The organism is Winogradskyella costae (assembly GCF_013403865.1).
GTDB lineage: Bacteria > Bacteroidota > Bacteroidia > Flavobacteriales > Flavobacteriaceae > Winogradskyella > Winogradskyella costae.
This window is the reverse complement of sequence record NZ_JABFDK010000006.1, coordinates 173,015-214,866: the sequence shown is the minus strand read 5'-3', so window position 1 is coordinate 214,866 and position 41,852 is coordinate 173,015. Positions and strand designations below refer to the sequence as shown.

Here is a 41,852-nt window from a genome sequence, read left to right as displayed (position 1 = left end):
GGAAGAGTAGGTCGCCGCCTTTTTTGAAAACCCTTACTATTAATTTAGTAAGGGTTTTTTGCTTTTGATTTATAAGGAACTTAGAAATTGAATGATTAAACAACCTTGGTCAACTATATACAGTGATTTAATGAAATGTATTCAACAGAAAAATTAGTATCTCTTTTAAATATAAGTCAGTGTCGAATCTACTTACTAAATATTAGGTTTTATATCTTGTTTAAGTTTGTAAGAATACTCTCTAAATTTGATTGTGACAAATAATATGTATGACATCCAATTGTTAATTTAAAAAAAAATTAGATGTCGTATTTTTCTTAGAGTCCTTGAGGAATGAGTTTTACTATTAAGTAACCCGTGATGTTTTATTCACTATAATAGTATTCAAACTATGAAATACGTTTACTTCTTTTTAAATATACTATCTAAAATAGTATTAATACCCAGGAATAAAAAAAGGATAGCTCCGATACAGAGTATAAAAGCTGTAATAAGAAGCGGTATATAGAGTGGTTTTTCGTTATTATCTAATGCTAAGTGCACTAATGTTGGACCTGCGAACATTAGTCCTAAGCAAATCCCTAATCGTTTTAATCCTTTGGCTAAGATACTTTTATCCGTTCTATTATTTTCGTCCATGGGTAATACTTTCTCTTACGTTTTTATATTTACTCAATAAATGTGATGCTTCTGGTTCTGAAATATTAAGTTCTGTCATGATCATATTTACAGCTCTATTCACTAATTTATCATTACTGAGTTGCATATCTACCATTTTATTTCCTTTTACTTTACCTAACTGTATCATTACTGTAGTTGTGATCATATTAAGAACGAGTTTTTGAGCTGTACCTGCTTTCATTCTTGAACTTCCTGTTAAGAATTCTGGTCCTACAATAACTTCTATAGGAAACTTAGCCGTTAAAGATAAAGGACTATTATGATTACAGGTTATACAACCAGTTACTATATTGTTATCATTACACTTTTCTAATGCACTAATAACATATGGTGTTGTACCAGATGCCGCGATGCCTATAACAACATCTTGCTTTGTAATATGATAAGCTTCTAAGTCTTTCCAGCCTTGTGTGGTAGAATCTTCTGCATTTTCTACTGCTTTTCGAATGGCAATATCACCTCCGGCTATGATACCAATTACCAAATCAGGCGAAACACCAAAAGTAGGTGGGCATTCAGAAGCGTCGAGAATTCCTAATCTTCCACTAGTGCCAGCACCCATATAGAAAAGCCGTCCACCAATGTTTAATTTATTGACTATTTGTGAAATAAGTGCTTCTATTTGTGGCAAAGCTTGCTGTACAGCTAAAGGAACGCTATGGTCTTCTTTGTTAATAGAATTTATAATCTCTTTAACAGACATGTTTTCGAGATTATTATAGTTAGAGTCTTGCTCTGTTGTTTTTATAAAAGTCATGCCTTAAAGGTAAGAAATAAATTTGGCGGATAGGTTGTATTAGCGGTAGTAACGGCATCCTTTTTACAAAATTCTATAAGAGCTTACTATGGATTGAGATATGATTAATCCGTAATCAATTATAATAAAACCTTGGTGGTTAGTAAAAAGATATAGTGGATGACGCGACCCACCACAAGTGGGGAATACTGGACAAAATATATTACTCTACAGTGTAAATAACTTCATCTACTTCTGATAGTCTAAAATACCCAAAAGGGAAATTATCTGGGGTTGTTGTGTTAATACAATTTCCTCTTATGGTTGCGGGTTGTGTTTCAAAAGGCCCACCGCCCGAATCACCTCCTTGTTGAAGAAGTATAAACATGAAATCGTAAAACTGACTAGAAATTCCGTAATTTCTGATTGTAACAATATCACCTTGTTCTAAGTCTTCTTCGGTATAGAAGCCGAATATTTCGTTACCATCAGTGAATGTATCATCATAAACGGATAGCGTTGGTATTACGGGAATATCACTTATAAATTCGAAAAAGTAGTAATTATTAATTCCTAAAGGATCATTATAGTATGCTTTCAGTTCTATATCTTCTCCGGAAAAGCCACCTTCATTATTTTGTTCAATATAATCTATAGGTACGACAGATGTTAATGTTTCTGTGGCTGTATAAATTTCTCCATCATAGTTTATTACCAATGTATATGTTTCATCAATTATAGGAATAAAAGTGTTATTGTTATAAATTCCTGTATTACTTTCTTCTATAAAATTAAAAATATTACCAGCAGTATCGGTGATTTGAATTGAAGCTCCATTTGCAGGCGGGATAGTATCATCGAAAAAAGGTGCAGACAAGGAAAGCTTTATGCTCTGGTCGTTCCCTAGTGTATTTTTGAAATAATTTATAGATGCTTCAATAACTAATTTTGGGTCTGTGGTGTTTAAATCAACATCAATTACGTCTTCACAATTGGTTAAAAATGATAAAACGAGACTTATATATATTAATCTTTTCATTATTTAGAATTTAAAATTATAAGAGAATGATGGTACGATACCAAAAATGGATAAACGTGTAGCTTCATTAACACCGGTGTTTCTATTTTCACTAAATGAAATACTAGCTGCATTTTTTCGATTATAGACATTGTATATTCCGAACACCCATTCTCCTTTAAAATTTTTGGTGCTTTCTGGATTTGGATTATAATTAACAGCTAAATCTAGACGGTGATAGGAAGGAAGTCTACTTGAATTTCGCGCTTCATAATTAGGAATAGTGATATCATTGTATTGATATTGCCCGTTAGGATACGTTGTTGGTTGACCTGTTTGAAAAATAAGATTAGAACTAAATGACCATTTTTTACTTAATTCGTAATTTCCGGTAAGTGAGATGTCGTGGGTTTTATCATATGGTGTGTTGTACCATTCTCCATTATTAATTCCGGTTTCGATAGCGGTTCTTCCTGGTGTTCTCTGCTCTGATTTTGAAAGTGTATATGCTAACCAACCTGTAAATTTTCCTTGATTTTTTTTGAATAAAACCTCTAAACCATAAGCTCTTCCTTCTCCATTAAGGATTATTTGTTCTATAGCATTATTGGCAATTAAATCTGCACCATCTATGTAATCAATTCTATTTTGAATAGTTTTATAAAAACTTTCAACTTCTAAAGAATAGGCATTATTATTAAAGGATTTAAAATAGCCAACAGCGATTTGATCTAATAATTGCGGCTTAATGTATTTTCCACTTGGTGTCCATACGTCTAAAGGTGTTGGTGAACTTGTATTGGATAATAAATGTAGGTATTGACTCATACGATTATAGCTTGCTTTTACAGATGAGTTATCATTTAATTGGTATGCTATCGCTAATCGCGGTTCTAGATTTGTAAAAGATTCTATAATATCACTTCTACTAAACGTATCTGTTCCGATTGGATCGGCCTTTTCGTAAATACCAAGAGCTGTATTGAAATTTAGTGGGCTATTATTTTCGTAAATATTTAATTCATCTTGTCCTAATCTATGAAACACACTTAAACGTGCTCCATAACTTATGGAGAGTTTATCGTTTAATTTATGTTCAGCATCTATATAAAGTGCATTTTCAAAGGCATATTTATCAATGAGCTTAAACGGATTAATTCCAGATTGGTCGTCTATCGGTTTGATATCGCCTGGATTGAATTTGTAGTACATACTATTTAAACCATAGTCTAGTTTAAAGTTATTATTTATATAATGTTTAAAATCGTATTTAAGATTAAAGTTTCGTATACCTGAAACCCAGTCGAAACCAACAAAACCTAATTGTAGTCCATAATAGTAGTCTGAATAAATAACGGATAAATTAGAAAATATCTTATCTGAATAAAGATGATTCCATCTAAAGTTTACAACGGAATTTCCGAATGAATTTTCGAAACTATCGGAAATTTTAAATACATCACGACCAAAATAACTTGATAAGTAAATATTGTTATTATCATTGATATTGTAGCTTAATTTTGCATTTAAATCATAGAAATAAGCCACATTATCTAAATCAAATAGCGGTAAGAAAAGATGAGCATAGCTGCTACGACCTCCTATTAAAAAAGATCCTTTGTCTTTTTTAATGGGACCTTCAGCCAATAAACGACTTGAAATTAATCCGATACCACCATTCATATGAAACGATTTACTGTTTCCTTCTTTCTGATAAATATCTAAGACAGATGATACACGGCCGCCATATTTAGCAGGAATACCACCTTTATAAAGTTTTATATCTTTAATTGCATCAGGATTAAAAACAGAGAAGAAGCCAAAAAGATGAGATGAATTAAAAATTGTGGCTTCATCTAAAAGAATAAGATTCTGATCTGCTGCGCCACCTCTAACATTAAAACCAGAAGAGCCTTCACCAGCATTAGTAACTCCAGGCAAAAGTGTAATTGATTTTATAACATCGACTTCACCTAATACAACTGGCATATTCTTTATCGTTTTAATAGATAGAGAATTCACACTCATTTGTGGAGTTTTTATGTTTAATTTTTCAATATCTTTAGTAACTATAACTTCATCTAAGCTTTCTGCTGTCTCATCAAGTTTATAATTTCTTGTAAGATTGCTGTTAATTACTAAGGTTTCAGAAATAGTTTTAAAACCCAAATAACTTATTTGCACAACGTAGGTTCCAGCGGGCAACGTAATAGAGTAGAAGCCGTACTCATTAGTAACAGTCCCGGTTTGCTGATCGGGAATAATAATGTTGACTCCGATAAGAGTTTCATTACTTTGGTTATCTGCTATTGTTCCGCTAAGGGTGAAATTTTCTTGAGCATGAAGTATTACAGGACACAATAAGAAAAGAAAAAGTATTCTTTTGAGAGTCAATATCATAAGTTATGAGTGATGTGATTTGATTGATGGAGTGTGAATTCTTTACGAAAAGAACACCGATTTGATTTACAATACTAAAAATAATTGAAAAGAATAAAAAAAGCTTCCCGAAGAAAGCTTTTTTAACATAAAATTATATACTCTTAATTATGAATTTATAATTGAATTTAATGTCACACTTGGACGCATTGCATTCGAAATTAATTCTTCATTAGGAAGGTAATATCCATCAATATCTACAGATTCTCCTTGGCAATCAATTAATTCTTTTACAATAGCTTCTTCATTAGACGATAGTGCATTAAATTTTGATTCAAATTCTGCCTTTAACTCAGCATCTTTAGATTGGTTTGCAATAGCTTCTGCCCAATATAATGCCAAATAGAAATGACTTCCCCTATTGTCTAATTCGTTAACATTTCTTGAAGGCCCTTTTCTGTTTTCTAGTAATTTATCTGAAGCATCATCTAATGTTTCTCCTAAAATTCTAGCTTTTTCATTAGAATTAACAACAGCAAAATGCTCTAAAGAAACGGCTAATGCTAAAAATTCACCTAAAGAATCCCAACGTAAGTGATCTTCTGCAAGAAATTGTTGAACATGCTTAGGTGCAGATCCACCTGCGCCAGTCTCAAATAAACCACCACCATTCATTAAAGGAACAATAGATAACATTTTAGCGCTTGTACCAACTTCTAAAATTGGAAATAAATCGGTTAAATAATCTCTAAGAACATTTCCTGTCACAGAAATAGTATCTTTTCCTTCTTTTATTCTTTTTAATGTAAAGTTCGTTGCATCTACTAAAGATAGAATTCTGATATCTAAACCTTCAGTATCATGATCTTTAAGGTAAGTATTTACTTTCTTTATCAATTCAGCATCATGTGCTCTTTTCTTATCTAACCAAAAGACAGCAGGTGTTTCTGATGCTCTTGCTCTAGTTACAGCAAGTTTTACCCAATCTTGAATAGGTGCGTCTTTAACTTGACACATTCTCCAAATATCACCAGCTTCTACTTTATGACTTAATAATACTTTACCGTCGGCATCGATAACATCAACTTTTCCTTTAGAAACTATTTCGAAAGTTTTATCGTGAGATCCGTACTCTTCAGCTTTTTGAGCCATAAGGCCAACATTAGGAACTGTTCCCATAGTCGTTGGATCAAAAGCACCATTCTTTTTACAGAAATCAATGGTTGCACTATATACTCCAGCATAACTACTATCTGGGATTACAGCTTTTGTATCTTGTAATTTACCTTCTGCATTCCACATTTGACCAGAAGTTCTAATCATTGCTGGCATAGAGGCATCGATAATAACATCACTTGGCACATGAAGATTTGTAATTCCTCTTTCTGAATTTACCATTGCAACATCTGCACCATGCGTTAACTCATAACGGATATCAGCTCTAATTGCATCACGTTTTTCTTCAGGTAGTTCACTTAATTTTTCTAATAAATTTCCAAATCCATTATTGACATCAACACCAATTTTATCGAATGTTTTTCCATGCTTATCAAATAAATCTTTGAAGAAGATACGAACAGCATGACCAAAAATGATAGGGTCAGAAACCTTCATCATCGTTGCTTTCATATGCAATGAAAATAGTACACTCTTATCCAAGGCATCCTCAACTTGCTCTTCTAAAAATTCTAACAAAGCACTTTTGCTCATCAATGTAGCATCGATAATTTCACCTTTTAATAAGGCTAAATCACTTTTTAAGTTTGTTTTATTACCTTTTGCATCGGTATGTACAATATTTATAGAAGTGGCTTCATCTAATGTTACTGATTTTTCGTTGTGAGCAAAATCTCCTTTAGACATGGTTGAAACATGTGTTTTAGAATCAGAGGACCAAGCACCCATACTATGTGGGTTTTTCTTAGCGTAATTTTTAACAGCTTTAGGTGCACGTCTGTCTGAATTCCCTTCTCTTAAAACCGGATTAACGGCACTACCTTTAATTTTATCGTAGCGAGACTTGATTTCCTTTTCAGCATCATCCTTTGCTTCTTCAGGATAATCAGGAATATTAAAGCCTTTAGCTTGTAATTCTTCGATAGCCGCAATAAGTTGTGGTACTGAAGCACTAATATTTGGTAATTTTATAATATTAGCTTCTGGTTTTTTAGCTAATTCACCTAATTCTGATAAAGCATCAGGAACTTTTTGATCTTCTGATAAAACGTCTGGAAATACAGCTAAAATTCTAGCTGCTAGTGATATATCTTTTGTTTCTATAACAATACCTGAAGACTTCGTAAATGATTCAACAATTGGTAAAAATGAACGCGTAGCTAAAGCAGGTGCTTCATCTGTTTTTGTATAAACAATCTTTGCTGTTTTTGTCATATGTCTTGTAAATAAAATGAATAATATTTTGCTCGAAATTGAGCAGTGCGAATATACGAAAACGTTTGATTTTTATGGGTATAAGATTACTACTAAACAGTATCAAATTTTGAGAAATTGATAAATAAACACTTAAAGTTCTTATTTAATCTAGTATCTTGATATTAAAGGGTCTTAATAACCCTGAAATGTTTTCTTTTGAAAAAGTAGCCTGTTTTATTTGATTTAAATTGGGGTTAATATTGAAGTTGTATGCCGAAGTAAAATCAGAATGTTCAAGGTTGGTTCGGTCAAAGATAGATTGGTATAAATCACAATCACTAAAAACGACATATTTAGCATCAGTTTCAGTAAAATCAACCTGATGCATTATACAATTTGAAAAGGTTGTACGTACAATTTTTAACTGATAAAAACTACTCAAATTTAGTGTGCAATTTATAAACTTAAATGATAGTAAAAATGTATTACAATTTTGAAATAACACCCCTAGAATTTTACAACCATGAAATGTTACTGTATCAAGACTCGTAAGTGCTAAATTGGCATTACTAAAATTACAATCTATAAAATAGCATTCAGAAAACACAATACTGGAAAGGTCTGAATTCTCAAAATTACAATTGGTAAATGTGCAGTCTGTGTATTCTGCTTTGGTTAGGTGATTTGTGGTGTAATCTTGCCTTTTATACTGTTGCTCGTCTATTAGAGGTAAGTTCATTTTACAAGAATACAAAAGTATTTAGGGTTAAAAAAAAGAATGTTTTAAATTATTTTAAAAAATAGAGAGAGAATGATGTTAATCAGGTTAAGATAGAATTATAGAAATCCGTAGCATTTTTGAAGGTCGTGGCTATAATTAAAACAAAAAGCCATATCACTACAGTAAAACTGCTCTGACATGGCTTTCATGGAAACAGTACTAACATGATCCTATTTAGCTTCCACTAACTCAGCTGTATGACAAATGCCAACATCCTTTTCGGTTCAAGTGTTTCTGTTTCAAATCGAAACTGTTCATATCTTTCAAAATGTATTGACGTGATATTACTTTGTTTCTTAGGTTTGTTTTTCTTGATGTTTGTCCTATAATCTTCAAATTAATGAATGTTAGGCCTAATACATTGCTCGTCCTTTTCATGTTCACTTTCGATTCCACTACTTCTTCAGAGCTTTTCACTTTACTAACTTAACCTACAACATGGTGTGCTAAATTAATAAAGCTTCATGATCATTTTACAAGCACTTGTGCAAACACAAGTTGTAAAGCAATCTCAAAAAACTACCTCAATACTTAAAGAACTAATCTCTAGTTATAATTTAACATTAATTTGAAATAAAATTCAAAACAAAACAATGTTAATTATTAATTGTTACGCTAAATTAATAAAAAAAAACGAATTTGATTGTTTTTTAACATTTTATATATGAACAGTTTATGAACTTAGGTTATCAACAAATGTTTATAACCAAAAAAAAAGCCTTCTTTATCAGAAGGCTTTTTAATAATAATATATAAGATGGAATTATCTTCTAACTTCTTTGATTCTTGCTTTCTTACCAGTAAGACCTCTAAAGTAGAAAATTCTAGCTCTACGTACTTTACCACGTTTGTTAACTTCTACTTTTTGTAAAGCTGGCAAGTTAACTGGGAAGATACGCTCTACTCCAATTGTTCCTGACATTTTACGGATAGTAAACGTTTCAGAAGTTCCACTTCCTTTACGTTGTAATACGACACCTCTAAAAAACTGGGTACGTACTTTTTCACCTTCTCTAATTTCGTAATATACTGTGATTGTATCACCAGCACCAAATTTTGGAAAGTCTTTACGGACTACAAATTCGTCTTGTACAAATTTTACTAAAGAACTCATTTTATTTTATTTATAATAGTTGATTCAAAGCAACATTCACGATTCTCGCCAGAGGTTGGTCTAAATTGGTTGGCAAAAGTAGTGCTTTTTTGCTTATTAGCAATACTTTGATTGCTAAATTTTATAAGGTTAACTTTTAGGTGGTTACTTAACTTAAAACGAACTAAATTTTTAAGATTTACGTTTGGAAAACTCAGTTAATGCTAATATTATCAGTCCTATAGCAAATATAGAGTATGATATATTTTGAATTATTAATGAAAAGCCTTGAGCGATTAACATTGTGTCCATACCTGCACTACCAATAAAAATATTTAAAAATAGGCTTAATATATAGGTAATGAACACGAAAATATTACCAATTAAAATTAACCAGGTTGCTAGAGTTTTCTTTTTTATAAAAAGAATAATTGCCGCAACTAATAGAATTAGAGTAGATAGACTACTAATAATTTGACTTATTGTAAAAAGAATCTCTGTAGAATTATTCATAAATAATAAATTTAATCTTCTAGTAAATCTGGACGTCTATCTTTAGTTCTTTTATAGGCTTGTTCTTCTCTCCATTTTTCAATCTTCGCAAAGTTACCACTGAACAGTACTTCAGGAACTTTCATTCCGTCATACTCTCTAGGCTTAGTGTAAATTGGTGGTGCTAACAAGTTATCTTGAAAAGAATCGGTTAGGGCAGAGGTTTCATTTCCTAAGACACCAGGAATTAACCGAATCACAGCATCACATAATACCGCTGCACCTAATTCTCCTCCAGATAAAACGTAATCTCCAATAGATATTTCGCGGGTTATAAATTTATCTCTAACGCGTTGATCGACTCCTTTATAATGTCCACATAAAATAATGATGTTTTCTTTTAAAGACGTTTGGTTAGCAATACTCTGGTTAAGCTGTTCTCCATCTGGTGTCATATAAATAATCTCGTCGTAATTACGTTCTTGCTGTAACTTAGAAATACATTTATCAATAGGCGCTATAGACATCACCATTCCTGCGCCGCCACCAAACTGTGTGTCGTCTACAGATTTATAGCCCCCTGTTGCATAATCTCTTAAGTTATGAAAGTGGACTTCTACTAAATCTGCTTCAATTGCTCGTTTTAAAATAGAAGCTTCAAATGGACTTTTTAAAAGTTCGGGTAATACTGTTATAATATCTATACGCATATTTTCAATCTCTAAGTTTGCAAAGATATGTTTAATTGATGTATTTTTTAGATAGTCTTTTACAGATGTTTTGAGTGGTTTATTTATATGGATTATATTGTAAATGGTCGATTTAAAAAAGTAACTGAGAATAGATCATAAAAAAATCCGTAATTTAATTACGGATTTATATATTTAATGGAGATGAAATCTAATTAAGACTTCTGCTTATTCAGCTCATCTTGTAATTGGCGTCTTACTTTTTGCTCACGCTCTAAAGCATTACGTCTGTGCTCTTCGAACTCTGTTTCTATCTCGTCTAACTTATGTTTAGCTTCACGTGTGGCAGAATTACTTCCTTTAAATTTATAAATAAAGAATAATAATAAAGCTAAAAGGCCTCCAATTATACACCACATTAAAATTTTATAACTGGCTTTACTGGTTTGTATGCCAAATAATGAAATATTATCTTTTTCATCATTAGTAGCATTTAGTGTCGATTCTGTATTAGATAAATTACTTTTTAAAGTTTCTATTTCATCAACTTGCTTTTTAACAACAGCTTGTGTGTCTGTCAAATCTTTATGTACTGCTTTAAGTGAGTCAAGCGTATGCGCTTTTAGTGTATAAAGCCATGTTTTCTTAACGGTTTTGTAATCTTGCCAACTATTAGAGCGTCTAATTACAAATTCAAATTGATTATCTATTGTGCCACTGTTAAGAGATAATTTCTCGTCGTCGTCGTTATCGTTTTGAGCGATAGTTGTTTGAAAACTAAATGTGACTAAAAGAATTACAGTAACTTTTGTTAAGAATTTCATCTTAGAGGTAATTTTGGTTGTTTTAGATTAATTGGTTGCCAAGATAATAATTTTATGAGGATATCATAAACAAATTATCAAACAAATAGCCTTTCAATAGTGAAAGGCATTTAATATACGATAGAAATTATAGTTTAGATGTTGAATACTACAGTCCAACCTTGTTTTTATTACTGTTAGGTAATTAAATCACTATAAATCATATCGCTAGTAATCAAAAAAATCCTGCCGTTAGACAAGATTTTAGTTTTCCACCTTCAGGGCGTTCTAATAATAAGCATAGCGTCTTACCTTAGAAATATATTTTGCGAGTCTAATGACTTGTTGACTATAGCCATATTCATTATCGTACCATATATATAAGATTGCATTTTTTCCGTCTTTTCTTACTATAGTGGCTTTACTATCATATATCGCAGGTGCTGAGCTACCAATTATATCACTAGAGACTAATTCGTCACTCATTTCATATTTTATTTGCTCAACTAAATCTCCTTCGAGTGCATATTTCTTTATAATAGTGTTAATGCTCTCCACGGTAGTCTCTTTTTCTAATTCCAAATTAAGAATAGCTAAAGAGCCGTTTGGAACAGGTACTCTTATAGCGTTAGACGTCAACTTGCCTTCTAATGTTGGTATTGTTTTACTAACAGCTTGGCCTGCACCAGTTTCTGTAATCACCATGTTTAGTGCAGCAGCTCGGCCACGTCTATATTTACTATGGAAATTATCTACTAAGTTTTGATCATTGGTATAGGCATGTATGGTTTCTAAATGCCCAGACTTAATCCCGAAAGAATCTTCCATAGCTTTCAAAACAGGAGCAATAGCATTTGTTGTGCAAGACGCTGCTGATACTATTTTAACTTTATCAGGATTATACTCTGTATGATTCACTCCATGTACAATATTAGGAATCCCTTTTCCTGGGGCGGTAAGTATAACCTTATCGACACCTTTTGCGTTTAAATGTCTACTTAAAGCAGCTTTGTCTCTATGTACTCCGGTATTATCAACAATTAAAGCATTATTAATTCCGTATGCCGTATAATCAATATCTTCTGGTGCATTTGCGGAAATAATTTTTACGGTTGTACCATTAATGATCAGAGCAGAATTTTTAAGATCGATGTTTACAATACCAGAGAAATCTCCATGTACAGAATCGTTTCTTAGTAAAGACGCTCGTTTTTCTAAAACGGTTTCTGTAATGTCTCCTCTTGTAACGATAGCTCTTAGTCTTAACTGCGCACCTTTACCTGTGCGAGTCATTAATTCACGAGCTACTAAACGGCCAATTCTACCAAAACCATAAAGTACTACATCCTTTGGTTTTATACCTTTATTATCTTTAGCGTTGCCCAATTTAGAGGCAACAAAAGCAGTGGCATTACCATATTTTTGATCTTCTAAATGAAATTCATAAGTTAATTTTCCAATGTCTAATTTGGCTGGAGGCAAGTTTAGCGCAATAATAGCTTGCGCAATTTCAACAGAATCGAAAATAGAAATAGGTTTCTGAACAAATTCTCCAGCATACTCATGCAGGTTTAGAATTTCGCTCACATTTCTATCTATTAATTGGTTTCTGAATAATACCAATTCAATAGATTTATCATACCACAAATCGCTGATGATTTTAATAAATTCTACAGTTGCTCGGCGACGATCGGCTTGAAATGCTAACTCTTTTTCATAAGTGTCGTTAAATCCCATGTTTTCTTGGTTTAAGTGATTTAGATTTTGCGCAAAAGTAATATATTTCAAACGTTTTCGTAATACCTTTTAGCGAAAATAAAAACCCTTCAAAGAAATATACTTTGAAGGGGGATTTAGTGACTAAATTTAAGGGTTTTACCTAAAGTGATAAACCATTTTTTCACCTTCTTTATTAATAACTTCAATTTGAAGTGGTTCATTAACAGCACGTGTTTTTATGGCATCTTGAGCATCGTCTATAGAATATAATTTCTTACCATTAATTTTAGTAATAATGCTACCTTCTTCAACTCCGTTTTTATTCCAAGATGATTTATAATTTTCATCTAGTTTATTAATTTTCACTCCATATTCCGTTTTGTTGCGCTTTAATTCCTTTTCTGAAGCATTCTTTATAAGACCAATTGTTGGCAATGTATAAATTGATGGTTTTAATAAAGTAACAGGAAGTATTTCTTCATCACCATCTCTAAGTAGTGTTACATTAACCACATCATCAGGACTCTTAGTTTTTAAATAACCCGACAAATCAGAGAACTTATTTATTTCTACATTATCTATTCTTCTAATAATATCACCAGATCGAATACCTGCTTTTTCTGCTCCTGTACCTTCTTGTACTTCGCTAACATAGAACCCTTCTGTAGAGTTGACCTCTAATTTTTCTGCAGCTTCACTGTTTAGCGCACCACCAGAAACACCAAGAATACCATTTTGAACATTACCATATTCCATAATATCATTCACAATTTTACGAGCAATATTACTTGGTACTGCAAAAGAATAGCCTACATAAGAACCCGTTTGTGATGAGATAGCAGTATTTATACCTATAAGATCTCCATTAGTGTTAACCAAAGCACCACCAGAATTACCTGGATTTACGGCAGCATCAGTTTGTATAAATGACTGCATATTCTGACCTGATAAATCTCTAGATTTAGCGCTAATGATACCTGCTGTAACTGTAGAGTTAAGGTTAAATGGATTACCAACGGCTAAAACCCACTCTCCAATTTTTGCATTATCAGAATCACCAAAAGCCATAAATGGTAAATCTTCATCAGCTTCAATTTTTAATAAAGCAATATCTGTAATTTCATCCGTACCAATCAATTCGGCCATGTACGATTTATTATTATTTAGAGTAATGCTGATCTCATTAGCATTTTTTATGACGTGGTTGTTGGTAATAATATAACCTGTCGGAGATATAATAACACCACTACCAGTTCCTACTTGAGCTCGCTGTGAAGTACGACCATAAAAATAATCCCTCATACTTAATGGTGTATTTACAATAGCGGTGTTTTTTACATGCACAACGGAGTGTATGGACTTATCAGCTGCTTCAACAAAATTAGGTGTTAATGAACTCGTAGTGTTTAAGGTGTTAACAGTATTACTAGTAGGGACAAACACCGGAAATTCAGATGATTGTTTAACGGCTAACGATTGCGTCTCATTTTCAATAAAAAGTTTGTAGCCACCCAACGTTAATAGACCACCTAATACAGAAACAAATACCAATGTTATTATCTTCTTCATAATTTTCAGATTTAAGTTTAACTATTTTAATTATTATTTTATCCTAACGATTAAAATTAGAAATTTATTAATTTCATATTTGATTTTAACGACTATTTAACGTCAAATTTAACGCCCTCTTAACACCACATAATACAGTCTAATATTCTTATATTTGTGGCTTATTAATTACTATGACATTTTATAAATATCAAGGAACAGGTAACGATTTTGTAATTGTAGATAATCGTTTACAGACTATAAACAAAAATGATACCAAACGCATTGCAACTATATGTGATAGACGTTTTGGCATAGGTGCTGATGGTTTTATACTTTTAGAAACGGATGAAAATGTAGATTTTAAAATGGTTTACTACAATGCAGACGGTAATGAAAGTACCATGTGTGGTAATGGAGGGCGATGTATTGTGGCTTTTGCAAAATTCTTAAATATCATTGAAAACGACACTGAATTTATAGCCATTGATGGCCTTCATAAAGCTAAAATTGAAGATGGTTTAGTTTACCTTCAAATGCAAGATGTTTCAGAAATTGAATCCTTTGGAAACCATATGTTTTTAGATACAGGTTCTCCACATCATGTTGAATTAGTTTCAAAATTAAAAGATTTTGACGTTAAATCTAATGGAGAAAAAATAAGAAATGGTGCTCCTTATAATGAAGCCGGATCTAATGTGAATTTTGTAGAACAAATATCTACAGAAAATTTCGCCGTGAGAACTTACGAACGTGGAGTAGAGGACGAAACCTTATCGTGCGGTACGGGTGTCACAGCAGTAGCCTTAGCTATGCATAAAAGCGGAAAAACAAAGGCTAATAAAATTAATTTACAAACCCAAGGTGGTCCTTTAAATGTAACGTTTAGTGCTAATGAAAACGGTTATGATAATATTTGGTTAATCGGGCCGGCAGAACAAGTTTTTAAAGGTGAATTGAAATGGTAAACCTAAAAGGAGAACATATTTATTTAAGAGCTTTAGAGCCTGAAGATTTAGATTTTGTTTATCGTATTGAAAATGATACATCGCTTTGGGAATTAAGTGATACACAAACTCCTTATTCAAGATTTTTAATTAAACAATATCTTGAAAATGCACAGCAAGACATTTTTGAAGCGAAACAATTACGATTAGCTATTTGCAATACTAATGATAGCACTATCGGTTTAATTGATGTTTTTGAATTTGATATTAAAAATAAACGCGCAGGTATCGGTATCCTTATTGAAGATGAAGAAAACAGATATCGCGGTTATGGTAAAGAAGCATTGAGTTTATTAGTGGATTATTGCTTCAAAACGTTGCATTTACACCAGATTTATGCCAATATTTCCGAAAGTAATTCTACAAGTTTAAAGTTGTTTAATAGTAATGGCTTTGAAATAATAGGATTGAAAAAAGATTGGAATTTTGACGGTGAAAAGTACACCAATGAATATATTTTACAACGAATTAACGCTTAACTATGTATATTAAAAAAATTCTTTGGGCGGTTGCTCTTATTGGCTTAGTCATCTTTGGTGTCATCGCTTACTATATTTATGGTACGATGTTTTCTCCAAATACCAATTTCGAAAATGAAACCGCTTACATTTATGTGCCAACTAGTGCAAATTACTCAGAAGTAAGATCACAATTAGAACCACTTCTAAAAGATATTGGGACTTTTGATGCTTTAGCAAAACAGAAAAAGTATGTCACTAATGTTAAGGCAGGTCGGTTTGCAATTTCTAAAGGCATGAATAATAATGATATTATTAATTCTATCCGAAGTAAAAATCTTCCTGTCAAAATCGCATTCAACAATCAGCATAGTATAAAAGATTTAGCAGGGCGAATTAGTATGCAGATTGAAGCTGATAGTTTAACGTTAAACAAGGTTATGTCGGAAGCATCGTTCTTAGCTGATAATGGATTTTCAAAAGCGACAGCATTAGGGATGTATTTGCCAAATAGCTATGAATTTTTCTGGAATACTTCTGCTGAAACATTTAGAGAAAGAATGTTGATAGAGTATAATCGTTTCTGGACGGACGTCAGAAAAGCAAAAGCTAAAAAACTGAACTTAAGTCCAAACGAAGTTATTACACTAGCCTCAATAGTACATGAGGAATCGAAACAAGCAGATGAGCAACCAAGAGTGGCAGGTGTGTATTTAAATAGATTACGAATTGGGATGCCGTTACAAGCTGATCCTACTTTAAAGTTTGCTGCTTATCAGTTGCCTCAATATCAGAACATTATTATTAGACGTGTTTTAAATATTCATAAGGACATTAACTCTCCATACAATACATATAAAAATACGGGTTTACCTCCAGGACTTATTGCAATGCCAGATTTATCTGCAATAAAAGCAGTTTTAAATCCTGAAACGCATAATTACCTTTATTTTGCAGCGGATGCTAAACGACTAGGCTATCATAAATTTGCCAAAACATTAGGCCAGCATAATAACAATGCCAGAGAATATCACAGATACTTGTCATCTCAAGGGATTAATAAATAGGGTTTGAATCGCGCTATTGTCTATATTGTAACTTTCTTTTTGGCAAGTGCTCCGCTTTTTTCGCAATCTAAACGTATTCAGTTTTTAAAGCCTAGTGACACTTTAAATATATCACGTAGAAATACCGTTGTAATTTTTGAAGCTGCTTTAGCATCAACAACCTTAATCGGATTAAACCAATTATGGTATGCCGATTATCCGCGTTCTAATTTTAAAACCTTGAACGATAGTGGTGAGTGGTTACAAATGGATAAATTAGGGCATGCATTTTCGTCGTATCAATTGGGAAGATTAGGGGCTAACACGTTAAACTGGGCTGGAGTGAGTGAAAAAGATCAATTACTTTATGGTTCTACTTTAGGTTTGGGGTTCCTAACTGCCGTTGAAGTTATGGACGGGTTTTCTGAAGAATGGGGGTTTTCTTGGTCTGATATGGCGGCAAATGTAGCAGGAACAGGATTGCATGTAGGACAAGAATTGCTTTGGGAAGAACAACGTATTGTACTAAAGTATTCATTTCATAGAACATCATTTGCAAAACAGCGACCAAGTAAATTAGGCAGTGGTTTGGCTGAAGAATTTTTAAAAGATTATAATGGCCAGACATATTGGTTAAGTGCCAATATTAATTCATTTCTAAAAACGGAATCCATACCAAATTGGTTAAATGTAGCTTTTGGTTACGGAGCCGATGGTATGTTAACAGGTGAGGCATCTGATTCTTTATTTTTAGACCAAAATAGAACACGACAATATTACTTAAGCTTAGACGTTGATTTAACAAGAATTAAGACAAATTCTCACTTCCTAAAAACATTATTTGACGTTTTTAACGTTATTAAGCTGCCTTTTCCTGCTATAGAATTGAACAGCGGTGGTCGGATAAAATGGCACTCTGTCTACTTTTAAGTTAATTTTTTAACACTTAATCGGTTGATTTTCAGTAATTGAAAATATGTTGTATATTTGCACGCGAATTTTGTAGGATAGTTTTTTGAAACTATTGTACTGTAAAAATTTAACTGTTATGATTAAAAATAGCGTTAAGAGTATAGTGATACCATTTTCAATTTGTGTACTTATGGCATTAGCCTTATACCCAAATGCATCTCTTAATCCTGATATGTATTCTACAGAAGGATTAATATTAGATTATAACATTTCTGAAGAAGTGGCTATGATCAATGAAGGCCATAATGTAAAGTACAATCTGTTTACTCCACATTTAGGTAAGTCTTTTGAAGGGTTTAAAGAAGCATTAGCTTTTAAAGAATCTAGAGGCGATTATTTTACGGTGAATACTTTGGGGTATTTAGGGAAATATCAATTTGGTGCAGAAACCTTAAAAGTTATTGGTATTTACAACCCTAACCAGTTCTTATATAATCCAGAATTACAAGAAAAAGCATTCATCGCAAATGCAGAACGAAATAAATGGGTGCTTAGAAAAGACATAAAGCGTTTTGAAGGTAAGAAAATTGCAGGTGTTAAAGTTACCGAATCAGGTATTTTAGCAGCTGCTCACTTAGCAGGTCCTGGAAGTGTAAAAAAGTTCTTGCGTAGCTATGGCGTTAATAACCTTTCGGATGCTTATGGGTCTTCTGTACGATATTATATGAAAAAGTTTTCAGGTTATGACACGTCTATGATCACTCCAGATAAGAAAGCCAGAGTAACACTTTAAATCCAATTAATCTTTTTGGATAATAAATATAGTAGGCCTCTTGTGGAGGTCTTCTTTATTGTGCTTCCAGTCATTTACTGTTTTTGTTTTTATAAACTCGGTAGGCAAAGTTAAATCGCACGCAACACAAACTCTTGTGTTTGGATGTAGAGTACTTGTTAGGTCTTCAAGCATTTTCATGTTCCTATAAGGAGTTTCAATAAAGATTTGAGACTGATTATGTTCAGAAGATATCCGTTCTAAAGTCTTTAATTTTGACTTGCGTTCACTCTTGTCAATTGGCAAATAACCATTAAAGGTAAAACTTTGGCCATTCATACCAGACCCCATTAAAGCCAACAAAATAGAAGATGGACCAACAAGTGGTACAACTTTTATATCCATTTGATGCGCTAAGCCTACAATATCAGCACCAGGATCTGCAATTGCCGGACAGCCAGCTTCAGAAAGTAACCCGATTGAGACTCCTTCTGAGCAAGGGTTTAAAAACGTATTGCGCTCTGCTTCGGTAGTGTATTTATTTAAGACCTGTAGTTTTAAAGAGGGTTGTGATTTGCTAGGTGCTATGCGTTTTATAAAACGACGTGCGGTTTTTTCATTTTCAACAATGTAAAAATCAATATCCTCAACTATTTTTTTGATTGAAATAGGTAAAACTTCAAGAGGTGGATTATCTCCTAATCGTGTAGGTATAAGATATAATTTTCCTTTAGTATTGCTCATTAATGTATAACTAGTTTATGGGTGCTTTGTATTGCGTTTTCCGAATTAATTTTTAATATATAAATACCTTTAGACAATTTGGTTGTATTTATTGTTAAAGTGGTGTCGGTAGTGCTTTTAATCTCCTTTACTTTTTTTCCTTGTATATCAAAAATATGGATATTAGTTAAAAGGCCGGAATTGTAATTTGAGCCAAAATTAATATGTAAGGTATGTTTAGTAGGATTGGGATATATAGATACTTCAGAAATTAAATAATCATTGGTACTTAAAGTTGCATCTATAAGTTTGTAAATGCCACCTTCAGAAATATCTGAAACATATAGTTCTCCATTGATATCTTCTCCAAACGCCGACCATTGTCCTGAAAACTGCTGAAAGGATTTGGTCCAAGCTTCATTCGTTTCATCATAGACTAAATATCCAATTTCTTGACTACAAATGTCGGCGAAGAAATACCAACCATTAAAATTCGGATAATTACTGCCTCTGTACCTATAGCCACCTGTAATGGAACATTTAACTTCTCCATCACCAAAATGGTAATAACCGCTAACAGGAAAAGTATACGTGCTTTGGTCAGCACAACCCGTTGTATTATAAGTATCACTGCCTTCGTAACATTTCCATCCATAGTTTAATCCTGAAGAAGCTTCTACAGGTGAAACGCTATTAATCTCTTCGTATGCACCTTGACCTACATCTGCAATCCAATGATCTCCATTTAAGCGGTCGAAAGAAAACCTCCAAGGATTTCTAAGTCCGTAAGCCCAAATTTCGGGTCTAGCTTCTGAATCTTCAATAAACGGATTGTCAGTAGGGATACCATAATTTTCGGTTTCAGTAACAGTATCAATATCTAATCGTAGCATTTTACCTAGTAAACTTAACTTGTTTTGAGCACGATTTTGTGGATCTCCAGAAGAGCCACCATCACCAGAAGCGATGTAGAGATAACCGTCTGGCCCAAAAGCTAAATCTCCACCATTATGGTTTGTATAGGGTTGATCGTAGGTAAGTATTATCAATTCAGAATTAGGATCTGCTGTTTCAGGTGTTGTAAAATCTTTTGTAAATCTAGAAATAACAGTATTACCAGAATTGTTAATGTAGTTTACAAAAAAATAACCGTTGGTGGCATATTCAGGATGAAAAGCCAAACCAAGTAAGCCTCTCTCGTTCCCAGTATTAATTACAAGGTTATTAATATCTAAAAAGGGTGTTGTTTGTACTATGCCATCTGCATTAATGATTATTATTTTTCCAGCTTGTTCAGCCACAAACAGCTTATCATCACCTGCATGTTTAATACTTACAGGCTTATTTAAATTAGAAGCAAAAAGTTCTAACTCTAATTGTTGCGCGTAAATACTTGAGATAGTTATGAATGAAAGAAGAAGGTGTGTTATAGTCGTTTTCATAAGTAATGAGCGTTTAAAAGACTAATTTACAAAAAAAAGACTTTACTAAAGTTGAAAATGTTTGTGTTACTTACCTAGTTTCTTAACTAATAAGTCGCATGTTTCGGTAATTAGGTCAAAAACGTATTCAAAACCGCCTTCATTTCCGTAATATGGATCTGGCACGTTTTTGTTTTGAATAGAGGGGTTGGTTTCAAGAAAAAGATTTACTTTTTCAATATCACCTGTATGTCTCACTAGGCTTATAATATCAGAATAATTTGATTCGTCCATAGCGTAGATATAATCAAATGCATCAAAATCAGATGTTTTAAACTGTCTTGCGCTCTGTGCGCTAATATCTAATCCATTATGCTTTGCGACAGCAATTGATCGTCTATCTGGGGCATTACCTATGTGATAGGCGGCGGTACCAGCAGAATCCACATAGTAGTGTTCTGCAGAAACTTTAGATTGTAGGATACCGTGAGCTAATGGTGAACGGCAAATGTTACCTAAGCACACCATTAAGATACGAGTCATAATAAAATGTAATTAAAGTGCTAATTTTTTAGACAGGTCTTCAACGTATTTTCTAAATTGTTTATCTGTAGAAGATAAATTATCAACGGTCTTACAAGCGTGTAAAACAGTCGCGTGATCACGTTGCCCAATTTGAGAGCCAATACTAGCTAAAGACGCTTTAGTGTATTTCTTAGCAAAAAACATCGCTAACTGTCGGGCTTGTACTATATGGCGTTTACGTGTTTTAGATTGAAGGGTATTAACATCCATTTGAAAATAATCTGAAACTACTTTCTGAATGTAATCAATAGAAACTTCACGTTTAGTGTTTTTAACAAACTTCTCTACAATATCTTTCGCAAGGTTAATTGTAATTTCTTTTTTGTTGAAAGAAGACTGTGCGATTAATGAAATGATTGCACCTTCGAGCTCTCTAACATTGGTTTTAATATGTTTTGCAACATAGTCTATAATGTCTTCGGGCATTTCAACACCGTCTCTGTAAAGTTTATTTTTTAGAATAGAAACCCTAGTTTCAAAATCTGGTGTTTGTAATTCTGCAGAAAGACCCCATTTAAAACGTGATAATAAGCGTTGCTCAATATCTTGCATGTCTACAGGTGCTTTGTCACTTGTTAAAATAACTTGCTTACCGTTTTGGTGTAAATGGTTAAAAATATGAAAGAAGACATCCTGTGTTCCTGTTTTACCAGATAAGAACTGAACGTCATCTATAATAAGCACATCTATAATTTGGTAGAAGTGAATGAAGTCATTTCTGTTATTCTTTTTTACAGAATCTATATATTGTTGTGTGAATTTTTCAGCAGAAATATATAAAACTGTTTTTTCAGGATATTTATCTTTGATATCAACACCAATAGCGTGTGCTAAATGCGTTTTTCCTAAACCAACTCCACCAAAAATTAATAAGGGATTAAAAGAGGTTCCACCAGGTTTGTTTGCTACTGCAATACCTGCATTTCTAGCTAAACGGTTAGAGTCCCCTTCTAAGAAGTTTTCAAAACTATAACTTGGATTAAGCTGAGATTCAATTTTTACATTTCTAATTCCAGGAATTATAAACGGATTTCTAAGCTCAGGACTTTTATTATTAAAAGGCACGTCTACATCTTGAGATTTTAATGCCGACCTGTTTGCACTTGGTATTTTTTCTGTAAAAGGTTGTTTGTTACCGTAAGTGTTCTCCATTTTAATAACGTACACCAATTTAGCATCTTCACCTAACTCTTTTGTTAAGGATACCTTTAAAATTTTTACATAATGCTCTTCTAACCATTCATAGAAAAATTTACTAGGAACTTGAATACTCAATGCGTTACCGGAAAGTTTTACAGCATCTATAGGTTCAAACCAAGTTTTATAGGCTTGTGGTTGTATATTATCTTTTATAAAAGCAAGACAATTACTCCATACAGATTGCGCTGTGATCTCCATTCTTTAAGTTAGGTTTTTGTTGTTAGTTATTTTAGCAAAAAAAAAGAGAATTGGAATTCTCTAGTAGTTTTTAACAGCACAAATATGTGAACAAAATTCTTAATAAAAAAATCAAATTAGATAGAATATTTAGATTTTTTTTCTCATGTTTAAAACAATTTAAAATTACACTTTTTTTTCTTAAACACACATTAATGTATGAATTATAATGAAACTGATATTAGAGTACGCTACGGAGAGACTGACCAGATGGGAGTTGTGTATCATGGCAACTATGCCGTTTATTTTGAAGTAGGAAGAACAGAGTGGTTACGAGAGTTTGGTCTAAATTATAGTGGTATGGAGGCAGATGGTATTATGTTACCAGTAGTTTCGTTGTCTATAAATTACAAAAATTCAGCACGTTATGATGATGTGCTTAAAGTGAAAACAAGACTCAAAAAGATGCCAACTGCTTCTATAGAATTTGAATATGAATTACGAAATGAATCCAACGTTTTATTAGCAACAGGGAATACTGTTTTAGCTTTTATCGACGTTAAGCGGAATCGACCTACAAGATGTCCAAAATATCTTTTAGATAAACTGCGAAATTATTCGTTATAATTCTTCGATTTCAACTCCGAAAAATTGATCAAATAAATCAAAAACTTTAGAACTGTGGTTTTTTCTGACAGATATTTCTAATACGCAATTTAATTCTAAGGTTTGATTAATGATTTCAACGTTGTTTTCTTTTAAAATTCGCATCACTTTACTCATGTTTTTATATTCAAAACTGAGTTTAAATTTTTTATTTATGGTACGTTCCACAATTTTTGAAGCTTCTAATGCAAATTGTGCTCCTGTTCTATAAGCATTTATTAGGCCTCCAACTCCTAGTTTAACACCGCCATAATAGCGAATGACTACAATTAGGATGTTGGTGACTTCAAAAGATTGAATTTGTCCATAAATAGGCATTCCAGCGGAATTGTTAGGTTCTCCATCGTCATTGGCTCGATATTTAATCGTTTCTGTTCCTATCTGGTAGGCATAACACCAATGTCTGGCAGAGTAGTGTTCTTTTTTTAAATGGTCTATGTGTTGTTTTATTTGTTCTTCCTCCGTTACAGGAAATGCAAATCCATAGAATTTACTATTCTTATCTTTAAATAATTCTCCTTGCGCTGGTTTCGTAATTGTTTTATATAAATCGTCTTCCATCATGCTAAAGTGACTAATAGTATAGAGATTAGGGCTAATATAATTCCTATCCAGTTTTTCTTAGAAATTTTTTCTTTAAATAAGACTAATCCTATTAACGTTGATAGCGCTAAAATAGCTATATGATTAATAGTGAATAAGGTTGAACTCTCTGTGTTCTCAACACGTAAAGCCATTAATAAAAAATGAATAGATCCATAATTTACAATACCTAAAGCGATACCAAATGGAATGCTTATTGGCTTAAATATAACTTTAGATTTTAATAAGCTTCCTGATAAAAGGATGACTCCTATAATTGCTGCCATGGCAAATATGGTGGCAGAGAACAAAGCTATTTTATCATTTGGTGCAAAATAATTGATGGATGTATCAATAATACCCGAACCTAAAAAGAGAATAATAGGTAAATAAATAGACTGCGCAAGTATCGTGTTGTTTTTACTCTTTATAGATGTCAAGTAAACCGCGACTAAAGCCAAGAGTATACCTATGATTTTTTGAGCACCAACGCTTTCTTTAAAAACGATGATACCAAAAATAACCGGAATTATAACACTCATTTTGCTAGCAACCGAAGCTACGGAAAGTCCATTTTTTTGTGCTGTTAATGCCATAACGTTAAAAATTGCAATAAACAAAAAACCTAAGCATATAGCAGGGATAAACCAATTGGCTTTTATAATTTCAGCAGGTTCAATCGAACCACCATAAAGTAAGAAGCCTAAAAAACAAGCGGTAAAATAATTAACAACAATACCATGAAGCGTATTGACTTCATATTTTTTGAAGAGTTTAAAAACAACAAAAATTGCAGTGGATGCTAATATGCTAATTAGTAAATATATCAAAAGAGCGCTTTATTCATTTCGAAAAGCGTTGTGACGTCTTCTTTTGTTTCGTCTATATTCCATGTATGGAACCCCATTGATTTAGCTGTATCTGTATTATCTTTGGTATCGTCGATAAACAAACATTCGTTAGCAATTAGATTATTTTGCTCTAATACAAAATTGAAAATATCAGCGTTTGGTTTTCTAAGTTGAACTTCTTGTGATAAGTAGAATTTGTCAAAACAATTTTTAAAATCTTCAAAGAAAGGTACATTGGACTTTATTGAATCAATGTGCATATCATTGGTGTTACTTAGTAATATGAGTTTGTATTCTTTATGATGTGCTAGTTTCTTAATAAAATCTAATCTATGACTAGGGAAATCTTTTAATATACAGTTCCAAAGTTCAACAAGATGTGTTTCTTTAATTTGAGGAAATCTAATGCTGTAAAACTGAATAAATTCTGCTGTTGAAATTTTTCCAACCTCATATAATTCATTGGTTTCAATGATGTCAGCGTCAAAAGTTTCTATTTCAAATAACTCTAAGGCTTTTTGCATTGCGCCTTGTTTATCTAAGTTGATAAATACATCTCCAAAATCGAAAATGAGTGTTTTAATCTTTTGCATATATTTTTAATAAATCATTATTAATTCTAGATTCAGATAGTAATCTCCCTTGAAGTTTTGGTGCTTTTTTACCCGTTTCAAATTCAACTGTTCCAGTAAAAATTCTAGCTTCGTCCCATAATTCTTCATCGATAAAGGTTTGCAGTGTTTTTAATCCACCTTCAATTATTATTGAATTAATTTGAAATTTATACAAAGCATCACATATTTGTTTTGCTATTGAAGTTTTTAAATTCCAATCGATTTCGGCATAGGCAGCATTAAAGCCTCTTTGTAAAGGTGGGGAAATTGCCCAACCTTTTTGATTCTCGTCGACTTTGCGAAATAAATCATTATCATCATGAAAAATTATATTTTCAGCTTCATCATTAAAAACGGAATAAGTTTTATCTAATTTCAAATTTCTGTCCAAAACCACTCTTATAGGATTTTCTCCTGACCAATCTCTAACGGTTAAACTCGGATTGTCTTCAATAACAGTATTGGTTCCTACTAAAATAGCTTGCTCTTCTGCTCGCCATTTATGCACTATTTGACGTGAATATGTATTTGTTATCCAAACAGGCTTTTTTTCGTTCTTAATATCGGGAGCAATAAAGCCATCGCGAGTTTCAGCCCATTTCAATATAATGTAAGGACGCTTTTTATTGTGAAATGTAAAAAATCGTTTGTGATGCGTTTTACATTCATTTTCTAAAACACCCACAGTAACATTACAGCCTGAAGCTTTTAGTTTAGCAATACCTTTCCCGGCCACTTCAGGGTTATCGTCAACACACCCAATCACTACATTTGGGATGCTGTGCTTTACAATTAAATCGCTACAAGGAGGTGTTTTTCCAAAATGACTGCAAGGTTCTAGTGTAACGTAGAGGGTGCTTTTATGCAATATTGTTTTGTCTTTAACAGCATTAATTGCATTTACTTCGGCATGGTTACCTCCATATGCACTTGTGTAACCTTCACTAATTATGGTATTATTATGCACAATTACAGCACCAACCATGGGGTTTGGCCTTGTAGATCCCAATCCGTTTTTGGCAATTTCTAAACAGCGCGATATGTAGATTTCTTGAGTTGTCAATTAGAACTTTATTTTAACATCCTGAATTTCATCTACCGAATAGGTTGAAGAGTAGCCTAGGATTTTATATTTTATTTCGCCTTTAATATGCACTTTTAGTTTTTGAAAAAGTAAACTACCTAACAAGCTTCCTAAGTTTTTATCAGTCATGATGCTGTCTGTTGCGATCTTAACAGTCAGCGGAATCGTGAAATTTTCTCTCTTAGGGACATCAAATTCATCGGAAATAACGGACGCTAATTCCAATTCATTAATATAAACTTTAAGATCATCTGTTTTTAAAGTGCCACCAACATCATTTTTATTTAGAAATAAAGCTTCTGTTCTTATGGTTATATTTTTAGAGTTAGAGTCAATGACCTTAAAGTTTTCTAACCTAACAAACTCGGGCTTTCTTGTAAACGAACAGTTAAGCAGTAGTGTAAAAGTTAGGGAAAACATTAGGAGTCTTTTAAACATAAAATTGTTTTTATATGTATTTTTGGTGTCTTCTAAAAAAGTTAATTCAGTGCGTAAAGATACTATTGTTATTCGAGAAATTGAAGCCAAGGACAATCCTAAAATTGCTAAAGCAATTCGGAGTGTTTTAATTGAAATGGGTGTTCCAAAAGTGGGAACAGCTTATGAAGATATAGCTTTAGACTGTATGACAGCTACTTACAATGAACCTATGAAAGCTTATTTTGTCGTTGTAAATGGCGATGACATTATTGGAGGAGCTGGAATTTCGCCATTAGATAATTATGAAGGCAATGTGTGCGAGTTACAGAAAATGTATTTTATGCCAGAAGCAAGAGGTAAAGGCTTAGGGTCTAAAATGATGAAAAAATGTTTGGACTTTGCCAAGCAAGCAGGTTTTTCGCATTGCTATTTAGAGACCTTGCCCTATATGGAAGATGCACGTAAACTCTACAGAAAAGTAGGTTTTGAAAATTTAGAAAAACCTATGGGAAATACAGGTCATTATTCTTGTACGGTTTGGATGCTTAAAGAGTTTTAGGTTATGGTATTAAAAGAGCTTCAACATATATTTCACATAGAATTAGATGCTGTTTATGGTAAACATGAAGTAGATAGTTTCTTCTATTTGTGTACAGAGCATTATTTGAATGTACCAAGAGTTCAATTGACGTTAGAGCCAAAATTAGCAATCACTAAATCTGAAACCGATACTTTTTTTAAGACATTAGAATATTTAAAGCAGCAAAAACCCATACAATATATATTAGGAGACACAGAGTTTTATGGATTACCGTTTAAGGTGAATGAGAATGTTTTGATTCCAAGACAAGAAACAGAAGAACTCGTGGCTCTTATTATTGCAAATTCTAAAAAAGAAAATCCATTATCTCATCAGATTAACGTTCTAGATATTGGAACAGGTTCTGGTTGTATCGCAATTTCACTGGCTAAAAACTTACCAAATGCGAAAGTGTATGCTTTAGACGTAAGTAAGGATGCTATAAAAGTAGCTAAAAAAAATGCAGAGTTAAATAACGCAAATATCACATTTATTGAAGCAGACATTTTAAACGCGCCTACCTGGAATTTGTTTTTTGAAAATTTAAAATTTGATATCTTGGTGTCTAATCCACCGTATGTTAGAAATTTAGAAAAAGTTGAAATTCAGTCTAATGTTCTAGATAATGAACCACATTTAGCTTTGTTTGTAGAAGATGATAACCCATTGTTATTTTATAAAGCCATTACAAATTTTGCGATTGATAAGTTGAAACCAAACGGACAGTTATATTTTGAAATTAATCAATATCTTGGAGAAGAAACAAAAGCCTTATTAACTGATGCTAATTTTAAAGATGTAATGTTGTTGAAAGACTTAAATGAAAATTTTAGGATGTTGAAAGGTGTAAAAGTATAGTATGAGAATTTTAGTTTTCTTTTTTATTTCTGCGCTTTGTTTTTCTTGTAAAGAGAAAAAAGAAGATGTAGTGGTTGAGTATGAAATTAAAATCGATACACTTTTAACTATAAATAAGGAAGACGAATTGATAAGACAAAAACGTCATGAATTAAAAGAAAGATTTTACCATATTAAACTCTATGACTCAGTATTAGTAACCGATACAATTGTGGGGTTTAAATTTTTAGAAAGTGATTCAAACATAGATTATTCCTTCGATTACGAACCTTTTATTAAAAAAGGTAATTTAGATTCTATTAGTTTATATACTAAAAATATTGAAGTTGTTATCCGTAAATCTAAGTTTGATAAAACGAAATCAAAACTCACTTACGACAGTGATAGTTTAAACATTATTCAAATTGATAATCACGATGTTATTGGAGCAGAAGATATTCCGGACACCTATATTTCTAAAATATACTTAGATTTAAGCAATAACTACGTTGAAATCGATAAGCGTTATTATGAAGACTTATATGAGCCAAATTTCAATTTGACCGAAGCTTATTATTATGATGATGAAATTATTGTAACAATGGGTAACAGTGATGGTTATTTAAGTTATAAAGTTACTTTTTTTATTGACGAAGAATTAAACATAAAGCGCATTATTTACATCCCTTAAAAATGAATACAAAACAACAAATAGAATCACTTAGAGAAGAATTGCGTCAGCACAACTACAATTATTATATTTTAGATGATGCTACAATTAGTGATTACGATTTCGATATAAAATTAAAAGAACTTCAAGCTTTAGAAGAAGCGCATCCTGAATTTTTTGATGTTAATTCACCAACGCAACGTGTAGGTGGAGCTATTACAAAGAATTTTAAAACGACGGTTCATGATTCTAGAATGTACTCTTTAGACAACTCATACTCAACAGAAGACTTGCTAGATTGGGAAACGCGTGTTAAAAAAATGGTTGATGGAGACGTTAGTTATACTTGCGAGCTGAAATACGATGGTGCCTCTATAAGTTTAACTTACGAGAACGGTAAATTATTAAGAGCTATTACACGTGGAGATGGAGTGCAAGGAGATGAAGTAACCGCTAATATAAAAACTATTAATACAGTGCCACTACAATTAAAAGGTGACTATCCAGAACGTTTTGATATTAGAGGGGAAATAGTGTTACCCATAGAAGGCTTCTTAAAAATGAACGAGGAGCGCATTGCTAATGAAGAAGAACCTTATAAGAATCCAAGAAATACAGCATCAGGAAGTTTAAAGCTACAAGACAGTTCAGAAGTGGCTAAACGTCCCTTAGAATGTCTATTATATAGTATCGTAGGAAATAATCTAAATATCACTTCGCAATATGAAGGTTTAGAAAAAGCTAGAGCTTGGGGTTTTAAAGTACCACAAGAAGCAAAATTAGTACATAGTATCGATGCTGTTTTAGAGTATATCAATTATTGGGATGATAACAGGCATAGCTTACCTTACGAAATTGATGGAGTCGTTATTAAGGTTAATAATCTATATCAGCAAGATGAGCTAGGTTTTACGTCAAAAGCACCACGTTGGGCAATGGCCTATAAATTTAAAGCGGAGCAAGTTTCTACGCGGTTAAATGAAATAACTTATCAAGTTGGTCGTACGGGCGCTATTACACCGGTTGCTAATTTGGAACCTGTACAATTGGCTGGTACAATCGTTAAGCGAGCTTCGCTTCACAACGCAGATCAAATAGAAAAGTTAGACATTAGAGAAGGTGACGAGGTATTTGTAGAAAAAGGAGGAGAGATTATTCCTAAGATTATTGCTGTAGATTTATCTAAGCGTCCTATGGGGTCTGAGCCGACACAATACATCGCGCAATGTCCAGAATGTCATACTGAATTAGTGAGACTAGAAGGGGAGGCAAAACATTACTGTCCTAATTATACCGGGTGTCCGCCACAAGTGGTAGGGAGAATTCAGCATTATATATCTAGAAAAGCAATGGATATCGATGGGTTGGGAGGCGAAACGGTAGCTTTATTAGTAAAGGAAGGATTAATTACTAATTATTCCGATTTATATAAATTGACTGTTGACCAAGTGATTCCTTTAGAGCGTATGGCAGCAAAGAGTGCTGAGAATTTAATAAATGGTATTGAAGCTTCAAAATTAATTCCATTTGAACGTGTACTATTTGCTTTAGGTATACGTTACGTAGGCGAGACAGTTGCCAAAAAATTAGTCAAACATTATAAATCAATTGATGCATTAATGTTTGCTTCATTAATAGATTTGGTTACAGTAGATGAAATAGGTGAGCGTATTGCGCAAAGTGTCGTTGAGTTTTTTGGTTCTGAAGAAAATAAGCAAATCGTAGAGCGTTTAAAGTTATTTGGAGTGCAATTAGAAATTTCGGCAGAGAAATTAGCAAGCCAAACGGATAAATTGAAAGGCTTATCGATAGTGGTTTCGGGTGTATTTGAAAGCATTTCTAGAAATGACCTTAAGAAGTTGATTGAAGATAACGGAGGAAAAGTATCTTCATCTATCTCATCTAAAACGAGTTATTTAGTAGCCGGTGACAAAATGGGACCTAGTAAGCGAGCAAAAGCTGATAGTTTGAACGTTCCAATTCTTTCCGAGGAGGCATTTTTAGATGTTTTGAAGTAAATTCTTACAAGAAAGGTGCTTTTAATTCGATTAAATGCATGATTTTAACGTTTATATGTAAAAAAAGTTTATATTTGCTTAAGTTAATAAGGGAAGATTAATGTTAGTAAAGAAAATTTTAAAGCTAGTACTCTTGCTATTGGGTATCGGCTACATAATACTTCAGGGGGGGGCTATGGAGATAGAAGGCGATGCCGTAAGTGCAGTTGCTTTTATTTTGCTCACTTGGCTATACGTGGGGTGGACAAAGGATAAATCAAAGTTATTTATATTGTTTTTAATTGTTTTTACAGCGGCACAAGTCCTAGGTTTTTTGGCTTGGTTTCGTACGCGAGTACCGGCTGGTGAAATCGATTATTTATATTTTATTGTAAACATTCTTAGTATTATTTCTTATACATTGCTCATTGTTAAAGTTTTTATTCCTTTAAACTTCAGGGCGGTATTTTCACAATTAACTATTCCTATAATTATATTAGTGATTCTAGATGTTTTTTGTGTGACATTGATATCAAGCACTACTGAAAGTTCATTTAGCTATTATGAATACGCTTTAGAATATACCTATAATGCTATAATAATGATATTGCTATCGTTTGCACTCATCAACTATATGTATAGAAACAATAACAAATCCATGTTGTTTTTGTTAGGCTCCATTTTTATTGTGTTCTCGGAGATTATTCAGTTAGCGTATTATTATATTTTGAGTGAAGCTAACTCTAACTTGGGGTATGTTTATTCTTCTTTTTTAGTGGTTGCATTTATTTTTTATTACTCACAATCGCAACATGCAGTCACTGAGCCAACACTGGCTTATACAGACGAGATTATAGATTAGATTGATTAAAAAAGGCTAAATGATAATGCTTAAGCTTAAGCGCTTCAATTAAACTATAATCGAAGCTCCTTCTGCCGTAACGTCTTTACCTGGTTCAAAATAAAAGTCAATTTTACCAAGATATAAACCAAAACAACCCACTTGGTTTACCAAAACGTTTTTACCTATACTATTTGTTTCTATAGTTGGTTTTGGAAGGAAAGTATGAGTGTGTCCTCCTATAATTAAATCGATATCTTTAGTTGCTCTTGCTAAAGTGATGTCACTTACTTTATTTGGATCATTCTTGTATTCATAACCGATATGAGACAAGCAAATGACCAAATCACAAGACTGTTCTTTTTTTAATATGTGAGACATGTCTTGTGCTATCTCAATAGGGTTGCGGTAAATAGTTTCCTTATACATGTCTTTATTTACTAAGCCATCAAGTTGAATACCTAAACCAAATATGCCGATTTTTATACCGTTCTTAATAATAATTTTATAGGGTTTAACGTGCGTATCCATTACAGTATTCGAGAAGTCATAATTCGCAGATACAAATTCGAAGTCGGCGTGCGGAATTTGAGCATAAAGTCCATCGATACCATTATCAAAATCATGATTACCAATGGTTGCAACATCATATTTTAACATGCTCATTAGTTTAAATTCTAATTCACCGCCATAATAATTAAAATAAGGTGTGCCTTGAAAAATATCTCCAGCATCTAATAATAACGTATTAGGGTTTTCTAGCCTAATCGACTCCACTAATGTTGCTCGTCTTGCCACGCCACCTTTATTAGCGTTTCTTCCATCCTCAGGCCCAAAAGGATCAATGTGACTATGTACGTCGTTAGTATGTAAAATTGTAATTTTTTTCGTTTTAGGCGCACTAAAAGATTGTAAACCTAAACCTCCCACACTAGCTAAAACTGTAGCAGCTGTCGATTTTTGAATAAATTGTATTCTTTTCATGTCTTAATCTTTTAATTTTATAAAACGTTGATCTTGTTTAGGATTCAATGTGTCGGTCTTTTTAAAGTTATCAATTAATACATTTCTAATTTTATAATTTAACACATAGAGACCTTCATTGGTTTGAAAAAAGTCCATGCCATCACCTCCGTTGAAGAGGTAGTCATTAGTAGCTATATAGTATGTTTTATTAACATCTATTGGTTTTCCGTTAACCGTAGCCGAGCGAACTTCAGAATTTTTATCTAAAGTTAATTGCAATTGGTGAGATACAGGGTGTGCACGTTTTGCTTGAGATAAATAAAGCATCATTTCATTAATCTGCTCGCCTTTAAGAGCAGCGACAACCACAGAATTTTCAAAAGGCATAATTTCATAGGCCGTTCTGGTTGTTACATTTCCTTTAGATAATATCGCACGTATACCACCATGATTAAGTAAAACAAAATCAATATTTTTTTGAGATTGTTGCATAAATACAGGGTTACTTTCGTTATAAACCGCATCAGCCATTAAATTTCCAATGGCCGTATTAAATTCACCATCAGATTTAGAATAAGTTTGTGGTGCATAAGAAATAATACTATCCATGTCTTTATTAACATGAAGTCTATAAGGAGTTATAAAGTCTTCTATAGCTTTATTAGGGTTTAGGCTCTCATCAATAACGATTCGTTTGCCTTCAATTTTTGAAATACTTGATGATGCACAAGAAAAAATGAGCAACAATAAACAGAGTTTTAGAATATGTTTACTAGTCATTGAATAACTTATAAGAAGTTTATAATAAAATGTAAGTGCTTTTATTAAATTTGCACAAAGGCTAAAGGTAAATGATTTTGAAAGCATTTAAAGAAAAATCGAATCGAAAATATGTCAATACTTTATTGGATAAACGTCAAGCGACTGTTAATAATGATAAAATAAAAACAGTTGCGGTACTTCTTAATGCTAATGAATTTCATGAGTTTGAAGTGTTTAGAGTTTATTTTAAAGAACTAGGTTTAATGTCACCAAAGCATAAAATTATAGCTTTTACATTAGACAATAAATTAGAGCACAATAAATGGAATGTACATTTTAGTCCAAAAGATTTTGGTTGGAAAGGAAAAATAAAAAATCACGACTTAGAAGCTTTTATCAATGAACCTTATGACATGCTTATTTGCTTTTTTAAAAATGAAGTATTACAACTAAATCTTATGACGGCTGCGTCTAAAGCGAACTTTAAAGTTGGCATCAGTGCAGTAGACGAGCGTTTATACGATTTAATTATAGATGTAGAATTAAGGGATATCAATATTTTTAAACAAGAACTAAAGAAATACTTAAATATTTTAAATAAATTATAATGACTAAATTTTTAGGAACAGGTGTGGCATTAATCACACCTTTTAACGCAGATTTAAGCATCGATTTTGATGCGTTAGAGCGTTTAGTAGAGTATAACATTGCTAACGGCACAGAGTATTTAGTGATTAGTGGAACAACAGGAGAGAGTGTTACCGTTACTTCAGAAGAGAAAAAGCAATTAATCTCATTTATTGCTAAAATTAATAACGGAAGATTACCATTAGTTTTAGGTATTGGTGGCAATAATACTGCAAATGTTATTGAAGAAATTAAGTCAACAGATTTTTCTGCTATTGATGGTGTTTTGTCAGTTTCTCCATATTATAGTAAACCAACACAAGAAGGAATTTATCAACATTTTAAAGCCATTTCTGCTGTAAGTCCATTACCAATTATTTTATATAATGTGCCAGGTAGAACAGCATCTAACATGTCTCCTGAAACGACGTTGAGGTTAGCAAGAGATTGCGATAATATTGTTGCAGTAAAAGAGGCAGGAAACAATGTACATCAATATTTAGAATTATTAAGAACTAAGCCTTCAGATTTCTTAGTGTTATCTGGTGATGACGACTTGGCTTTAGGTGTCGCCTTAGCTGGTGGTTCTGGTGTTATTTCTGTTATAGGACAGGCTTTGCCTAAAGAGTTTTCTGAAATGATTCGCTTGGGGATTGCAGGTAAAGCAAAGGAGGCTTACGATATTCATTTTAAGTTAATGCCAATTACTGGACTCATTTTCTCTGAAAATAATCCTTCAGGTATAAAAGCAGTTTTAAACGCTTTAGAAATTTCAGAATCTCACGTGCGTTTACCTCTTGTTGAAGCTACAGATCAATTAAAAGCAAACATTAAATCAGAGTTAAAAACTTTAGGGAAAAGTTAAACTTAATATAAATAGGTGTTCACCCTAGATGCAACGCTTAATTTAGCTAACAATAATTGTTTTTTAAATCCGTTAATAATGCTTACTTTTGCATTCTGTTTAAAATTTAGAAAATGAGCTTGTTATTAATGTTTAATAGCAAATTCCATTTGACAGATGCGAAGCAATTAAAGTGACCACATGAAAAGAGGACTTTACATACTACTTATCAGTATTCTATTTATATCTTGTAGTGATTTTCAGAAAACACTGAAATCTGAAGATACTGCTGCAAAATTTGAATTGGCTACAGAACTTTATGACGCTGAAAAGTGGAATAAATCTTATAGATTGTTGGATCAAATCCTTCAACAATATAGAGGAAAACCCCAAGCTGAAAAAATAACATTTATGCATGCGATGTGTTCTTACCAATTAGGAACCTATTACGAAGCAAGTTTTCATTTCGATAAATTCACAGATATTTACCCTAAAAGTGAAAAAGCCGAACAAGCTGCTTTTTTAGCTGCGAAAGGATATTATCATAATTCTCCTGCGTATTCTAAAGAACAGAAGGAAACGATTGAGGCCATAGAGAAGTTTCAAATTTTTGTTAATGAATATCCGAATTCTCAGTATTTAGCAGAAGCCAATGAACTAGTTAAAGAATTAGATTTTAAATTAGAAAAGAAAGCTTTTGAAATAGCAAAACAGTACAATTTAATTAGAGAATATAGAGCTTCAATTAAATCGTTTAATAACTTTTTACTTGAATTCCCTGGGGCTACTTTAAAAACTGATGCGATTTATTACAGATTTGATTCAGCTTACAATTTAGCTGTTTTAAGTATTGATTATTTAAAAGAAAAGCGTTTAAAAGATGCTATAGGATATTATAAAGTATTACAGAAAGCATATCCAGAATCAGAATATATGGAAGCGGCTACTGTTATGAATGAAGAATTACAAGAACAATTAAATACGTTTACGACTAAAAGTTAAACATTATAACGATGGATTTAAAAAAGACAGATGCACCAGTAAGTACAGTAACTTACAACAGAAATGAAATAGATGCTCCAACAGATAATATCTATGAGGCAATTTCTGTTATTTCTAGACGTGCAGAACAAATTAATACAGACATTAGACGTGAGTTAATAGACAAACTAGAAGAGTTTGCTACATATAATGATAGTCTAGAAGAGATTTTTGAAAACAAAGAGCAAATTGAAGTTTCTAAGTTTTACGAAAAATTACCAAAGCCACATGCATTAGCTGTTAAGGAGTGGTTAGATAATAAGATCTATCACAGAAATACTGAGGATCCTCAACCATAAATTTTAAGCCTTAGATGTCTATTCTAAAGGATAAGAATATTTTATTGGGCATTACTGCTGGTATTGCCGCTTATAAATCTGCTAATTTAGTCAGATTATTCATAAAAGCAGGCGCTAACGTTAAAGTCGTTATGACGCCTGCTTCTAAAGAGTTTGTAACTCCACTTACGCTTTCTACACTATCAAAACATCCGGTGTATTCTTCTTTTATAAATGAAGAAGATGATAACCAAATATGGAATAACCATGTCGATTTAGGCCTTTGGGCAGACCTTTTTGTGATTGCACCAGCTACAGCAAACACAATGGCTAAAATGGCAAATGGTGTTTGCGATAATATACTTCTAGCAACATACCTTTCTGCTAAATGTCCGATTTATTTTGCACCTGCAATGGATTTGGATATGTATAAGCACGATTCTACTAGAACTTCTTTTAAAACATTAATCGCTTTCGGAAATAAACTCATTCCTGCCGGAACCGGCGAACTTGCAAGTGGTTTAATTGGAGAAGGACGTATGGCAGAACCAGAAGAAATCGTTGATTTTATTGAAAATGATATTTTGGATAAGTTACCTTTAAGAGGGAAACGTGTATTAATAACTGCCGGTCCAACTTACGAAGCCATAGATCCTGTACGTTTTATTGGCAATCATTCTAGCGGGAAAATGGGCTTTGAAATAGCACGGGCTGCGTCCAACTTGGGAGCTGAGGTTACTTTAGTAACAGGTCCAACACATCAAGAAATCGCACATCACCTTGTTACGGTTAAACCTGTAATAACTGCAGAAGAGATGTATAATGAAGTGCATAAGCATTTCAACACTTCAAACATTGCTATTCTTTCAGCTGCAGTCGCTGATTATAGACCAAGAAATGTTGCTGATCAGAAAATAAAAAAGAAAGAAATAACGTTTAGTATTGAGTTAGAAAAAACTAAGGATATTTTAAAATCCCTTGGTGAGATAAAAAAAGATCAATATTTAGTTGGGTTTGCTCTAGAAACCAATAACGAATTAGAACACGCTAAAGGAAAACTGAAAACGAAGAATTTAGATCTTATTGTTTTAAATTCATTACAAGATAAAGGTGCGGGTTTTGGAGTGTCAACAAATAAAGTTACATTTATAACGTCTTCTAACGATGTTATTGAAAATGAATTAAAATCAAAAGCAGATGTTGCTAAAGATTTAATGCACCTTATATTAAAACAAACCCATGCGTAACCTAATTTTATTATTTGCTTTTTTAATAACCTCAGTAACATTTTCTCAAGAATTAAACTGTACGGTATCCGTTATAGCACAACAAACAGGAGCTGAAAATGACATTTTATTTAAAACCTTGGGGAGTCAACTTACAGAATTTGTAAATAATACGAAGTGGACTAAAAATAATTATGGTCAACAAGAGCGCATTAATTGTAGTATGGTAATTAATGTAACAGAACAAAATAATAATTTGTTTTCAGCGTCGATTCAGGTGTCTTCTTCTAGACCAATTTTTAATTCAACGTACAGTTCGCCTGTTTATAACTATAATGATAGAAACTTTAATTTTGAATATTTAGAATTTCAGAATTTAGTTTTTAATGAAAGTCAGTTTGAGTCTAACTTAATTTCGGTGTTGTCATTTCATGTCTATATGATTTTAGGAATAGATGCAGATACGTTTGAGCTTAATGGAGGTGATGAGTATTTCAGTCAAGCGCAAACTATAGCGAGCTACTCACAACAACTTAATGGTCAGGGTTGGAAATTAGAAGACGGCTTACAGTCGCGTTTTGCTTTAATAGATAATCTAATGTCTCCTTCTTTTAAAAATATGAGATTAGCGATGTATGAATATCATATTGAAGGTTTAGATATTATGAGTGAAGGTCCAAAAGAAGGAAAGGCTCAAATAATTTCTGTTTTAGATGCTTTACAAAAAGTGCATAGAGCAAGACCAAATTCATTCTTAATGCGTGTGTTCTTTGATGCCAAAGCAAATGAAATAATGGATATTCTTTCTGGTGGACCAAGCGTTAATATTACAGATGCAATGGATATCTTAAATAGGATTGCACCAATGCATTCTCAAAAGTGGAGAAATATTAAGTATTAATCTTTATTTATATTCTGTATTTTAAGTCATTGCATCAAGCCGAGGTGCTTTAATAGCTCAAACATATTTCCACTATTATTTCATAATACTTAGCCTTAAAAACTTAATTTTGTAATACAATAAATTTAAGCGCTTGTTAACATCACTTTACATAAAAAATTACGCACTCATCGATGAGTTAAACGTATCTTTTAATAATGGTTTAACTATTATTACAGGAGAAACAGGTGCAGGTAAGTCTATCTTATTAGGTGGTTTATCCTTAGTTTTAGGGAAACGTGCCGATTTAAGTCAGGTGAAAACTGCAGAAGAAAAATGCATTATAGAAGCTGCTTTTGATATTGCCAATTACGATCTAAAGGCACTATTTAAAACTCTAGATTTAGATTATGACGTGCACACTATTATTAGAAGAGAAATTTTAGCATCTGGAAAGTCTAGAGCGTTTATCAATGATACTCCCGTAACCTTAGAGAGTTTAGTAGCGTTAAGTAGCTATTTAATTGATATTCATTCGCAACACCAAACACAACAGTTAACGCAAGACGATTATCAGTTTAAGGTGATTGATGCTTTAGCGGATAATAAATTGAATTTAGAAGCCTTTTCTAAGGAATTGAGTGTATTTAAAAAACTTCAAAAAACTTTAGATGAATTGAAATTATCTAAAGCTGAATTGATAAAAGAGTACGATTATAATCTGTTTTTATCTAATGAATTAAATGAAGTTAATTTAGAGAAAATTAATCTCGAAGATTTAGAAAATCAATACGAAGAGCTTAACAATGTAGAAATCATTGGTGAGAAGCTCAGTAGTACGAAAGCTATATTAGATGCAGAAGGACTAGGTGTCATAGATCAGATTAATACAGCAAAACAAGAACTATCAAAAATTGCAACTTTTGGTAAACCTTACGAGTCTTTAAAAGAACGTATCATTAGTGTTGGAATTGAACTAGATGATGTGCTTATAGAAATTGATAACCTAGAAGATAATTTATCCACAGACCCACAAGAATTAGAACGTATTAATAGTAAACTTCAAATTGTAAACAATCTATTTCAAAAGCATTCCGTTTCAGAGATTGAAGACTTAATTGTTATTAAGGTCGATTTACAATCTAAAATAAATGATACTGAAAGTTTAGATCAAACCATATTAGATAAAGAACAAGAGATTTTAAAAGCTAACGAAAAATTAAATCAAATTGCTTTAAAGATTTCAAAGAATAGAAAAAAAGTAATTCCAATATTTGTATCTAAGTTAGAGGCTATTCTTACTGAGTTGGGGATGCCAAATGCTAGGTTTAAAGTGGATTTAGAACCAACGAAACAATTTGTAAAAAACGGAAAAGACAGCTTACAGTTTTTATTTATGGCTAATAAAGGTTCTAGCTTTAATGAACTTAAAAAGTCAGCGTCTGGTGGGGAATTATCTCGTATTATGCTAGCTATTAAATCTATTTTGGCAGAGTATATTCAGCTACCCTCTATAATGTTTGATGAAATTGACACCGGAGTTTCAGGTGAGATTTCAAATAAAATGGGCGAAATCATGAAGCAAATGAGTCATAAAATGCAAGTGTTTACAATTACGCATTTACCTCAAATTGCAGCAAAAGGGAATGCGCATTTTAAAGTGTTTAAAACAGATATTGACGATATTACGCACACGCAACTTAAAAAATTAAACGAAGAAGAACGCATAGTTGAAGTCGCGCAAATGCTAGGAGGTCTAACAATTACAGATTCTGCCATGGCACACGCGAAACAATTGTTAAACTGATTTAATTAAATAGATGAAACACTATTTTGCAATTATATTGTTTATAGGGAGTTTTTTGTTTTTAGCTTGCGCAGATAATGAAGACCCATGCGATGTAAAGCATGTCATTATTAATGGTGAATGTGTTCCAGATTATATTTTTCCAGAGAATCAAACGTTAGAAAATGGGGACAAATATTACCACAAAAAATTTGGCGTTATCATATACAAAGACGGAAATTGGGTAGATGAATGGGATCGTATTATAGACGACCTCAATATCAGAACAGATTAACACGTTAAATCTTTGCAATTCAACAAACTATCAACTAAAAATAGTGTAAACATGTCATACAACTTACTTAAAGGAAAGAGAGGAATCATATTTGGAGCTTTAGACGAAAACTCTATTGCTTGGAAAACAGCTATACGTGTCCATGAAGAAGGAGGAACTTTTGTATTAACTAACGCACCAGTTTCTATACGAATGGGACAAATAGATGAATTAGCTAAGCAGACAGGTTCTCAAATTATTCCTGCAGATGCAACTTCAGAAGAAGATTTACAAAATCTTGTAGCGCAGTCTATGGAAATTCTAGGAGGCAAAATAGATTTTGTATTACATTCTATTGGTATGTCTATAAATGTAAGAAAAGGAAAACATTATACGGATCAAAACTATGCTTGGACACAAAAAGGAACCGATGTTTCTGCAATGTCGTTTCATAAAGTTATGCAAACGCTTTATAAAGCAGATGCTATGAATGAATGGGGAAGTATTGTAGCCTTAACCTATATGGCAGCACAACGTGTGTTCCCAGATTATAATGATATGGCAGATAATAAAGCCTATTTAGAAAGTGTGGCGCGTAGTTTTGGCTATTTCTTTGGTAGAGATAAAAAAGTACGGGTCAACACTATTTCGCAATCACCAACACCAACAACTGCTGGGACAGGTGTTAAAGGCTTTGACGGCTTTATCGCATATGCAGAAAAAATGTCTCCCCTAGGAAATGCTACAGCTATGGATTGTGCTAATTATACAATTACCTTATTTAGTGACTTAACTAAACGCGTCACACTTCAAAATCTTTATAATGATGGCGGATTTAGTAATATGGGTGTTAGTGACGTTGTTTTGGAGACCTTTATTGATAAGCAGCAATAAAGATTTTAAATACTGAAGAATAATAGAGCCTTTACATTAATTTAATGTAAAGGCTTTTTTTTAATTACAAGTTAATGAATACGAAATGTTCTATTGGTTGAAATTACTTACAGATTTAAAGTAATGTTTTTTGTCGTTAATATATGTATCTTAACGATTGAATAGTTAAAGCTAACAATGTTCTAAAGATTTAACATATTTTTAGAGAATTACTAACTTAAATATATTTTTATGAAAAAAATTACATTCTCAATTTTATTTTTTGGACTATCCTTACTAGGATTTTCTCAGGTCATTCAAAATTTCGGTACTACAGGAGTAGATAATGACGCGGTTGTCCTTACAATTAACAGCGCAGATATTACTGTTAATGGTGCTGACCCAATTACAGCTATTTCATTAGCTACATTTACTGTTCACTTTAATAGTGCAACAGGTGGTACAACTTATTGTGGGGATTGGTATGATTTTGATTTAGCAGTTATAGGTGGTGCCTCAGACGGAACAACTATTCCTGCT

Annotated in this window: 44 protein-coding genes (1 of these 44 cut by a window edge); 21 read left to right on the top strand and 23 right to left on the bottom strand. The window is 32.5% G+C overall.

All coding sequences use genetic code 11. The features are described 5' to 3' along the window. Positions 1-402: 402 nt before the first annotated feature. The 12 genes from HM986_RS13365 to HM986_RS13310 form a co-directional block, all read right to left on the bottom strand. Positions 403-639 carry a DUF6095 family protein gene (locus HM986_RS13365; RefSeq protein WP_179335591.1) on the bottom strand — a complete coding sequence of 79 codons (237 nt, stop codon included), beginning with the start codon at positions 637-639 and terminating at the stop codon, positions 403-405. Next, a complete protein-coding gene (gene murQ, locus HM986_RS13360; protein WP_179335590.1) occupies positions 626-1,438 on the bottom strand; it encodes an N-acetylmuramic acid 6-phosphate etherase in 813 nt (270 codons plus the stop codon). The genes HM986_RS13365 and murQ overlap by 14 nt, the downstream gene beginning before the upstream one ends. A 202-nt stretch (positions 1,439-1,640) precedes the next feature. Then, on the bottom strand, positions 1,641-2,456 hold the full coding sequence (locus HM986_RS13355) for a DUF4249 domain-containing protein (RefSeq protein ID WP_179335589.1): 816 nt from the start codon (positions 2,454-2,456) through the stop codon (positions 1,641-1,643). Between the two features lie 3 nt (positions 2,457-2,459). Then, on the bottom strand, positions 2,460-4,835 hold the full coding sequence (locus HM986_RS13350) for a TonB-dependent receptor (RefSeq protein WP_179335588.1): 2,376 nt from the start codon (positions 4,833-4,835) through the stop codon (positions 2,460-2,462). A gap of 147 nt (positions 4,836-4,982) precedes the next feature. Further along, positions 4,983-7,205 (bottom strand): NADP-dependent isocitrate dehydrogenase, encoded by a 2,223-nt coding sequence (locus HM986_RS13345; RefSeq protein ID WP_179335587.1) that lies wholly within the window; start codon positions 7,203-7,205, stop codon positions 4,983-4,985. A gap of 145 nt (positions 7,206-7,350) precedes the next feature. After that, positions 7,351-7,926, bottom strand: a complete 576-nt coding sequence (locus HM986_RS13340) for a pentapeptide repeat-containing protein (RefSeq protein ID WP_179335586.1) — start codon at positions 7,924-7,926, stop codon at positions 7,351-7,353. Positions 7,927-8,731: 805 nt separating this feature from the next. Further along, complete coding sequence (rplS, locus tag HM986_RS13335) at positions 8,732-9,082, bottom strand: 50S ribosomal protein L19 (RefSeq protein ID WP_179335585.1); 351 nt, start codon at positions 9,080-9,082, stop codon at positions 8,732-8,734. A 171-nt stretch (positions 9,083-9,253) separates the two neighbouring features. Then, a complete protein-coding gene (locus HM986_RS13330) occupies positions 9,254-9,574 on the bottom strand; it encodes a hypothetical protein (RefSeq protein WP_179335584.1) in 321 nt (106 codons plus the stop codon). Positions 9,575-9,585: 11 nt separating this feature from the next. After that, positions 9,586-10,263 carry a tRNA (guanosine(37)-N1)-methyltransferase TrmD gene (trmD, locus tag HM986_RS13325; protein WP_179335583.1) on the bottom strand — a complete coding sequence of 226 codons (678 nt, stop codon included), beginning with the start codon at positions 10,261-10,263 and terminating at the stop codon, positions 9,586-9,588. A 194-nt stretch (positions 10,264-10,457) separates the two neighbouring features. Beyond that, positions 10,458-11,066, bottom strand: coding sequence for a tRNA (guanine-N1)-methyltransferase (locus HM986_RS13320; protein WP_179335582.1), 609 nt, complete (start codon positions 11,064-11,066; stop codon positions 10,458-10,460). Between the two features lie 267 nt (positions 11,067-11,333). Continuing rightward, positions 11,334-12,782 carry a glyceraldehyde-3-phosphate dehydrogenase gene (locus HM986_RS13315; RefSeq protein WP_179335581.1) on the bottom strand — a complete coding sequence of 483 codons (1,449 nt, stop codon included), beginning with the start codon at positions 12,780-12,782 and terminating at the stop codon, positions 11,334-11,336. Positions 12,783-12,920: 138 nt separating this feature from the next. Beyond that, the gene (locus HM986_RS13310) at positions 12,921-14,333 is read right to left on the bottom strand and encodes a trypsin-like peptidase domain-containing protein (protein WP_179335580.1); all 1,413 of its coding nucleotides are present in this window, start codon (positions 14,331-14,333) and stop codon (positions 12,921-12,923) included. A 167-nt stretch (positions 14,334-14,500) separates the two neighbouring features. Here HM986_RS13310 and dapF point away from each other — a divergent pair, with 167 nt between their 5' ends. From dapF to HM986_RS13285, 5 genes are all read left to right on the top strand, one after another. Continuing rightward, entirely contained in the window at positions 14,501-15,280 is a 780-nt protein-coding gene (gene dapF, locus HM986_RS13305) for a diaminopimelate epimerase (protein ID WP_317167363.1), read from the top strand. Continuing rightward, the gene (locus HM986_RS13300) at positions 15,274-15,798 is read left to right on the top strand and encodes a GNAT family N-acetyltransferase (RefSeq protein WP_179335578.1); all 525 of its coding nucleotides are present in this window, start codon (positions 15,274-15,276) and stop codon (positions 15,796-15,798) included. The genes dapF and HM986_RS13300 overlap by 7 nt, the downstream gene beginning before the upstream one ends. A 2-nt stretch (positions 15,799-15,800) precedes the next feature. After that, positions 15,801-16,844, top strand: a complete 1,044-nt coding sequence (gene mltG, locus HM986_RS13295) for an endolytic transglycosylase MltG (protein WP_179335577.1) — start codon at positions 15,801-15,803, stop codon at positions 16,842-16,844. Positions 16,845-16,847: 3 nt separating this feature from the next. Then, on the top strand, positions 16,848-17,753 hold the full coding sequence (locus tag HM986_RS13290; protein ID WP_246288509.1) for a DUF2279 domain-containing protein: 906 nt from the start codon (positions 16,848-16,850) through the stop codon (positions 17,751-17,753). 118 nt (positions 17,754-17,871) lie between these two features. Continuing rightward, positions 17,872-18,528 carry a peptidoglycan-binding protein LysM gene (locus HM986_RS13285; RefSeq protein WP_179335576.1) on the top strand — a complete coding sequence of 219 codons (657 nt, stop codon included), beginning with the start codon at positions 17,872-17,874 and terminating at the stop codon, positions 18,526-18,528. 6 nt (positions 18,529-18,534) lie between these two features. On the opposite strand, the gene HM986_RS13280 is transcribed toward HM986_RS13285, so the two are convergent. From HM986_RS13280 to dnaA, 4 genes are all read right to left on the bottom strand, one after another. Beyond that, positions 18,535-19,251 (bottom strand): SAM-dependent methyltransferase, encoded by a 717-nt coding sequence (locus HM986_RS13280; RefSeq protein WP_179335575.1) that lies wholly within the window; start codon positions 19,249-19,251, stop codon positions 18,535-18,537. Beyond that, complete coding sequence (locus HM986_RS13275; protein ID WP_179335574.1) at positions 19,251-20,672, bottom strand: PQQ-dependent sugar dehydrogenase; 1,422 nt, start codon at positions 20,670-20,672, stop codon at positions 19,251-19,253. The genes HM986_RS13280 and HM986_RS13275 overlap by 1 nt, the downstream gene beginning before the upstream one ends. 66 nt (positions 20,673-20,738) lie before the next feature. Continuing rightward, a complete protein-coding gene (locus HM986_RS13270; RefSeq protein WP_179335573.1) occupies positions 20,739-21,194 on the bottom strand; it encodes a low molecular weight protein-tyrosine-phosphatase in 456 nt (151 codons plus the stop codon). Positions 21,195-21,206: 12 nt separating this feature from the next. Continuing rightward, on the bottom strand, positions 21,207-22,634 hold the full coding sequence (gene dnaA / locus HM986_RS13265) for a chromosomal replication initiator protein DnaA (protein ID WP_179335572.1): 1,428 nt from the start codon (positions 22,632-22,634) through the stop codon (positions 21,207-21,209). 198 nt (positions 22,635-22,832) lie between these two features. Here dnaA and HM986_RS13260 point away from each other — a divergent pair, with 198 nt between their 5' ends. Beyond that, on the top strand, positions 22,833-23,240 hold the full coding sequence (locus HM986_RS13260) for an acyl-CoA thioesterase (RefSeq protein ID WP_179335571.1): 408 nt from the start codon (positions 22,833-22,835) through the stop codon (positions 23,238-23,240). On the opposite strand, the gene HM986_RS13255 is transcribed toward HM986_RS13260, so the two are convergent. From HM986_RS13255 to HM986_RS13235, 5 genes are read right to left on the bottom strand one after another with little or no spacing between them, the layout of a single operon-like run. Next, positions 23,235-23,843, bottom strand: a complete 609-nt coding sequence (locus HM986_RS13255; protein WP_179335570.1) for an IMPACT family protein — start codon at positions 23,841-23,843, stop codon at positions 23,235-23,237. The two genes, HM986_RS13260 and HM986_RS13255, sit on opposite strands and share 6 nt — an antisense overlap. After that, complete coding sequence (locus HM986_RS13250) at positions 23,840-24,691, bottom strand: EamA family transporter (RefSeq protein WP_179335569.1); 852 nt, start codon at positions 24,689-24,691, stop codon at positions 23,840-23,842. Before HM986_RS13250 ends, HM986_RS13255 begins: the two co-directional genes overlap by 4 nt. Continuing rightward, the gene (locus HM986_RS13245; RefSeq protein ID WP_179335568.1) at positions 24,688-25,305 is read right to left on the bottom strand and encodes an HAD family hydrolase; all 618 of its coding nucleotides are present in this window, start codon (positions 25,303-25,305) and stop codon (positions 24,688-24,690) included. Before HM986_RS13245 ends, HM986_RS13250 begins: the two co-directional genes overlap by 4 nt. Beyond that, positions 25,292-26,389 carry a bifunctional diaminohydroxyphosphoribosylaminopyrimidine deaminase/5-amino-6-(5-phosphoribosylamino)uracil reductase RibD gene (ribD, locus tag HM986_RS13240; protein ID WP_179335567.1) on the bottom strand — a complete coding sequence of 366 codons (1,098 nt, stop codon included), beginning with the start codon at positions 26,387-26,389 and terminating at the stop codon, positions 25,292-25,294. The genes HM986_RS13245 and ribD overlap by 14 nt, the downstream gene beginning before the upstream one ends. Then, the gene (locus HM986_RS13235) at positions 26,390-26,848 is read right to left on the bottom strand and encodes a hypothetical protein (protein WP_179335566.1); all 459 of its coding nucleotides are present in this window, start codon (positions 26,846-26,848) and stop codon (positions 26,390-26,392) included. 49 nt (positions 26,849-26,897) lie between these two features. Between HM986_RS13235 and HM986_RS13230 the strand changes: the two genes are divergently transcribed. The 5 genes from HM986_RS13230 to HM986_RS13210 all read left to right on the top strand — a co-directional run bounded on the left by HM986_RS13230 (position 26,898) and on the right by HM986_RS13210 (position 31,776). Continuing rightward, a complete protein-coding gene (locus HM986_RS13230; protein ID WP_317167361.1) occupies positions 26,898-27,389 on the top strand; it encodes a GNAT family N-acetyltransferase in 492 nt (163 codons plus the stop codon). Between the two features lie 3 nt (positions 27,390-27,392). Beyond that, on the top strand, positions 27,393-28,268 hold the full coding sequence (prmC, locus tag HM986_RS13225) for a peptide chain release factor N(5)-glutamine methyltransferase (protein WP_179335564.1): 876 nt from the start codon (positions 27,393-27,395) through the stop codon (positions 28,266-28,268). Between the two features lies 1 nt (position 28,269). Then, complete coding sequence (locus tag HM986_RS13220) at positions 28,270-28,938, top strand: hypothetical protein (RefSeq protein WP_179335563.1); 669 nt, start codon at positions 28,270-28,272, stop codon at positions 28,936-28,938. Between the two features lie 2 nt (positions 28,939-28,940). After that, positions 28,941-30,935, top strand: coding sequence for an NAD-dependent DNA ligase LigA (gene ligA / locus HM986_RS13215; protein WP_179335562.1), 1,995 nt, complete (start codon positions 28,941-28,943; stop codon positions 30,933-30,935). Between the two features lie 100 nt (positions 30,936-31,035). Further along, positions 31,036-31,776: a hypothetical protein gene (locus HM986_RS13210; RefSeq protein ID WP_179335561.1), complete on the top strand. Its 741-nt coding sequence runs from the start codon at positions 31,036-31,038 to the stop codon at positions 31,774-31,776. A gap of 48 nt (positions 31,777-31,824) precedes the next feature. Here HM986_RS13210 and HM986_RS13205 read toward each other — a convergent pair whose 3' ends face one another. Beyond that, entirely contained in the window at positions 31,825-32,739 is a 915-nt protein-coding gene (locus tag HM986_RS13205) for a bifunctional metallophosphatase/5'-nucleotidase (protein WP_179335560.1), read from the bottom strand. A gap of 3 nt (positions 32,740-32,742) precedes the next feature. Beyond that, positions 32,743-33,501, bottom strand: a complete 759-nt coding sequence (locus tag HM986_RS13200) for a 5'-nucleotidase C-terminal domain-containing protein (protein ID WP_179335559.1) — start codon at positions 33,499-33,501, stop codon at positions 32,743-32,745. 71 nt (positions 33,502-33,572) lie between these two features. Here HM986_RS13200 and HM986_RS13195 point away from each other — a divergent pair, with 71 nt between their 5' ends. The 10 genes from HM986_RS13195 to HM986_RS13150 all read left to right on the top strand — a co-directional run. Further along, positions 33,573-34,091 carry a DUF6913 domain-containing protein gene (locus HM986_RS13195; RefSeq protein ID WP_218841441.1) on the top strand — a complete coding sequence of 173 codons (519 nt, stop codon included), beginning with the start codon at positions 33,573-33,575 and terminating at the stop codon, positions 34,089-34,091. Next, a complete protein-coding gene (gene dapA, locus HM986_RS13190) occupies positions 34,091-34,975 on the top strand; it encodes a 4-hydroxy-tetrahydrodipicolinate synthase (protein ID WP_179335557.1) in 885 nt (294 codons plus the stop codon). The genes HM986_RS13195 and dapA overlap by 1 nt, the downstream gene beginning before the upstream one ends. Before the next feature lie 180 nt (positions 34,976-35,155). After that, positions 35,156-35,956 (top strand): outer membrane protein assembly factor BamD, encoded by an 801-nt coding sequence (locus tag HM986_RS13185; RefSeq protein ID WP_179335556.1) that lies wholly within the window; start codon positions 35,156-35,158, stop codon positions 35,954-35,956. Positions 35,957-35,967: 11 nt separating this feature from the next. Continuing rightward, positions 35,968-36,294, top strand: coding sequence for a DNA-directed RNA polymerase subunit omega (locus HM986_RS13180; protein ID WP_179335555.1), 327 nt, complete (start codon positions 35,968-35,970; stop codon positions 36,292-36,294). A gap of 14 nt (positions 36,295-36,308) precedes the next feature. After that, positions 36,309-37,520 carry a bifunctional phosphopantothenoylcysteine decarboxylase/phosphopantothenate--cysteine ligase CoaBC gene (gene coaBC, locus HM986_RS13175; RefSeq protein WP_179335554.1) on the top strand — a complete coding sequence of 404 codons (1,212 nt, stop codon included), beginning with the start codon at positions 36,309-36,311 and terminating at the stop codon, positions 37,518-37,520. Next, complete coding sequence (porD, locus tag HM986_RS13170; RefSeq protein WP_179335553.1) at positions 37,513-38,400, top strand: type IX secretion system protein PorD; 888 nt, start codon at positions 37,513-37,515, stop codon at positions 38,398-38,400. The genes coaBC and porD overlap by 8 nt, the downstream gene beginning before the upstream one ends. Positions 38,401-38,533: 133 nt before the next feature. Continuing rightward, positions 38,534-40,186 carry a DNA repair protein RecN gene (gene recN, locus HM986_RS13165; protein ID WP_179335552.1) on the top strand — a complete coding sequence of 551 codons (1,653 nt, stop codon included), beginning with the start codon at positions 38,534-38,536 and terminating at the stop codon, positions 40,184-40,186. A gap of 13 nt (positions 40,187-40,199) precedes the next feature. Beyond that, complete coding sequence (locus tag HM986_RS13160) at positions 40,200-40,460, top strand: hypothetical protein (protein WP_179335551.1); 261 nt, start codon at positions 40,200-40,202, stop codon at positions 40,458-40,460. A gap of 51 nt (positions 40,461-40,511) precedes the next feature. Beyond that, positions 40,512-41,333: an enoyl-ACP reductase FabI gene (locus tag HM986_RS13155; RefSeq protein WP_179335550.1), complete on the top strand. Its 822-nt coding sequence runs from the start codon at positions 40,512-40,514 to the stop codon at positions 41,331-41,333. Between the two features lie 231 nt (positions 41,334-41,564). Beyond that, positions 41,565-41,852, top strand: the 5' end (the start) of a protein-coding gene (locus HM986_RS13150; protein WP_179335549.1) for a T9SS type A sorting domain-containing protein. 1,113 nt of this gene lie beyond the right edge of the window; only the first 288 of its 1,401 coding nucleotides appear in the window; the start codon lies at positions 41,565-41,567; the stop codon falls past the right edge of the window.

Excerpts from the sequence above, each read along its gene's own strand:
- HM986_RS13365 (WP_179335591.1), bottom strand. The coding sequence starts at position 639 with ATGGACGAAAATAATAGAACGGATAAAAGTATCTTAGCCAAAGGATTA.
- murQ (WP_179335590.1), bottom strand. The coding sequence starts at position 1,438 with ATGACTTTTATAAAAACAACAGAGCAAGACTCTAACTATAATAATCTC.
- HM986_RS13355 (WP_179335589.1), bottom strand. The coding sequence starts at position 2,456 with ATGAAAAGATTAATATATATAAGTCTCGTTTTATCATTTTTAACCAAT.
- HM986_RS13350 (WP_179335588.1), bottom strand. The coding sequence starts at position 4,835 with ATGATATTGACTCTCAAAAGAATACTTTTTCTTTTCTTATTGTGTCCT.
- HM986_RS13345 (WP_179335587.1), bottom strand. The coding sequence starts at position 7,205 with ATGACAAAAACAGCAAAGATTGTTTATACAAAAACAGATGAAGCACCT.
- HM986_RS13340 (WP_179335586.1), bottom strand. The coding sequence starts at position 7,926 with ATGAACTTACCTCTAATAGACGAGCAACAGTATAAAAGGCAAGATTAC.
- rplS (WP_179335585.1), bottom strand. The coding sequence starts at position 9,082 with ATGAGTTCTTTAGTAAAATTTGTACAAGACGAATTTGTAGTCCGTAAA.
- HM986_RS13330 (WP_179335584.1), bottom strand. The coding sequence starts at position 9,574 with ATGAATAATTCTACAGAGATTCTTTTTACAATAAGTCAAATTATTAGT.
- trmD (WP_179335583.1), bottom strand. The coding sequence starts at position 10,263 with ATGCGTATAGATATTATAACAGTATTACCCGAACTTTTAAAAAGTCCA.
- HM986_RS13320 (WP_179335582.1), bottom strand. The coding sequence starts at position 11,066 with ATGAAATTCTTAACAAAAGTTACTGTAATTCTTTTAGTCACATTTAGT.
- HM986_RS13315 (WP_179335581.1), bottom strand. The coding sequence starts at position 12,782 with ATGGGATTTAACGACACTTATGAAAAAGAGTTAGCATTTCAAGCCGAT.
- HM986_RS13310 (WP_179335580.1), bottom strand. The coding sequence starts at position 14,333 with ATGAAGAAGATAATAACATTGGTATTTGTTTCTGTATTAGGTGGTCTA.
- HM986_RS13300 (WP_179335578.1), top strand. The coding sequence starts at position 15,274 with ATGGTAAACCTAAAAGGAGAACATATTTATTTAAGAGCTTTAGAGCCT.
- mltG (WP_179335577.1), top strand. The coding sequence starts at position 15,801 with ATGTATATTAAAAAAATTCTTTGGGCGGTTGCTCTTATTGGCTTAGTC.
- HM986_RS13285 (WP_179335576.1), top strand. The coding sequence starts at position 17,872 with ATGATTAAAAATAGCGTTAAGAGTATAGTGATACCATTTTCAATTTGT.
- HM986_RS13280 (WP_179335575.1), bottom strand. The coding sequence starts at position 19,251 with ATGAGCAATACTAAAGGAAAATTATATCTTATACCTACACGATTAGGA.
- HM986_RS13275 (WP_179335574.1), bottom strand. The coding sequence starts at position 20,672 with ATGAAAACGACTATAACACACCTTCTTCTTTCATTCATAACTATCTCA.
- HM986_RS13270 (WP_179335573.1), bottom strand. The coding sequence starts at position 21,194 with ATGACTCGTATCTTAATGGTGTGCTTAGGTAACATTTGCCGTTCACCA.
- dnaA (WP_179335572.1), bottom strand. The coding sequence starts at position 22,634 with ATGGAGATCACAGCGCAATCTGTATGGAGTAATTGTCTTGCTTTTATA.
- HM986_RS13260 (WP_179335571.1), top strand. The coding sequence starts at position 22,833 with ATGAATTATAATGAAACTGATATTAGAGTACGCTACGGAGAGACTGAC.
- HM986_RS13255 (WP_179335570.1), bottom strand. The coding sequence starts at position 23,843 with ATGATGGAAGACGATTTATATAAAACAATTACGAAACCAGCGCAAGGA.
- HM986_RS13245 (WP_179335568.1), bottom strand. The coding sequence starts at position 25,305 with ATGCAAAAGATTAAAACACTCATTTTCGATTTTGGAGATGTATTTATC.
- HM986_RS13235 (WP_179335566.1), bottom strand. The coding sequence starts at position 26,848 with ATGTTTAAAAGACTCCTAATGTTTTCCCTAACTTTTACACTACTGCTT.
- prmC (WP_179335564.1), top strand. The coding sequence starts at position 27,393 with ATGGTATTAAAAGAGCTTCAACATATATTTCACATAGAATTAGATGCT.
- HM986_RS13220 (WP_179335563.1), top strand. The coding sequence starts at position 28,270 with ATGAGAATTTTAGTTTTCTTTTTTATTTCTGCGCTTTGTTTTTCTTGT.
- ligA (WP_179335562.1), top strand. The coding sequence starts at position 28,941 with ATGAATACAAAACAACAAATAGAATCACTTAGAGAAGAATTGCGTCAG.
- HM986_RS13210 (WP_179335561.1), top strand. The coding sequence starts at position 31,036 with ATGTTAGTAAAGAAAATTTTAAAGCTAGTACTCTTGCTATTGGGTATC.
- HM986_RS13205 (WP_179335560.1), bottom strand. The coding sequence starts at position 32,739 with ATGAAAAGAATACAATTTATTCAAAAATCGACAGCTGCTACAGTTTTA.
- HM986_RS13200 (WP_179335559.1), bottom strand. The coding sequence starts at position 33,501 with ATGACTAGTAAACATATTCTAAAACTCTGTTTATTGTTGCTCATTTTT.
- HM986_RS13195 (WP_218841441.1), top strand. The coding sequence starts at position 33,573 with ATGATTTTGAAAGCATTTAAAGAAAAATCGAATCGAAAATATGTCAAT.
- dapA (WP_179335557.1), top strand. The coding sequence starts at position 34,091 with ATGACTAAATTTTTAGGAACAGGTGTGGCATTAATCACACCTTTTAAC.
- HM986_RS13185 (WP_179335556.1), top strand. The coding sequence starts at position 35,156 with ATGAAAAGAGGACTTTACATACTACTTATCAGTATTCTATTTATATCT.
- HM986_RS13180 (WP_179335555.1), top strand. The coding sequence starts at position 35,968 with ATGGATTTAAAAAAGACAGATGCACCAGTAAGTACAGTAACTTACAAC.
- coaBC (WP_179335554.1), top strand. The coding sequence starts at position 36,309 with ATGTCTATTCTAAAGGATAAGAATATTTTATTGGGCATTACTGCTGGT.
- porD (WP_179335553.1), top strand. The coding sequence starts at position 37,513 with ATGCGTAACCTAATTTTATTATTTGCTTTTTTAATAACCTCAGTAACA.
- HM986_RS13160 (WP_179335551.1), top strand. The coding sequence starts at position 40,200 with ATGAAACACTATTTTGCAATTATATTGTTTATAGGGAGTTTTTTGTTT.
- HM986_RS13155 (WP_179335550.1), top strand. The coding sequence starts at position 40,512 with ATGTCATACAACTTACTTAAAGGAAAGAGAGGAATCATATTTGGAGCT.